Origin of the sequence: Burkholderia sp. Bp8994 (assembly GCF_003853805.1) — a bacterium.
Lineage (GTDB): Bacteria > Pseudomonadota > Gammaproteobacteria > Burkholderiales > Burkholderiaceae > Burkholderia.
The window spans coordinates 227835-283373 of the sequence record NZ_QTQH01000004.1; the positions used below are offsets into that span (position 1 = coordinate 227835).

The window sequence follows — 55539 nt, forward strand, 5'->3', positions numbered from 1 at the left end:
GATAGAACGCCGCATGATTCCCATGCGATCGGCTTGGGTAGCGATCGTTCTCGAAAGTCGCAATGACGGTACCGGCGCGGATACTCCCGTCGCCGCCTATCTTTTTTCTGGGCGCCAGATGGCGGTGGGGCCGACGGAAGTAAAAATTTTGACCAGCGCGACGCATTCTCCGTCGCCTGCCAGCTTTTGCCCGACGAGGTCAGCCGCCTTTTCATACACGTGCGCCATCCTTTCCACTCCTTCGATCGACGAAGGCTTGATGGTCGCAGCGACGAAGGTGTGCAGGAATAGGACGAGTTAGAAAGTACGCGCTGTTCGTCATGCACTACGAGAAACGGCGCACCGCATCGCGGCCACGTCAGCGAGTGTGCCGCAGCAAGCGCCGACCGCGCGCCACGGCACGCCCGTCCCGCGTCAGAACGAGTGTTCCGGGCCCGGGAACGTGCGGTCCTTCACCGCGCTCACGTACGCCTCGACGGCCGCCTGGATGTTCGGCTGCCCCTGCATGAAATCCTTCACGAAACGCGGCCGCTTGCCGGGGAAGATGCCGAGCATGTCGTGCAGCACCAGCACCTGACCCGAGCAATCGAGCCCTGCGCCGATGCCGATCGTCGGGATCTTCAGCATGTGCGTGACTTCGGACGCGACGAGCGTCGGCACCGCCTCGAGCACCACGAGCTGCGCGCCCGCATCTTCGATCGCCCGCGCATCGCGCAGCAACTGCGCGGCGCCGGCTTCCGTGCGGCCCTGCACCTTGAAGCCCCCGAACGCATGCACCGACTGCGGCGTGAGGCCGAGGTGCGCACACACCGGCACCGAGCGTTCGACGAGGAAGCGGATCGTGTCGGCGAGCCATTCGCCGCCTTCGAGCTTCACCATCTGCGCGCCGGCGCGCATCAGCGTGACCGCGTTCGCGAACGCCTCGGCCGGCGTGCCGTACGTGCCGAACGGCAGATCGGCGACGACGAGCGCGCGCGGCTGCACGCGCGCGACGCATGCGGTGTGGTACGCGATGTCGTCGAGCGACACCGGGAGCGTGGTCGTGTGGCCCTGCAGCACGTTGCCGAGCGAGTCGCCGATCAGCAGCACGTCGGTGCCGGCGCGATCGAGCAGCGCGGAAAAGCTCGCGTCGTAGCAGGTGAGCATCGCGATCTTCTCGTCGGCTTCGCGCATTGCCTGCAGCTTGGGCACCGTGACGGCAGGCCGGCTCGATTCCTGGAGATAGGTCATGGGAAATCCGGTTCGATGGGGAGGAACGACAGGCGAGGACGCGTCAGCGCGTCGTCTCGCCCTTGACGAAGAATTCCTTGCGGCCGCGCATCGTGTCGATGCGCTCGATCAGCAGCGCGAGGTCTTCGGGGGAATCCAGCGGGTTCAGGTGTTCGGCTGCGACCGTCAGCACCGGCGTGCGGTCGTAGTGATAGAAGAATTCGTTGTATGCATCGACGAGCGAGCGCAGGTACGCGTCGCTGATCTGCAGCTCCATCGGCAGCCCGCGCTTCTGGATGCGCGAGAACAGCACCTCGGGGCTCGCCTGCAGGTAGACGACGAGATCGGGCGCGGGTGCCTGCGGCACGTCGAGGTGCGTCGCGATCGACCGGTACAGCTGCCATTCGTCTTCCGGCAGGTTCAGCCGCGCGAAGATGTCGTTCTTCTGCGGCATGAAATCGGCGACGACGGGCCGGCCCGTATCGAGCGCGCCGATCAGTTCGCGCGCCTGCTGCGCGCGCTGCAGCGCGAACGACAGCTGCGCGGGCAGCGCGTAGCGCGCGGTGTCGCGATAGAAGCGTTCGAGGAACGGGTTGTCCTGCGGGCGTTCGAGCAGCGCCTGCATCGACCAGCGCTCGGCGAAGAGGCGCGCGAGCGTCGTCTTGCCGACGCCGATCGGGCCTTCGATCACGAGGTAGCGATGCGGGGCGCGCAGGTCGGGCGCGGTGACGGTCAGCGGAGTGGTGTTCATCGGCAGGGGTTCTTGTCGGCGTCGGCGCCGGCGGCAAGGGCCTTCTGCATCAGGCATTGGCAGGTCTGCACCTTCTCGACGCGCTGATCGGCGACGGCGGCGAGGAACGCATCGGCGCGGCCGCGCGCGGGGATGTCGAGCGCCGGTTCGATTTCGACGAGCGGCACGAGCGCGAATGCGCGATCGGTGAGGCGCGGATGCGGGACGATCAGGTCGGGTTCGTCGATCGAATCGGAGCCGAACAGCAGGATGTCGAGGTCGAGCGTACGCGGCGCGTTGCGATACGGGCGCTCGCGCCCGAAGTGATGTTCGATCTTCTGGCAGAGCGCGAGCAGCTCCCGGGCCGACAGCGTCGTGTCGAGCTTGACGACGCAGTTGTAGTAATCGTCGCCGCCCGCTTCGAAGGGCGCCGTGCGATACAGGCTCGATTTGCCGAGGATCGAGATGGTGCGCTGCTGCGCGAGGCACACCACCGCGTCCTTCAGGGTCTGGCGCGCATCGCCGAGATTCGCCCCCAGTCCGATATATGCAACCGTCATGGCATCACTTCCTACGTCGTTCGCCGGCGAGCGCGTCAGTCGTCGGAACCGCCCGCGGTGTCCGGCGCCTGCTCGGCGGCGCCTTCGCCCGGCTTGCGGTTTCGCGCACCGCCGCGGCGGCGCCGCTTGCGGGGCGATTTTTCCTTCGAGCCGCCCTGCGTGAGGAGTGCCTCACGGGCGGCCGCGTCGCCTTCGATGAAATCCGTCCACCACTGTCCGACTTCCGCATCGAGCTCGCCGGATTCGCAGCGTAACAGGAGGAAATCATACCCCGCTCTAAACCTTTGGTGTTCCAGCAGCCGCATCGCGCTGCGGCCCGAGCGTTTTTCGAGGCGCAGTTGCAGGCCCCAGATCTCGCGCATGTCGGCCGAGTAGCGCTTGTGGATCGCGAGCTTCTCGGTCTGCATGTCGAGCACGTCGTCCATCGCGCGATGGAGCGCCGGCACCGGGATTTCGCCCTCCGCCGTGTATTGCTCGAAGCGCTGGCGCATGTCGTGCCACAGCAGCGTCGCGAACAGGAAGCCCGGCGACACCGGCTTGCCGGCGCGCACGCGCGCATCGGTGTTGTTCAGCGCGAGCGTGATGAACTTCTCGCCCTGCGGCTGCTCGAGCACGACGTCGAGCAGCGGCAGCAGCCCGTGGTGCAGGCCTTCCTTGCGCAGCTGCTGCAGGCACGCGAGCGCATGGCCCGACAGCAGCAGCTTCAGCATTTCGTCGAACAGGCGCGCGGCCGGCACGTTGTTGATCAGGTCGGCGAGCGCGTTGATCGGCTCGCGCGTGTGCGGCTCGATCTCGAAGCCGAGCTTCGCCGCGAAGCGCACGACGCGCAGCATCCGCACCGGATCCTCGCGGAAGCGCGTGGCCGGGTCGCCGATCATCCGCAACAGGCGGGCGCGCATGTCGGCCATCCCGTCGTGGTAGTCGAGCACCGTCTGCGTCGACGGGTCGTAGTACATCGCGTTGATCGTGAAGTCGCGGCGCGCGGCATCTTCGTGCTGTTCGCCCCACACGTTGTCGCGCAGCACGCGGCCGCTCGCGTCCACCGCATGCGTGCGGCGGTCGAGCTCGTCGCGCTTCAGGCGCTTCGGCGGCTCGGCCGCGGCCGCTTCGGGCGGCGCGTCGACCAGCGCGCGGAACGTCGACACCTCGATCAGTTCCTGGCCGAACTGCACGTGGACGATCTGGAAGCGGCGGCCGATCAGGCGCGCGCGGCGGAACAGGCGCTGCACCTCGGTCGGCGTCGCGTCGGTCGCGACGTCGAAGTCCTTCGGCGCGATGCCGAGCAGCAGGTCGCGCACGGCGCCGCCGACGATGAACGCGCGAAAGCCCGCCTGCTGCAGCGTGTCGGTCACGCGCACGGCGTTCCGCGAGATCAGCGACGGATCGATCTGGTGCACGCTGGCCGGCACGACGGTCGGCTCGTGGTTGCTGCGCGCCTTCCTGGCGCCGCCGCCGCGGCTCCCCTTCGCGGGGCGCGGGGCAGGGGCCGTTTCGACGGCGGGCGCCTCGACGGGTGACGTGTGTTCGGCGCCGTCCTGGCCGAGCAGCTTGCGAATGAATTTTTTGATCACGACGTTCAGAAGAGATCGAGGATGCGCCAGCCGCGGTCGCTTGCATGCGCACGCAGCGTGTCGTCGGGGTTGGTCGCGATCGGGTCGGTGACTTTCTCGAGCAACGGGATGTCGTTGTGCGAGTCGCTGTAGAAGTAGCTGTGTTCGAAGTCGTCCCAGTGCTTGCCGAGCGACGCGAGCCACGCTTCGGTGCGCACGATCTTGCCTTCGCGATAGCTCGGCGTGCCGGTCGGCCGGCCCGTGTACGGCGAGTCGGGATGGCCGTCGGTCGTTTCGACCTCGCACGCGATCAGCGTGTCGACGCCGAACGCGGTCGCGATCGGACGCGTGATGAACTCGTTGGTCGCGGTCACGACGCAGCACAGGTCGCCGGCATCGAGGTGCTTGCGCACGAGTTCGAGCGCGGCGGGCGTCATCGCGGGGCGGATCACCTCGTGCATGTACTGCTCGTGCCATTCGGCCAGTTGCGCGCGCGAATACTTCGCGAGCGGCGTGAGCATCGCGCACAGGTAAGCATGGATGTCGAGCTTGCCGGCCTTGTAGTCGGCGAAGAACTGATCGTTCTGACGCGAGAAGCTTTCCGCGTCGACGATGCCGAGCTTCACCATGAAGCGGCCCCATTCGTGGTCGCTATCGGTCGGGATCAGCGTGTGATCGAGGTCAAAGAGTGCCAGATTAGTCATGGAAGCGCATTTTACTCGAAGCGGTTCGGGCCTGTGCCCGGTGGTGCGATGTCGTCGCCGGGGCGGGCCAGCATCCGGCGCAGCAGCGGCAGCGTGACGGCGCGTTTCTGCTCGAGCGAGAAGCGGTCGAGCGCGTCGAGCAGCGCCATCAGGCTCGGCATGTCGCGGCGGAAATGGGTGAGCAGGTAAGCGGCGATGTCGTCGGTGAGCGCGATCCCGCGCTCCTTCGCCGCGAGCTTCAGTACGGCGATCTTGCCGGCGTCGGACGGCGGCGACAGGTGGAACACGAGCCCCCAGCCGAGGCGCGTGCGCAGATCCTCGCGCACGTCGAGCGCGAGCGGCGCCGCGGGGCCCGCCGCGACGAACGCGCTCGACGGGTGCGCGCGGACCTCGTTGAACAGGTTGAACAGGGCGACCTGCTGCGTGTCGCTCATCTTGTCGCAGTCGTCGATCGCGTAGATGCCGATGCGCGGGTCGAACGTGAACGCGCCGAGCGGGCTTTGCGGCGTCAGATAGCGCGCGTAGCCGTACGACGCGTCGCTCACGAGCGCCTGCAGCAGGTGGGTGCGGCCGCTGCCGGGCTCGCCCCAGATGTAGAACGACCGGTCCGGCACGGGCCCCGCCGCGAGCGCGAGGTCGAGCTTCTGGAGCCGCGAGATGAGCTCGTCGTTCTCCTCATTCATGATGAAGTTGTCGAACGTGGCGGGCGGCGGCGTGCCGAGATCGAGCGTCAGTTGACGGGACACAACAGTCACAATGCAGGTCGGTTGATGAAACGCGCGCCGTACGCCGGGCACGCGCGCGGGGCTGCTCCGGTGCCTGAACACGCGGCCGCACGCACGGCGGCGCGCGGTTTCCGGCGCGGCTCGCGGGGCGATGAAAACGGGGACGTGTCGACCAAGATGCAATCCCTGACGATTCGGTGCTGGGAATTCCGGCCAACGGGCCGGCTTCGGGTAAAATCGCATTTTACCGACCTTCTCGCATTCCCCCATGAATCCTCCGAAATCCGCTCCCGACGCCCAAGGTCTGTCCTACCGCGACGCAGGCGTCGACATCGACGCGGGCGACGCGCTCATCGACAAGATCAAGCCTTTTGCGAAGAAAACCCTGCGCGACGGCGTGCTCGGCGGCATCGGCGGGTTCGGCGCGCTGTTCGAAGTGCCGAAGAAGTACCAGGAGCCCGTGCTCGTGTCGGGCACCGACGGCGTCGGCACCAAGCTCAAGCTGGCGTTTCATCTGAACAAACATGACACCGTCGGCCAGGATCTGGTGGCGATGAGCGTGAACGACATCCTCGTGCAGGGCGCCGAGCCGCTGTTCTTCCTCGATTACTTCGCGTGCGGCAAGCTCGACGTCGACACGGCCGCGACCGTCGTCAAGGGCATCGCGCACGGCTGCGAACTGTCGGGCTGCGCGCTGATCGGCGGTGAAACGGCCGAAATGCCGGGCATGTACCCGGACGGCGAATACGACCTGGCCGGTTTCGCGGTCGGCGCGGTCGAGAAGAGCAAGATCATCGACGGCAGCACGATCGCCGAAGGCGACGTGGTGCTCGGCCTTGCCTCGAGCGGCATCCACTCGAACGGCTTCTCGCTCGTGCGCAAGATCATCGAGCGCGCGAACCCCGACCTGTCGGCCGATTTCCACGGCCGCTCGCTGGCCGACACGCTGATGGCGCCGACGCGCATCTACGTGAAGCCGCTGCTCGCGCTGATGCAGAAGCTGTCGGTGAAGGGCATGGCCCACATCACCGGCGGCGGCCTCGTCGAGAACATTCCGCGCGTGCTGCGCGAAGGCCTCACGGCCGAGCTCGACCAGACCGCGTGGCCGCTGCCGCCGCTGTTCAAGTGGCTGCAGGAGCACGGCGGCGTCGCCGACGCGGAAATGCACCGGGTGTTCAACTGCGGGATCGGGATGGCCGTGATCGTCTCGGCGGCCGATGCCGACGCGGCGATCGCCGACCTGACGGCCGCCGGCGAACAGGTGTGGAAGATCGGCACCGTGCGTGCGAGCCGCGAAGGCGAGGCGCAGACGGTCGTGGTCTGACGCAGCGCACGCAGGATGCAGCAAGGAGAGCCGCCCGGAGTCGATCCGGGCGGCTTTTTTTCTGGCGTGGCGCTTGGCGTATTGGCGGGCGGCCCGAAAGAGGAACGACGCTGACCGAAGACGAGGGTATCGCGCGCAAGCAGGATCGATGCGCGGCGATCCTGCCCCGTTATTGATCGTCGATGCGGCCGTCGAGCACGCGTTCGAGCGTGTCGAGCGCCTGCGCCGTCGAATCCGGCGCGACGCAGTCGACGACGATCCGCTCCGGCATCGCGCGCAGCCACGTGATCTGCCGTTTGCACAGCTGGCGCGTCGCGAAGATGCCTTTGTCGCGCATGGTCCGGTAGTCGGTGTCGCCGTCGAGGAATTCCCATGCCTGCCGGTAGCCGACACAGCGCATCGACGGCAGGCCGAGATGCAGATCCTCGCGGCGGCGCAGCCGTTCGACTTCGTCGATGAAGCCCGCGTCGAGCATCGCGTCGAAGCGTTGCGCGATGCGCGCGTGCAGCACCGCGCGGTCCGACGGTTCGAGCGCGACCGGCACGAAGCGATAGGCCGCGGCCGCGTCGTCCGCGCGCCGCGGCGCGGCGAGCAGCGCCGACATCGGCTGCCCGCTCAGCAGGAACACTTCGAGCGCGCGCTGGATCCGCTGCGAATCGTTCGGTGCGAGCCGCGCGGCCGTCGCGGGGTCGACCTGCGCGAGCCGCGCGTGGAGTGCCGGCCAGCCGTCGCGCGCGGCCTCGGCGTCGAGCTCCGCGCGCACGGCCGGATCGGCGGTCGGCAGGTCGTTGAGGCCCTGCGTGAGCGCCTTGTAGTACAGCATCGTGCCGCCCGCGAGCAGCGGCGTGCGGCCGCGCGCGGCGATCTCGCCGATCAGGCGCAGCGCGTCCGCGCGGAATTCGGCCGCCGAATATGCATCGGCCGGGTCGATGATGTCGATCAGGTGATGCGGCACGCTCGCGCGCTCGTCGCGCGTCGGTTTCGCGGTGCCGATGTCCATGTCGCGGTAGACGAGCGCCGAATCGACGCTGACGATCTCGATCGGACGGCGCGCGGCGAGCGCCAGCGCGGCGGCCGTCTTGCCGGAGGCGGTGGGGCCGAGCAGGCAGGCGATCGTCGTCGGGGCGGACTGCGGTGAAGCGTTCATTGCCCGCGCATGAAGAGACGGTCGAGATCGTTCAGCGTGAGCTGATACCACGTCGGCCGGCCGTGATTGCACTGGTCCGCACGTTCGGTCGCTTCCATCTGGCGCAGCAGCGCGTTCATCTCGTCGAGCGTCAGGCGCCGGTTCGCGCGCACCGCGTGGTGACACGCAAGCGTGCCGAGCAACTCGTGCTGGCGTTCGGTGAGCACGCGCGAACCGCCGAACGCGTGCAGGTCGGCGAGCACCGCGCGCGCGAGCGACTGCAGGTCCGCGTCCTTCAGCAGCGCGGGCACCGCGCGGATCGCGAGCGACGTCGGCGACAGCACCGCGAGGTCGAAGCCGAGCGATTCGAGCGTGTCGCGTTCTTCCTCGACCGTGCCGATCTCGACCGGCGTCGCCGTCATCGAGATCGGCAGCAGCAGCGACTGCACGGCGACCGTGCGGTCGGCGAGCGCGTTCTTGAACTGTTCGTACAGGATCCGTTCGTGCGCCGCGTGCATGTCGACGATCACGAGGCCGTGCGCGTTCTGCGCGAGCACGTAGATCCCGTGGATCTGGCCGAGCGCGAAGCCGAGCGGCTGCTCGTCGTGCGCGGTGGCGGCGAGCGGCGACGCGACGAAGCCCGACAGCGGCGCGGCCGGCGCGGCCGGCGCAGCCGCTGCATCGGCCGCGTCGCGCGCGACGATCGTCGTGCCGTCCGGCGTGCCCGCGCCGGTGTCCTTGCGGCCGAACAGCGCGTCGTAGAGCGCGAGCGGCTGCGCGACCGGCAGCGTGCCCTGCGTCATGCGCGCCTGGCGCATCCACGTGTTGCCCGACGACGAGGAGGACGACGGCGACGAGAAGCCGCTGCCGCCCGTGCCGGCGGCCGCGCCCTGGCCGAGCGGCGTATTCAGGAACGACGCGGGGCCGCTCGGCGCCGGTGAGAGTTGTGCGGCATGGCCGCCCACGGTGGTTTCCGGCGACGCGCCTGCATGGCGCGCGAGCGCGCGCTGCACCGCGTGGAAGACGTACTGGTGGATCGAGCGCGAATCGCGGAACCGCACCTCGATCTTCGACGGGTGCACGTTCACGTCGACGGCTTCGGGCGGCAGATCGAGGAACAGCACGTACGACGGGTAACGGTCGCCGTGGAGGACATCCTCGTACGCCGCGCGCACCGCGTGCGTGAGCAGCTTGTCGCGCACGAAGCGGCCGTTGACGAAGAAGTATTGCTGGTCGGCGCGGCCGCGGCTCGCGGTCGGCAGGCCCGCGCAGCCGTAGACGGCGAGCGGCCCGGCCTGCTCGTCGAGCGGCAGGTGTGCGGTCGCGAAGCCGTCGCCAAGGATCTTCGCGACGCGCTGTGCGGGTTCGGTCGCGTTCCAGTGCTCGACGGCCTTGCCGTTGTGCAGCACCGAGATCGCGACGTCCGGCCGCGCGAGCGCCGCGCGGCGGATCATTTCGAGGCAGTGGCCGAACTCGGTCTGCTCGCTTTTCAGGAATTTGCGGCGCGCGGGCGTGTTGAAGTACAGCTCGCGCACCTCGATCGTCGTGCCGACCGCGCCGGCGGCCGGCGACAGCGCGCCCGTGGTCGCGTCGATCTTCGTCGCATGCGCGACCTCGGCCGTGCGGCTCGTGATCGACATCTCGGCGACCGACGCGATCGACGCGAGCGCTTCGCCGCGAAAACCCAGCGTCGCGACCGCCTCGAGCTCCTCGAGCGAGCGGATCTTGCTCGTCGCGTGGCGCATAAGCGCGAGTGGCAGTTCGTCGGGCGGAATCCCGCAGCCGTCGTCGGTGATCGAGATGCGCTTGACCCCGCCTTCCTCGAGCACGATGCGCAGCGTCGTCGCGCCGGCGTCCATCGCGTTCTCGAGCAACTCCTTGACGACCGACGCCGGGCGTTCGACCACCTCGCCGGCGGCGATCTGGCTGATCAGCTGGTCGGGCAGGGGCTGGATCGCGCGCAGCGGGCGCGCGGCGGGCGTGGGCACGGCGCCTGCGGCCGTTTCGGTGATTTCGGACATGGCCGAATTATAGCGAGGCGGCGGCGGATGCCGTGGCCGGGGCCGCTTACGTTTTTTTCACGGAGCCTTAAGGTAGTTTCGGTATGATGACTGCGTTCCGCGCACCGCCTTGTCCGGCGGGCACTTCCGCTTTTCGGCCACTCCGGCCCTTTCGCCTTCGAGGAATCGCATTTGGATACGCTGCTTCATTTCGTCAACCTGGTCCTGCATATCGACGCGTTCCTCGGCGACTTCATCCGGCAGTACGGTGCGTGGGTGTATCTGGTGCTGTTCCTGATCGTGTTCTGCGAGACGGGGCTCGTCGTGTTGCCGTTCCTGCCGGGCGATTCGCTGCTGTTCATCGGCGGCGCGTTCGCGGCGACGGGCGACATGAACGTCGGCGGGCTGATCGTGCTGCTGCTGGTCGCGGCGATTGCCGGCAATACCGTGAACTACCTGATCGGCCGCTGGGTCGGGCCCAAGGTGTTCAATACGCATATCCCGGTGCTCGAGCGCTTCCTCGATCGCGCTGCGCTGCAGAAGACCCACTCGTTCTACGACAAGCACGGCGGCAAGACGATCGTGCTCGCGCGCTTCATCCCGGTCGTGCGCACGTTCGCACCGTTCGTCGCCGGCGCGTCGTCGATGAGCGTCGCGCGCTTCCAGCTGTTCAACGTGATCGGCGCGTTGCTCTGGGTGCTGCTGCTGGTGCTGCTCGGCTACTTCTTCGGCAATATTCCGTTCATCCGCCAGTATCTGAACGTGATCGTGCTGGCGGGGATCGGCGCGGCGATCGTGCCGGTCGCGCTCGGCGCGCTGTGGAAGCTGGTGCGCGGGCGGCATTCGGGCGGTACGCAGAACACGCGCGGCCACTGAGCCTGCGCGTTTTCGCTTCGGCGCAGTAAAAAGCGTGGCAGTTGCCACGCTTTTTTTCGTCCGTGCGGTTCGTGCGGTCCGATCGATTGCCGATGTGCGGTATCGGCCGATCCGGCTGCTTGACGCCGGCTGCTTCAGTCAGAATCCTGCGAACCGCTTGGCGACACCGTTCCTCAGGTCGTGCGATGGAAGATCGGCGTTTCGGGCGTCGGGTATTGCGCGTCGCGGAACGTCTCGAGGATCACGCGGTTGGTGTCGCAGTACACCTGCCAGTAGTTCTCCGGCTGCGTCGACGGACGCACGAACAGCAGCGGGCCTTCCGGCGTGAACTGCAGCACGCCGACGTCCGGCGCAGGCACCTTCATCACGTTCGGGATCAACTGGATCTGCGTCTTCAGGCGGTTGATCGCATCGGCCGCGTCGACGCCGTTCGCGATCTTCGCGGTCAGGTCCACGCGGCGATGCGGCGTCGCGCTGTAGTTCGCGATGTTGTCCGAGAAGATCTTGTTGTTGCCGACGATCGTCACGACGTTGTCGGCGGTGATGATCGTCGTGCCGAACAGGCCGAGTTCCTTCACCGTGCCCGTGACGCCGCCCGCGCTGATCACGTCGCCGATCTTGAACGGACGCAGCACCTGCATGAACACGCCGGCGGCGAAGTGCGCGAGCAGGCCGCCCCACGCCGTGCCGATCGCGAGGCCGAGGCCGGCGAGCAGGGCGGCGAACGACGTGGTCTGAACACCGAAGATCTGCAGGATCGCAAGGATCAGCAGGATCGTCAGCAGCACGCTGACTACGGAGGTCAGGTAGTCGGTGAGCGTCGGGTCGACCTTGCCGCTGCGGCGTACCACCTTGCCCAGCAGGCGCGTGCCGAGGCGGATCGCCCAGCGGCCGATGAACCACAGGACGATCGCGGCGAGGAGGTTGAGGCCGAAGTCGAGGCCGCGGGTCATCAGGAATTGCTGAGTGGATTCCAGGTTCGGCATGGGGGCTCCATAAATGAAAAAGGGGCCGGCAGGCGGCTTTTCGACGGAAGGTTATAACCGAAGAGAAGTCGATCGAGGATGAAAGAGTGTTAAAACCCCGAGCGATGCAGCAGGGGAGATGTTTTCCCGACGCTTATGCCGAAGCGCGGAAATGCCCGAGTCGCCGGATTGCCGTGCGGACTGTTTGGGGAAAATATTCTATGAATGATGCGCGTTTTTTGTGGGGCATGTCGGATAATGCTGCCGAAAATATCACGATACAAATCCATATCTCTCGACCATGCCTACACGAAAAAACGGGGTTCCGCGTTGCGTGCTGATTACGGGTGCAACGGGCGGCATCGGTTCCGCGCTGGCGCAGGAATACGCGCGTGCCGGCTCGGCGGTACTCATTTTGCACGGCCGCAATACCGCGCTGCTGCAACAGGTGAGTGACGCCTGTACCTCGCTCGGTGCGCGTGTCATCACGGCGGCATTCGATGTTCGCGATCACGAGACGTTGCGGAATTGGGTCAGCGAAATGAGCGCGGCCGAAGCGCCAGATCTCGTGATCGCAAATGCCGGCGTCAATATCAATACCGGCCCCGGGCATCAAGGCGAAGACTGGGAGGACATGCACCGTCTGCTGGACGTGAACGTGAAGGCAAGCATCGCCACCGCGCATGCGGCGATGCCCGCGATGCGCGCGCGCCGCGCAGGGCAGATCGCACTGGTCAGCTCTCTTGCCGCATGGCGAGGATTGCCCGAGACGCCCAGCTACAGTGCGAGCAAGGCTGCGGTGAAGGCCTACGGGGAAGCGATGCGCGACGGGCTGGCTGCGGAGGGTGTCAAGGTCAACGTGATCATGCCTGGCTACGTCGAGTCGCAGATGTGCTTCGATATGCCCGGTCCGAAGCCATTCCTCTGGAAAGCGCCGAAGGCGGCGCGCGTGATACGCGTGGGCCTGAGCACCAACCGTGCGCGAATCAGCTTTCCATTCCCACTGAACCTCGGATGTTTCCTGCTGGCCGGATTACATCCGGCCGTATCCGGCTGGTTCCTGAGTCGGCTGGGTTACGAGTAAGCGCGACTTGCTCGGGCGCGGTGCGAATCATCCCGATCGGGGCTGGCTGTTCGGCAGGGGGAAGTTGAAGGAGCTTCTGTGCGGCCACGCGCAGTGCGTGTAGGCGGGCCGGATCGCCGGCCAGCGCGCATAGTGCATCCACCCAGATCTGCGGATCATTGGCGAGCAAGAGGCCGTTCTCGGCGTGCCGGATGACCTCTTGATACGGGCCCGCGGCGGCATACAGCCCCACCGCGCGGCAGCGGGCGATATCGTAGGCCTTCACGTGCGCGCGCGTAGTGTTGAACGCGGAGGGTAGCAGCGGGGCGAGGCCGATATGGCCGTCGAGAAGGCGGCAGTGGCCGCGATAGTTGGCCCAGTCCATCGGATGTACGACCCGTGTGCGTGGCAGGCTGCGAAAGAGCACATTCACCGCATGCGCGCCAATCAGCTCGAAATGGACGTTCGGACAGCGTGCGAGCACTTGCGCGATGATCGGTTGCAGCCATGTGATCTCGGCTTCATGAGCGGCGCTGCCGTGATAGAACACGAGGATCGGCGATTCCGGTGCGTCGACTACAGCGTTGCGTACCTGCAGCGGGCGGGCATCCTCCGGCAATGCACGCGGCGTCACGAGTTTAGCCGCCCGCTCCGGATAGCGATCGCGTAGTGCCTGCGTCGAAAACCAGTATTCCGTGGCAAGGTCGCGGATGTCCGCGGTATGCGCATGGCAGTATTTGCGGAGTTTTTTCACATACGGGCGAGGCAGCCCGTTCCATGACCGTGGCTGCAGCAGGTCATCGTCCATGAAATACACGATTCGCGCCAATTGCGCGCGATGAATGTGCAATGCGCGCGCCCATCGCGTGTTCAGGTAGCGGATGATCACGACGGCCGTCCCCGTCGCCAGGTCACCGGATTCCGGCAATGCACTGTCCAGGTTTTTATAGACGACAGGCAGCCCCGACTCCCGCAGGCGCGGCAGCACGTAATAATCCGTGGACGGATTTTCACCTTGATGAAGAACGAGCCAACGTAGCACCGCCGTGTTGCCACGGAGGTGAGACGGGCCGTGTGCCGATTTTCGGTATAGGAGCCTGCGCAACATCAGAACATCAAATGCGTGTGGTTGGTCGGCGCGCGTATGCGCGACTCGTGCAAAATCATCCCGGCATGAGCGGGCGTTCTGGACTTTTTGTTGATTGGGTGATTCTAAAGATGTTTGATCGTGTGTGCGCAACTGGCAATGACAAATTTATATGGCTCCACCCTCGTAATAATTTTTAATATTGTAAATTATTTACATTTGTGATGTCGGTACGGGTTGATGTTGCATCCGCAACCGATGGCAGGCCATGGGGCGGAGCGGCCGCTCCAGTGTGCATTAATCGGCTTGCCGGTCTCTTTGAAGGGGATTGCCCGTTAAAATGTCGACATCCACCGGATACGGCAGTGGTGGTGGGTCGAGAAGTACAATGCGATTGCTCCCGCGCGAGGATGAGGGCAGGTGGTGAGCGCATGAATTGCATCATGCGCGCAGCATTTCTGCCGTTGTCGTCCGGTTGCGCGGATCGATATCCGAAGGTCCGCTCGACATGACCGTCCCGGTGGGCGCATCGATATTCCATTACTCCGGCTTCGCAGGATATACCTCCGCTTTCGGCAATTACCGGATCGCGTGAGCGCGTGTGGCCGCATTTGTCGAGGCTCAAGTTTTTGACTGATTTTTCTGTTGGCCGGGGCGAAGTCGCCGGGCAGCCGCTTCGCAAAGCGTCGATAGGTTCGCTGCCGCGCGCCTATACGATGGCGCCGGGCGTGAACCGCATCCCGACACTCGCCGCGTTGCTGGATGATTTTCAACTGCACTACCGGCCGGTGGGCCAGCCGGTCGCGGGTGCGGGTGTCCTTGCATGGGGGCGCCGTCCGAGCGCAATGGCCGCCGAGCGCTACGCGAAGAAACATGGCCTCGCGGTCTATCACATCGAAGACGGCTTCGTGCGTTCAGTCGGACTCGGCAAGGACGACCCTCCGCTTTCGGTCATTTTCGACGATGTCGGGCTTTATCTCGACGGCAGCCAGCCATCGAGGCTGGAATCCCTGATTGCGCAGCCGCTGCGCGACGACCAGATCACGCGGGCTCGCGCACTGGCTGCGGCATGGCGGGACGGCCGCGTGTCCAAATACAACCACAGCCGCGACCTGGACAGGGCATTGCCCGATGGATGCATATTGGTCGTGGACCAGACGCGTGGCGATGCCTCGATTTCCTGCGGTCTTGCCGACGCGTCCAGCTTCCACCGCATGCTGGAAGCCGCGCTGCGCGATCATCCCGATCGCACGATTCTGCTCAAGGTTCATCCCGACGTCGTGTCCGGCCGCAAGCAAGGCCATTTCGATCTCGACGCGGTGCGCGCGATGCCGCGCGTGCGCGTGCTGGCCGACAGCGCGCATCCGGCCAGTGTGCTGCCGCTGGTTCACGAGGTTTATACGGTGACTTCGCAACTCGGTTTCGAGGCATTGATATGGGGGCTGCCGGTGCGTGTATTCGGCATGCCGTTCTACGCGGGGTGGGGGCTGACTCGGGACGAGTTGCCGGCACCCGGGCGACGCGGTATGGCCACGTTGGAGCAACTCGTTCATGCTGCGCTGATCGATTATTGCCGCTATGTCGATCCGGAAACCGGCAAGCGCTGCGAGGTTGAAGCCGTGATCGCGTGGCTGGCATTGCAGCGCCGGATGCGGCAACGATTTCCCGTCGAGATCGATGCGCTCGGGTTTTCAGGCTGGAAGAAGGACTATGTGCGTCAGTTTTTCGGCGGCAGCGCCGTTCGATTTCGCTGGCGGGTGCCGCGGGCGAGCGATGCCGCCGTGGCCACGTGGGGACGCAAGCTTGACGACCGGCTTGCCCCCGCATTGTCCGCGATGCACCCGGTCATCCGCGTCGAGGACGGCTTCGTGCGCTCCGTCGGCCTCGGCGCCGACCTGACTCGCCCGTTGTCGTGGGTGCAGGACGACATCGGCATCTATTACGATGCCACCCGGCCTTCCAGACTGGAAATGCTGCTTGCACACGCGACGTTTTCCCCCGAACTGGTTGAACGTGCAGCCAGCCTGCGCCGGGCCATCTGCGATGCGGGCATTACCAAGTACAACCTCGCCGGCCGCGCGAACTGGAGCCGTCCGCAGGGGCGGCGCGTGATTCTGGTGCCCGGACAGGTCGAGACGGATGCGTCGATCCGCTTCGGTGCGTCGGATATTCGCAGCAATATGGATCTGTTGCGTGCGGTTCGGGTCGCCAATCCCGATGCGTACCTGCTGTACAAGCCGCACCCGGACGTCGTGGCCGGCCTGCGCAATGTGGGGCGCGGCGAGGGCGACGCGGCGCAGTGGTGCGACGAGACGCTTGGCTCAGTTTCGTTTCACGAACTGCTCGGCAGCGTGGACGAAGTGCATGTGCTGACGTCGCTGGCCGGGTTTGAGGCGCTGATGCGTGGCGTGAAGGTCGTGACTTACGGGCAGCCTTTCTACGCGGGCTGGGGCATGACACGCGATGCCGGCTTGACGGAAGCGGTGCGTCAGCGGCGCGCTCGTGTGCTGAAGCTCGACGAGCTCGTGGCGGCGGCGCTGATTCTGTATCCCACCTATGTGAGCCGAGCGACGAAGCGCTTCACCACGCCGGAGCGGGCACTGCAGGAACTCGTCGAATGGCGTGCTACGCCGCAGGTGCCACGTTGGCGCCACTGGGTTGCACGTCTGTTTCGGGAGGCTTAGCCACGGGGCGCGTACCTGCCGGCTCGATGCCGCTGCCTTTCAACGAACCGAAGATCGGAACGTTCGACCGCAGCGCGCGATCGAGCCGCGGGGGCGGATCGACGAAGGCGCCGTGGCCATTGACCTCGTCTTTCATCACGCGGCGTACGATTTCGACGCACGCTGCGTCGCGGCCCGCACGGTTGTAGAACGAGCCATGTATCTGGACGGTGGCGGCAATTGCGGCCACGAAGTCGTTGAGCAACGGCTTATTGACGCGCTCGGGCTTGGTCCAAAACGTTTCCAGCGAACCCTGGTGCGTGAGTCCTGCGATGTCGTACATCGCCATGCCGAGCACTTTCACCGGGCAATTGGCACGCAACGCGTGCAGGCCCACGGTCGAATTCACCGTAATGACCCCCTTGCTGTGCTTGATCGTGCGCTTGAGGTCGCAGTCCGTCACGGCAATGACGCGCGATTCCACGTCATAGCGTTTTGCCGTGCGCGCGACGAATTTCTCCCAGCGCTCCATGCCATTGTCGAGCGGATGCAGCTTGATGATCAGTGAGCCGTCCTGCGGAGCATGCTGGGCGAACGACGAAATGACTTCCTCGATCACTTGCCGTTGATCGTTGTATGCCGAATTGGCTCGCAGCTGGTAATCGGCCTGCATTTGCAGCGCGAGCATCCAGTAAAGATCGTCCGAATGTCGCAATACGTCCGCGGCGGCAACCCGCGCGGGCTCATGCAGGCGCTGGCTGACCATCCGCGGCAGCCAGCGCAGATAGTCCAGTAATGGCAGGTAATATTTGTCGGTGCGATAGAGCGGGAAAAAATATGGTACTAGCGAGGTCAGGAGGTTATAAAGCACCTCGTTGAACGCTTCTTGCCCGAAGCTGTGTGAATAATGCTTGGTGTCCGGCTTGAATGGTCCGACACGGCGGGCAATTGCGCGGATCGCCTTTGGGTCCGTGGGGAAGTGTGACAGCGTGCCCATGCCGCCGCGCTCGAGGGTGAGCCAGTCGGGGCGCAGGTAACCGAATTCGATTGAGTACGTGCGAATACCGAGTGATTCGGCGACTTCGCGCGCGACCGCATGATAGGGCAGGCGGTCGGCAAAGTAGATGATGTCGGTGATCTCGTGGCGCACCAGATAATCGCGCAGAAAGCCGGCCCAGCGGCTAAAGCGGCCGCGGTAGTTGACCGCGCCCGGTTTGCGCCAGTAGGCCCAATCTCCCAGAGACAGATTGATTCGATGCGTGCGCACGAGTGCGGCATCGAAGTGGTCGCTCAACTGACGCCAGAAAAGCGAGGGCGGCCCCTGGAGAAATAGGATTGATCGGTGCATGACGGATACTTTTAGGTTTTTCTAGTCTTCCTCAGGCCGTGAATTATAATCGCGGATCCCAAGTTGCGTCATAGTCAAGACAGGTAGTGAAGAAGTGGCGGCTGATATCAATTGTGAGAGGAATAGCCGCACGTCCATGGTGTGGCTGATAGAAGGGCTGGCGGTAGGCAATGGCGAGGCATGCGTTGCGACCGCAGTGCTGACGCTGGATGGCGGCCGGACACAATATTTAAAAGTTTTAATAAGCAGCAAGGGACGCGTACAGGAGCTGGTCAAGACTGACGCGGCTGTGCGGGCTGTCCATTTGGTCGTGGACGGCGACGAAAAGCCTGTTCGTGCGGAATTCCTTCATTGTCGCCGCCAGAGTTTCGCAGTGTATCGTTTGCGGCAACTCTGGAGAGTGGCTTGCACGTTGTACAAGCAGCCTTTGCATCGATGTACCCGAGCTGGACTCACGCTGGCTACGCTTTTTTCCGATATTGATTACGCGTACGACGTGGCTTGCCGTTTTCGGGCAAATGTGTTCCGTGGTGGCTACTCAGGGTGGTATCAGGAGTTCTATGCTATTAGTCCGGCGGACCGCGCGTTGATGGTCCGTCGTGCCGAAAATTGGCATTTCTCACCAAGATTTAACATTTTTTTGTCGATAAACCGGCAAACTACCCGGGCTAATATCGATGCGACGCGAGCCAGTCTGGCGGCGCAAACCTATCAGCGATTCGACGTCGAGTTGCTGGAAGGCGATCCCGCGGCAGATTGGTCACGTTTGATTTCGACGCCGCTCGAGCAGAATGCATGGTGCCTCGTTATCAGGGCGGGAGTCACGCTATCTGAGCAGGCGTTGTTCTGTCTCGCGGATGCCGTAGTCAAAGTCCCGGACGCCGCGGTCGTCTATGCGGATCACGACATTCAGCGCGCCGACCGCGAATTGCACGATCCTGTTTTCAAGCCGGATTGGTCACCCGAACTGCTGCGCTCCACCAATTACATTGGAGAGGCGTTCGTCTGGAACAGCCGGTATGCGCACCGTTTGCCCGAATTCGGAGCGGAAGTGAATGGGGCGAATGTCATGCATGCGTTTCTGTTACGTTTGAGCGAACTGGGCTCCCCGATGGTGCATGTGCCTGCGCCACTCTGGCATCTGATGTCCCGCGAGGAGCCGATTGACGGCGCGGAGACCGCTCGCGCGGTGGCCGCGCATTTGAACCGTGTCGGGATATCGGCAAAGGTTGATGCTACGGGGCCGGGCAGATGCCGGGTACGTTACGCGGTAGCGGAGCCGGCTCCTTTGGTCAGTATCGTCATTCCGACGCGCGATCAGTTGGGGCACCTGCGTCGTTGCATCGCCAGTGTGCTGGAAAAGACGCGTTACGGACCGTACGAGATTCTCGTCGTGGACAACCAGAGCATCGAACGCGAAACACTGGACTACCTGCGGAACTTGCAGCAGGTGGCCAATGTTCGGGTGTTGCCGTTCGATGAGCCATTCAATTACTCGCGTATCAACAATGTGGCGATCGCCAAGGCGAAGGGCGAGTTGGTGTGTTTGCTCAACAACGATACCGAGGTGATCTCGCCGGACTGGTTGGGGGAAATGGTGGGGGTGTTGTCGAGCACAGCTGTCGGTGCGGTGGGTGCGAAACTGCTTTACGAGGACGACACCGTACAACACGCCGGCGACACGGTGGGTTCGGGCGGGTGCGCCAATCATTTGCACTCGGGCATTGGTGCGGATGAGCCGGGCTACGCAGGTAGGGCTTTGGTTACGCAGGATCTATCGGCCGTGACCGCAGCGTGCTTGCTTACCAGAAAGTCGCTGTATTTGGCGCTCGGAGGGTTGAACGAAAAGAATCTCAAAGTCGCCTTCAACGACGTGGATTACTGCTTGCGCGTCCGTGAGGAGGGCTTGCGTGTTGTATGGACGCCTCACGCGCTCTTGTATCACTTCGAGTCGCGTTCACGAGGTAAGGACGTTACCCGTGCACAGCAACGTCGCGCCAGAGCGGAAGTGAGATATATGAGCAAGCGCTGGGCGGATGTCATGCGCCACGATCCGTTTTACAACCCCAACCTCAATTATCTACAGGCTGATTTTGCCTTGAGCGCTACACCGAATGTTCCTCGACCGTGGGCCTTTCGAAGAAATCTGATCCAAAGGATCTGGAACTGCGTAGTTTCCCAGTAAATCGATTACGAAAAAATGACAATCAATAATATCAAAAAACATAAACTATTTATGGGCATAGTAGTTGTGCCTATGATACTCGCTCTCGCATATTACATCGTTCTTGCGCAAGATCGCTTTACGAGTACATCTGAAGTAGTGGTGAAAAAGGTAGGCTCGAACGAAGGCGGGAGTGGTGGCGGGGCGGCGGCCGCTCAGGCTTCGGGTTTGTCCGTGCTGCTGGGTGGTGGCGCTTCTAGTTCTCTTGAGGAAACGCTTTATGTTCGTGAATTCGTTCTCTCGCAAGACATGTTAAATGTTTTGCAGGAAAGGCTGCATTGGAGCGATCATTATGCCGGACGTCTGCGCGATCCATGGTATTACCTGTCGCCGAATGCATCAAAGGAAAAATTGCTTAAGTACTATCAGCGGATGGTGACGGCCAGCTTTGATGAGTCGACAGGTTTGCTGACTATTCGCGTGCAGGCTTTCGATAGAGAATTTGCGGAGAAGTCGCTTAAGACAATCATTGCTGAGAGCGACAATTTCGTCAATAGCGTTTCGCATCGCTTGGCGCTCGAGCAGGTCGAGTTTGCCGAGAGCGAAGTGGAACGCGCGCGCGATGTCTACGATCGTAAACGGGATACAGTGCTGGCATTTCAAGGCAATAACAATGTCCTGGACGCGCAGAGATCGGCTTTGGCTCGCAACGATGTGATTTCGCAGCTTCAGGCAGAGGAAATCAAGGCGGATACTGCACTTCGAGCAATGCGGGCTAGTCTGAGTGAAAATAGTCCACAAGTTCGACAGCAGCAAATTCGCGTTCAGGCCCTTCGCCAGCAAATTGCGGTTGAGCAAAATAAGTTGACGGCAAAAAGTTCCGACAACCAGATGAATGTGGTTGCGGCAAGATTCCGTAATCTTGAATTGGATGCTCGAATTGCCGAGGACATGTATAAGGCGTCGGCAATTGCCCTGAATGAGGCACACAATCAGGCCGCAAAGAAATTGCGCGCCCTTGTCGTGATTGTGAATCCTAATATGCCGGATGAATCACTTTTGCCGCGTCGTTTTTATAACCTGTTTACGATTCTGGTGATCTTGTTGCTAGTATATGGTGTCACGCGCTTTGTGATTGCGACGATCAAGGACCATCGAGATTAAGAATCGGATTTGCTACGGTATGTACAAAAAATATTCCCTTTTCGGCACCCGGCAGAACCTCGTGCGCTGCCTGCGGGCTACGGCGTTACTCTCCAGTGTGGCGTCCCTGAGCGCTTGCGGCATTTTGTCGGGAGCTGGCCCGTATATGACCAGCATTACATCGGCGTCGAACGCCGGCAACAGCGACTATCCGTACACGCTCATTGAACTTGCACCTGGCAATATCGCGCCGTACGTTCGTCCGCCTGAAAGTGCACCCCGAAAGCAGGTTGCTCCTCAAGAGGTGCCGGAGGTGCAGCTTGTGCCCGGGGATGTGATCAAGGTGTTGATCTCGGACGACAACATGGCCGGTACTACGGTATTCGCTCCGCTTGCACAAGGGGGTACCGTCTTCGACAAAGTGCGCGTGAATTCTGACGGGGGAATTTCTCTTCCCTATATGGGCACGAAGAAGGTCAGCGGAAAGAACCTTGATCAGGTCGAGGCCATTATCCGCAAGGGGGTGATGGGGCGTGCGAGCGAGCCGCAAGTGCATGTTGAACTCGTCAATGACCTGTCCAGCTCGGTTCTGGTCGCGGGAGCGGTGAAGAGTCCGGGGCGCTACTCGGCACTCCAAGGGCCCTTGACCATACTTGACGCCATCAATCAGGCCGGTGGCCCGGTGCTGGAACCATATTTGATCAACGTTGTGCTCCGTACAGGAAAAAAGGTATCTGCGTACAACTATCAGGATCTATTGTCGGGCGGAAATATTCCGGTTCCACCGAAATCCGAGATCATCTTGAATCGTGCGCGAGAGCGGTTCGTGGCGATGGGGGCAGTCGGTAAGCCGGGGTTGCACGATCTGCCGTCATCGAATCCTACGCTGCTGGAAGTTCTAGGTTCGGTTGGAGGATTGAGCGAACGCAGCGCAAACCCTCAGGGCGTATTTGTTTTTCGTCTAGCTGATACTGCGGAAAAAGGCAAGCCTGAAGCGGAGGTCTTTCATCTGGACATGCGCGAACCGGTATCCATGTTTCTTGCAAAGAAATTTCTGGTGCTACCCGAGGATACGGTTTATGTGACAAATGCGCCGACATATGAGATGCAGAAGATTATTGCTCCTATCGTCCAAGTGATGTTGTTGGGCAGGTATGCGACCGATTATTAAAATTGATGACCATGTCAGAAATTGATTCTGGTTTTAAGGCGAAGCGGACATCGCTGAGAATATTCCAGTCGGTGCTATTTGCGCTGTTTTTAAGAGAAATGCAGACGCGATTCGGGGCACGGAGAATGGGCGTTGTGTGGGTTGTCATGGAGCCGTTGAGTATTCTCGTGGTTATCCTGACCTTTTACGCCTTTTTTAAAGTAAGTCCAGTGCAGGGTCTTGATTTCATCATCTATATGGTTAGTGGAATCGTCCCATTCCACATGATGAGAAATATTTCGTGGAGAATGATCGATGCAATACAGGCTAACCAAGGGTTATTTTCCTATCGACAGGTTTTGCCGTTCGATACTTTTATCGCTCGCATGGTTGTCGAGATCTGCGTTTACTCATGTGCCTACGTAATCATTTGCTTTTTTCTTGGGTTTTGGTTCGATCACGATGTTTTGATCAGTGATCCGCTGGCATGGTGTTTGTCGATCGCAATGGGGATCGTGGTCGCATTTTCGATCGGTGTGTTGTTCGCTATTATTGGGCACGCATTTCCGCGATTGAAGCTAGCCCTCCGGTTGTCGTATCTTCCCATATACCTGACATCGGGGGTATTTTATCCAGTATGGCGGATATCCGATGAAAAATTGTCGTGGTTGGCATGGAATCCTTATCTTGAGGTAATCGATAATGTCAGATCTTCCATGTTTGCGAGTTATCCGAAGGTAGAGCAACTGGACGTCTTTTATCCGATATACTTTTCCTGTTTTGCATTGTTTTTGTCCATGCTTCTGTATCGCTGGCGTAGAGAAGATCTTCGGAAATTCACACAGACATGATCGAACTACAAAACCTGACGAAATCCTATGTGACCACACGTGGGAGAAAGTATATCTTTCGAAATTTATCGTTCAGCGTCCCTCCCGACAAGAACATCGCATTGATTGGGCGAAACGGAGCGGGCAAGAGCACCTTGATGAGGTTGCTATGCGGAACAGATATACCTGACAGTGGAAAGATCGTTACCGACAAGCGGATTTCATGGCCAGTCGGTCTTGGTGGAGGATACCAAGGATCGTTGACTGGCCGTCAAAATGCAAAATTCGTATGTCGGACACTGGGAGCAGAAGGAGCGGCGCTCGATAAGGTGCTGGCCTATGTCGAGAATTTTGCAGAATTGGGCGAATACTTCGAGCAGCCAGTCAATACTTACTCGTCAGGCATGCGGGCAAGACTGGCTTTCGGAATGAGCTTGGCATTTGACTTCGACTACTACATGGTTGACGAGGCAATGTCGGTAGGGGATGCACACTTTCGTGAGAAGGCGGAAGCTGAGTTCAAGCGACGCGTGGGAAAAGCAAACCTGATCCTCGTGACACATGGGATGGCCCAGGTTCGAAAAATGTGCGATATTGTTCTGCTGCTCAACAATGGAGAGGTCACGGTGTTTGACGACGTTGAGCAAGGGATAGCGGTATATATGAAACTGTGAGATTCGAGACCGTCATTTTGTTTGGATGGTTCAAAATGACGGAAAACTCAATGCCTCGTGATGACTGATAAGATTGGAATTGCTTCTATTTTTAGAAATGAGTATCCATTCATAGTTGAATGGCTCGCCTATCACCGTTCGCTCGGTGTTAGGCGATTTTTTATTGCGGATAATGAAAGCGATGATGGTACTCGTGAATTGTTGCAGATCCTACATGATCTGGGTTACATAAATCTCGTGCTTCAGCCGGTCATCGATGGTGAGAATTCGCAACTCGCGGCATATCAAAGGATTCTGGAGTTATATGGTGCCGAAACAGAGTGGCTGGCATTTATCGATGCCGATGAGTTTGTCAATATTGAAAGAAATGATCTATCGTTAGTTGAATATTTGCGGCGAATTTCCAAAATAAAAAATGTTGGCGCCATAGCTATAAATTGGGCGGTCTATGGATCCTCGCGTTGGATGACGGCTAGTCGTGAATTCGTTACCGATAGATTTACGATGCGGGCTGAGCAAAATAGACCTATTAATCGACATTATAAAACATTCATCAGGACGTCTGCGTGTAGAGGTGTTGGAACCAATCCACATTCGTTCAAACTTAAAAGAGACTGGGTCTATGTCGATTCCTCGGGGCGAAAACTCGGAGATGGTGAATGGGGCGGCCTGACGAAAGATGTTGCCTGGAGCGGAATACGAATAAATCACTATGTGGTCAAGTCGCGTAGTGAATTTTTCACCAAGAAGAGACCGCGCGGGCGGCCCGGCGGAAAAACCAGGGCCGCTGAATTTTTTGCACAGCACGATATCAATGATGTCGAGGACGGGCTGGGCAAACTCAGAGCAAGAGCATTGTTGCGGGAATATGATGAAATTGTTGCGGCTTTGAAGATCGCCGGCCTCGAGTATGGTGTGGAAGATGGAGAGAATGATCCTTTGCACTTCACCGGTGGCGGCGGGATGAAATTCAGAGTCGATAGTGTTTTTTGTGAAGGTGGTCGAATCGAATGCAAGGGATGGGTCGACGGACCGAAAAATGATTGCATTGATTTCAAGATACTTGTTAACTATGCTTGTGTGGTGAAGGCAATCAGTATCGAAAGAATGGTCCGTGCGGACGTTGCGAGGCACTTGAAGGGAAATCCCGACGTGCGTTACGGATTCAAGTGTGTCTTCGATGCGAAAAAGCTAGTCGAAAAGCGTGAGGCTATCGAACAGCTTGAACTTTGCATAGGAGGAGGTAAAAGCAGTGTTGATGTTCTTGCCAGGCTGAAAATCTGAATGGGGAAAGTGTGCGGAGGTATATTTTGACGATGGCTAGATATTTAATGCGAATAAATCGCAATTTCCTGTCGACATGCCTCATTTTTTTAATCTTCGTCTCGGGTGTATTTGGCTTTATAGGAAACTTAGAGGCGCGAGAGGTCGGCATCGCTTACACGACATTCCATAACTGGAAAAAAGCTTGGGGCACTCCGCTTCTCGGGCATTATTCGGCGGACGATCCACATGTCATTCAGGAGCATGCAAAGTGGTTGAGTGGCGCTGGAGTTGATTTTATTTTTATTGATTGGTCGAACGATATTGATTATGTGCCTGACTGTGGTTGCCGGAAGGATATTGAAGCTCTGGAAACGGCGACCTACACGCTGGCGGATGAATATAAAAAGCTCGAAGATCATCCCAAGATAGCCATCATGCTTGGTATTCCCGGGACTCCAGAGGCAATTGAGGATGGAAGGCTTCAGAAAAAGGCTGATCAAGTATACAGGGATTTTGTAAGAAATCCAAATCGAGCGGCATTGTACCAAAAATATGAAGGAAAGCCGCTTTTGATTGTTTACGTAGGAACGCCCTCACCATTCAAGAGGTCGCTGCCAAACTGGAATGACCCACGGTTTACTGTGAGATGGCTAACGGGTTTTGTTTCTCAGCAGCCAAATTTACTCCTGGATAATCAAGTGAGCAAATATGGCTATCTGTCATGGGAGGATCGCGGTCCTCAAACTTATACCATGCTGGGAGGCCATCCGGAGGCTATGACGATTACCGCGAGCTGGCGGCCGGATTCAAATGCGCGTATCGCCGGACGGACCCGCATGGGGGGCGATACATTTAGAGAGGAGTGGCAGCGCGCGATAGACAAGAAGGTCGACCTTGCGTTGGTTGTTTCATGGAATGAATGGGCACTGTCTGAACAGAAGAGTGCTGAGGGGAGCAAGGATATCGAGCCGTCTATCGAATTCAAGGATTTTTATTTACGTCTGCTCGCTAAGGAAATTGCTAGATTCAAACGGGCGGATTGAAAGCCTGAATGGGCAAGGGGTGGTTGTTTGGGCTTGTTAGCGAACGACACAATTCGCAATTTGGAATATGTCGTTCGCTTTTGCCGAAATTTATGCCGTGGTCAGCATTCGCAGATTGTTCTTTTCAAAGAAATCGGCGAAATTTGACCTGTATTTGTTGTAGCCGTTGGTGAATTTCGAAATGTCGCTTGAGGAATAGAGGCTGGAAAAATCGATGTCGCTTCTAAGGTCAATCTCAGTCTCGTTGACAAAAGGAATATTCAGCGCCGTGGCCACTTCCGCTGTCCGGGAGTCATGTACGATCAGTGTGGCCGGCGTTCCCGCCAATAATGATGCGATCGCCCCATGCAGGCGCGTACCAACATACATGGCTTTGCTGTTCATGAATGCAAGCCATGACGTCAGATCAAAAAATACGTGAGTTTTCTCAGTGATGTAATTTGCTACGCGACTTTCGTTTTCGCCGTACAACGCCCCCAGAATATTTGTCGCCTTGGCGAGAATCTCCTGGTTGCTGAACCGTTTCAGGGCGAAATACATATCAGCTAGTTCAGATTGCAGCACTTGATGCAGGTTAAACTTCATGGCCTGTCGATACAGATGGATCTGAAAAAGATTTGCGCTTTGAAAGCCGTGACGAGTTCCGCCTACGACAATGCCATTGCTCATTTCGCTCGAGAAATTCTTAATGGCAGGCGCCTGCTTGCCCGCAAGTAGCAACGAAGGGCAGCCAGTTACGCTGACGTTCTTGATTCCGTACGCCTCAAGCACGGAGGCTGAAAAATCGCCTCTGGTGGAGATAGTGCTGGAGCGCTCGGCAATCAATCTAACCAAATTGAGCGTTCCTTCCTTGAGTTTCGGAATTTCAGATCGCAACGAGGATTGTGCGCCAAGGCCCACGATAACGATCGGTAGCTTGGTTCTTCTCAACCGCTCGTATAGAGATCCAAGATCAATGTCGGAATTCAGCCAGTTCGCCGCAGCAAGCACGATGCAATCTTTGTCTTCCAGATCGGCATCGGTGAATCCGAGATGTCCTTTGGTTGACCCTTGAATATTCTGATACAGACTTTCACTGAAAAGAAGATTTCCGGTGTTTTTTCCGCTGTTGGAAAATGCTTGATCGAGCGTTATTTTGCTGATGTTCTCTTGGGAAAAAATTCCAAGTACTGCCGGTGATTTAAACATAATAAATTTATCGAGTTTTGGCGATAGTTGTTGGCTATCGCCAATTTTATTAGGGTCAAATTTCTGTGCGGCTATCTTCCCAGCCTTGGGTTCGCCCTCTCACCAGAAGCTTGTTCGACTTTAGCCGTTGCTTGAGGTCGGAGTTCTTGATTCCATTTTTCATTGCAAAATGGTAATCCCTGGCATCCATATGCGCAATGGCTGCGTCTTCGTCACTGTGCAGTCTTACTCCGAACTGCTGTGCCCAAAACTTGCCTTCGGCCGTAGCGGTTTTGAATTGTGCCTGATCGGGAAGATTGTGAGAATGCAGGACAATTGCATCGTTTGCATATGCCTTTTGATAGCCCGCTTTAATTGCAAGCGATGCCCATACGTAGTCTTCTCCCCATTCGATTTCCGGATACGGGAGGCTCCTCCAAATTTTCCGGGACATCGCCGAGTTGTTGTCGGAGTAGAAATATGCGAGCATGCGCCAGTTAACTCCTCCTCGATAACAATAGCTGGGAAGTCCGACTTCGGAATCGATTACAGATGGTAGTAGCGCCAAATTATCAAAGTGTTCGTTGATATCCCTCTCGATAAACAACCCGTGCTCCGGATAAGCAGCGTGCCGGCCGGTAACGCCGGCGACGCGATCACCCATGCCGAAGCCGCTAATCAAGGATGACAGCCAGTGCTTGTTGGCGGGTGTGGCGTCCTGGGTAATGATTGCCACGTAGTCGCCTTCTGTCATCGAGATTCCAAGATTCCGAGTTCGTCCATGTTGGAATTCATTTTGTGGAATCTGAGCGAAGCGGACATTGCGATTTTTGAATCTATTGACAATTTCCGCTGTATTGTCTGTGGATGAGCTGTCAATTACTAATACGTCATAAGAGAAATCGCACTCTTGATTGGTGACGGCATCGAGAACCTTGTGGAACTCGCTTCCCGCGTTATATGTTGGAATGAAAACCGAAACGCGAGGTTTCTTTATAATAAGGGGTGAGCCGATCGACGATGCGATATTTTCAAATTTCGATTCCACGAGTTTTTCAATGACGGCACTTTCGATCTTTCTGGCGCTATTTTCCCAAGAGCTCGCGGCAATAAATTCGAGTCCGTTTTTGCGCTGAACTTCTCTCTTGCGAGGCGAGTTCAGCAAATCGTTGATCGTGTCGACGATGCCGTGAGGTGAGGGCGGTGCGAATGCGACCTCATCGTTATGAAAAATTGCCCGCGTGCTGGGCACGTCAAGCTCGACAACCGGAAGTCCGCAAGCCATCATTTCCAAGGGAATCAGGGAATAATTGGTGGCGGAGTAGACGAGGCCAATGTCCATTGACCTATAGAGTTCCGCGAGCCTTTCGTGGCTCAAAATGCCATGCTGTTCATACGGAAAATCGTAATTGACTTCAATGTTTTCCTCTCCAAACAAGTGGGCCTTGAACCGCCTGCCTGATCGATGGAGTTGCTCGAGTGCGGCGAACCCCAGCTCAACAGCTCGTCTTGGTGTATACGGGCGTGCATAGAAGGCGATTTGCACTTCGTGTTCGGGTGAGTAGGTGGCCGCGGCAGAGGTCGAGAGCGGGAAGTAAATATCGTGATCGGCAGCCAGGTCCCAACGACGCGACCATACGCCACGCTCCTTCATGATCTTGTCAAGCCAGGCACCCGCACACAAAGCAGAGAATCCAAAGTCATAGGTGCTCTCGGCCACAAGGCGATTGGCGCCTGCGGGATGGAAATCGGGTTCGAAATCCTGAACGAAATAGAATCGCTCCTTGAATTTCGTTGCTCGGCTAACGGGGAATGCGGTCCAGCAGTCCGTTGCAATAATGACATCCCCGGAAAGTTGGCGCAGATCTTCGGGCAAGAAGAGAACGGAAACGTTCTTTCCGATGGGCATATACCAATCAATGATGCGCTGCCGGGCAACTTCCTCGCTTGGCATGTTCGTGGCGTTCTGCAGCCAGATGGTCTGCTGGTGTCCGAATTGCTCGAGGAATCTGACCATCCGGAAAATGGTCGTATGCCCTCCCGCGCCCTTGCCAAAACTGGGCAGAACCCAATGGATGTCGAGTGCTTTCCCGTTGAATGCACGCGACAACGGCTTGAGTGGAAGAGGCGGGCGGGCCGCCGCTCGAGCGCTGTCGCGCGGCCACGCGTCGGTGATTTCCGAATTGGTCGCATCTCGTCCAGGAGCCGGCAGCGGCTCTCCAAGCAAGGCGCGCATAGGAGACGTATAGGAATGGACCGTGAATCCTCCTGCGCGGATGGTCATCGGCATGACTCGTTCTAGCGCGTGCGCCAACGTGTTGTCGACCTGGCCTTCCTCGGTTTCGAACAGATCCAGGTTATTGATCTTTTCAATCAACGGCAGCAGCGATCGGGTCCGGAACCAGCACATCGAGCCAGCGGCAAATTCGTTGGAGATGTATTCCTCGCTGATACCGAGAAAGCGCAGCAGATTCTTTACATTCTCCGTATTTGGATTGCTGACCGTGTATTTTTTGACTTCGTAGAAATTCTCTGGATACAGTGCACCGATTTTTTGATCGATAGTAAATTGATCAATGATTGCATTGACCAATTCCTTGCTACCCATGGTTTGATCAAAAATGTAATGGCGCCAGATATTTCCCCAGTTGATGTGCCTGCTTTGCTTCGTGTGGAGGTGGAGTACCAAGTCGTAGTCTTTCCACACGTGCACCGAGCCGACCAGGAACGGACCGATATCACGCCCCTGGTTTGGCACAAGGATGACGTCTTTCGTAAATTCAGGAAGATGCCTGTTCAGATAGTTGACGCAAAATATCCGATCTGCTTCGCTGCAAACGGTCAATGCGATATGCGTTCCGCTCGGAAAGTTCTGTAACCCCTTCGCGATTTCGCCGAGCAATTCGGGGTAGTAGCAATGAGCATGAACGCAGACACTCGTTTCCGGACTGAGTTTGAAGGTCGGATAGATTGTAGTAGTGCTGTTGGGTCGCGTTAGTACATTTTTCTGACGACCGTGCTTAATGTAATGGAGCAGCGGATTCTGGTCCGGATTATCTTTAAGATTGAATGTTTTATAGAAAAAGCTATCAAAATTCGGGTTTGGATTCCTGCTTTCCTTGAATCCGAAATTCATGTAGTGAAGGAATGGGGCAATTCCGGACGCTTTGACATCCGGATACATCGACAGATAGAAATTCTCGTCGAATTCAAGGCGACACAATTCTTCGGATGAGGCCGGTTTGGTGGCGAGATCCTTCCTTTTGCCTTGGCGTACATAGTGAATCAGAGGATTCTGCTTTGAGGCTCGGCCAAGGTGAGTGTTTCTGTAATAAATTCCATCGAATTCAGGGTTGGGATTTCGTCCTTCCTTGTAGCCATGATCCATGTAATGCGCGAATGGATCGATTCCGGATTCTTTGACATCCGGATAGTGGGACAAATAGAAGTCTGCGTCGAACTCGCGACGGTACAGTTCAGTGAGCGGATCTGAGGGGGGCGTGTCGGTCACCGCGCTGGCGATCTCCAGTCCTTGAATTTCCAGAGGTGAGGTCAACTGCGCCGTCTGAACATCTGCAATCAAGGCAGGCGAGAATAGCTGCGCAGCCTGTCGTGCATCGTGGATTGCTTTTCCATTCCAGTTGTATTCTCCATAAAGCATGATGCAGCATGCGGCTGGGTCAGATACGTCCGGATTAATGTGAGGATGTGCTGCTAGGAACGCATCGCGGTCAAATGAAGCGGACGGAATGCGTCCTTCTTTCCAACCATGCATGATGTAATGCAGGAGAGGGTTGATCCCTTTCAGTCTGACATCCTCATACGTCTTCAAATAAAAATTGGAGTCAAAGAAAAATGAGGGATTAATCTGCTTGCTTTTCCAGTTATTCAGGTAGTGATCGGCTGGATCTTGCTTGGCTGTCAGCTTGGCAGATTCTCGATAGATATCGCCGTCAAAGAATATCGAATTTTTGACTAGGTCGGATTTCCAGTTATTGGTCTTTTTTGAGAAAAACATATGTGCACGGCCCTTTATTTTGAACGGAATGGTTTGATGGTCAGATCAGATGTCCCGCTGGTCTGTATGGTAGCTGGAAATATCGATGGCTCTTGTGAGATCTTGAACGGCTCGTCATATGAGAGGGAGTGCGTGTCGGTGACATTCACCGCACTCCGGACGCGGAGATTTGGGTATTCGTCGTATCGAACACAGTCAGCCCGTCATTTGTTGATCAATGTTTTCATCGCCTCAACCGTCCTGTCGATCTGCGCTTCACTATGCGTACAAGCGATGAAGAACCGCAGCCGCGCCGACTGCTCCGGAACGGCTGGATAAAGAATGGGCTGCACATTGATCCCTTGCTCGAAGAGCGCGTCCGACCATTTGGTCGCCCGCAGCGAACTCCCGAGAATCGCGGGAATCACGGCAATCCCCGCGCTGCTTCCCGTATCGATCCCCGCAGCCTTGGCCTGCGCAAGAAAATACTGCCCGCGTGCCTGCAACGTCGCCACGCGTTCCGGCAACTCCAGCATGCGCCGCAGCGCCGCGAGCGAAGCCGCGGCCACCGGCGGCGGCATCCCCACGCTGTACAGGAACCCGGGCGCCAGAAACTTCAGGTGCTCGACGAGCGCGGTTTCACCGGCGATATAGCCGCCACAGCCGGCCAGCGATTTGCTGAGCGTGCCCATCCAGATATCGACGGCATCGCCGGCGAGGCCGAAGTGCTCGCGAATCCCGCGCCCCGTCTTGCCCATCACGCCCATCGAATGTGCTTCGTCCACCATCAGGAAAGCCCGATGGCGGCGTTTGATGTCGACAAAGCGCGGCAGGTCGGGGTAGTCGCCGTCCATGCTGTAGATGCCTTCGAGCACGATCAGCACGCGCTCGAAATGGTGCCGCTGTTCTGTCAACAACCGTTCGAGCGCATCGGCGTCGTTGTGCGCGAACGAAAAGCGCTTCGCGCCGGAAAGCTGGATCCCCTGCAGCACGCTGTTGTGGATCAGCTCGTCGTGGATCACCAGATCGCGCGGTCCGAACAGATAGCCGATCGTGGTCACGTTGGCCGCATGGCCGCTCACGAACGTGATGGCGTCGTCGACGCCGTACAGATCGGCGAGCGCGCGTTCGAGCTCGCGGTGGATCGGGCGTTCGCCCGATACCAGGCGGCTTGCCGACACGGACGTGCCGTACCGGTCGATCGCGTCCTTGGCGGCCTGCGAGACAACCGGATCTCCCGACATGTCGAGGTAGTTGTAGCTGGCGTAATTGATGTACGTGTTGCCGGCGATGTCGGTCTGCGCGCCGGCAGTGCCTTCGTGCAGCTTGAAGAACGGGCTGCGCACGCCGAGCCGGGCGGCGCCGTCGTTCATGATGCGCAACTGGCGGTAGCCCGGATACTGGTCGAAGCGCGTGTACGCTTCCGGCACGGACGAAGCCTTTTTCCGGCCCGCGACGGGCGAGGCCGCGGGCTGGTCGCGCCCGGCTTCGCGCAGCTTGCGTTCGAGTGCCTGCTGGATGAGCTTGTTCTTCAGGGCCGAGGTCAGGCCCGGCAGGCCAGTGGTCTTGGTCTTGCTCATGTCGTCGCGCCTATCGGATCATGCGTTGCGGCTTGTGGCCCGCTTCTTGTGCGGCCTTGATTTCGTCGGTGAATTCGGCAATCGCTTCGCTGGAAACATCCTCGGTGTGCTGGGCCACCACGTGGGCCACCTGCTGGGCGACGGTGTCGGGCTCGGCCGGCTCGTCGCCGCGCAGCACCTCGATCAGTCGCGTCGCCAGCTTGGTCAGGGTAGGGCTCTCGGATAGCGCCATGACCGGCAGCCGGACGCCGAAACGGCTTTCGAGCGCCACCACCAGTTCCACACCCATCAGCGAGTCAAGCCCCATGTCGTAGACGGAGCGGTCGGGGTCGATCTTGTCGGCCGGCACGCGCAGGATCTCGCTCACCTCGTGCTTGATCATGTCGACCACCGCCGGGTGAAGTTCCTCGTCGTTCAGCGTGGCCAGCAATTCGGCGACGTCGTCGCTGCCGTCTTCGTCCTGGTGCGAGGTGGCCGCATCGCGCGCCACCCACGCGAACTTGGGCGTCTGCGCGCTGGGCAGGAAGCGGGCGAGCGAGCGCCAGTCGAGTTCGAGCACGCCGAGGTCGCCGGTGTTGGCGAGCAGCATGTCCTCCAGTGCGTCGAGTGCCGTCGCGGCGGGAAGCGCGCTGCCGCCCATGCGGTTTTGCAGCGCGTCCTTGACCTTCTGGTTGCGCGCGAGGAAGCCCGCATCGGCAATCGCGCCCCAGCGCGGGCTCGTGGCGGGCAGGCCGCGCGCGCGCCGGTGGCGGGCGAGCGCTTCGAGCCAGCCGTTTGCGGCCACATAGTTCGATTGGCCGGGGTTGCCGAACAGCGTGGTGCCCGACGAATGGAACACGAAAAAGTCCAGCGGCAGCGCGCGGGTCAGCTCGTCGAGGTGCAGCGCGCCGATGATTTTGGGCGCCATCACGCGTTCGATCTGTGCGGCGGTTGCGCCACGCACGAGACCGTCGTCGATGACCATCGCGGCATGCACGATCCCGCGCAGCGGCGGCATCTGCGCATCCACGTGCGCGAGCAGTGCGGCGAGCGCCGCGCGGTCGGTCACGTCGCACGGCGCGGCATGCACGGCGACGCCGCGTTCGCGCAGCGCGGCGATCGCTTCCTGAGCCTCTTCCGACGCCGGGCCGCTGCGGCTCACGAGCACCAGATGGCGTGCGCCCTTGTCGGCGAGCCATTGCGCGGTGCGCAGGCCGAACCCGGAGAGGCCGCCGGTGACGAGGTAGCTGGCGTCGCCGCGCAACTGCAGTTCGCCGTCGGCCACGGCCGCTTGCGCCGGGGCGCTGGCGTGCAAGCCGCGACGATAGGTGATGACGATCTTGCCGATCTGGCGCGCCTGCTGCATGTGGCGGAACGCATCGACGATGTCGTTCGCGTCGAACGCGTGATACGGCAGCGGGCGCAGCACGCCTTCCTCGAACAGCGCCATCATCTCGCCGTACAGGCGCCGGGTCAGGTCGGGTCGCTTCGACATCAACTGGTCGGCGTCGATGCCGAAGTAGCTGATGTTGTTCCGGAACGGGCGCAACCCGATGCGCGTGTTCTCGTAGAAGTCGCGTTTGCCGAGTTCCAGGAACCGGCCGAACGGCTTCAGCGCGCGCAGGTTGCGGTTGATGGCTTCGCCCGCGAGCGAATTGAGCACGACGTCGACGCCTTCGCCATCGGTGGCCGCGAGGATTTCGTCGGCGAAGTCGAGCGAGCGCGAATCGTAGATGTGCTTCACGCCCATCAGGCGCAGGAAATCGCGTTTTTCGTCCGAGCCGGCGCTCGCGTGAATCTCCGCGCCGATCCATTGTGCGAACTGGATGGCCGCGATGCCGACACCGCCGGCGGCGCCATGGATCAGCACGCGTTCGCCGGGCTCGAGCCGGGCCAGGTGATGGAACGCGTAGTAGACGGTGAAGAACGTGCTCGGGATGGTGGCCGCGGCCTCGAACGACAGGCTGCGCGGAATGTGCGACAGCGCGCTCGACTGCGTCACGACGACGTTGCCGAAGCTGGCCGGCCCGAAGCCGACCACGGCGTCGCCCGGCTTGTATCCGGTGACCTTGCGGCCCACGCGCTCGACGACGCCGGAGAACTCGAGGCCCAGCGTCGGGCCGGCAAAGCCGTTTTCGATCGCTTCGTCGGACAACAGGCCGAGCGTGTACATCACGTCACGGAAATTCAGGCCGGTGGCCTCGACGCGGATTTGCAGCTCGTCCTCGCGCATGTCGGGCAGCGTATGGGCTTCCCAGCGCAGGTTGCGCAGCTGGCCCGGTACCTCGAAGCCGAGGCGCAGCGCGGTGTCCGTGGCGGATGCGGGCATCGCCGGCGCTTCGGGATGCGGGCGTGGGTTCTTGCGCAGGCGTGGCGCGTAACGCTCGCCTGACGCACCCAGCGCCACTTCCTGTTCGCCGTCCGGCCACAGCAGTTCGCGTGCGAGCGCTTCCAGTGGCAACGGGGCGGCCTGCGGCAGGTCGACGAGACGCACGTCGAAGCCGGCGGCCTCGTTGATCATCGTGCGGCCGTAGAGCCACAGCGAAGCGTCGTTCAGCGTTGCATATCCGTCGGTATGCGCGGCAGGCAGGAACGGCGCGGCGCCGGCGGTCAGCAGCCACAGCGTGGTCTTCAGGCCGGCGCGCTCGCAGGCCGACGCGAGCCCGGCGGCCAGCGAGCAGCGCTGCACCTGAGCCAGCAGCAGGCGTTGCGGATCGCCGGTGTCCAGGTTGGCGCCGCAGGCGAGGCCAGCAAGATGCACAATGCCGCGGATGTCGCCGAGCTCGGCTTGTGCGCGCTGGAGCAGCGCATCCAGCTGTTCGGGCGCGACGTCCGTCTCCACGCGCACCGGCAAGCGGCGGCGGTTCGACAGATAGTCGGCCAGCTTGCGTGCGGCGCCGGATTCGCCTGCCGTGTGCGCGTCGGCGAGAATCAGCCAGCCGCCTTGCGGCAGCTGCGGCTGCGCGACGGCGGGCGCTTCTACCGGCAGGCCGGCAGCGAGCAGATAGGGGCCGGACGCGCTTTCCGGCGCGAGTTCCAACGGTTCGTCGCAGTCGAGGCCGAACTGGGCCAGTTCGGTTTGCCAGTAGGCCGCGGTGCGTTGCGGGGTGCCGGACGTGCCGTCGGCGCGCTTGGTCCACCAAGCGGCGTTGCCGCCGAAGATGAAGTCCATCCACGCGGCGGGTTGCGTGCCCCACAGCAGCAGCGTGCCACCGGGCTTCAGGCGGTTCGCGCCATATTGCAGCGCCTGCTGCGCGGCTTCCAGGCTGCCGAAGTCGCAATGGAAGATGATCAGGTCGGCGTCGCGGCTCGTGCTCGCCGCGCTTGCGTCGATCCGCTGGACCGACAGCTCGGGGCAGTGCTCGCGCAGGCGTTCCGCCTGTTCGAGCGCGGCGTCCTCGGTGCTTGCGTAGCCGAAGTCGGCGACGGCGAAATCCAGGCGGCGGCACAGGTCGGCTGCGACGCGCGATGCGCCGGCGCCGATTTCCAGAATGCCGATGCGCTGGTCGGGCGCGCGGGCAAGCAGTGCTTTCTCGAGATGGGCGCCCAGCGTGTCGGACAGCCGCCGGGTTGCCGTGTCGCCGAGCACGTAGTGCGCCAGTTCGACGGGCGAGATGTCGCGCGGGCAGATGTTCGCCCACTCGGTTTCGCCGCTCAGCAACGCCGGCAGGTGCAGGCCGATGCGGCCGGTCGCGTGCACCAGCGTGAAGTAGTCGGGGTATTCGCGCAGCAGGCTGTTCCAGATGTCGGCCGTGCTTGCGCCGTCATCCTGCGACGCGTCGATCTGCCAGTCCTGCGAATCGGGAAGTCGGCGCGCGTTGCGGCCGAGCAGCCAGTCGAGCAGCGGTGCCGCATGCGGTGCGGCATCGCGACAGGCGGTGAGCGCGCTCGCGTCGAGGTTGCCATTCGTCGACAACGTCAGCAGTGCCTCGGTGGCGTAGCGGTCGCACAGCGTTTCCAGCAGCGGATCGACTTCCTGCGCATAGCGTTCGAGCAGGCCGTCCGTCACGATGGCGCGGACCATCGCGCGCAGCGCAGGCTGCAGCGCATTGCGTCGCAGCGCGGGGCTCGCCTGTTGCGGGCTTTGCGGATGCGGGCTCGGAATCGCGGCGTAGTCGAGGAACGCGAGCGGCTCGGCTTGCGCCTTCGACAGCCGCACGCTACGGAAGCGCGCTTCGCTGATGGCCGCGATCTGCTGTCCTTGTTCGTCGAACAGCGCGAACTCGGCGGTGAGCGAATGCGGCGCGCGCTTCAACAGGCGCGCACGCACCCGATGCGGCGTGCCGAGACCCGCGCGCCAGCGCAGCCGGCCGATGCGGGTCGGCACGAACGCGACACCCTGGCCGAGCGACGGATCGTCCTTCAGCATCTGGATGATGAGCTGGAACGTGCAGTCGAGCAGCGCCGGGTGCAGCAGGCTGTGCGGCAGGCTCTCGGCGAGCGCTTGCGGCGCGTGCAGCACGGCGACTACGTCGCGCGGCGATTCGAGCCAGCCGTGCGACACCGCCTGGAAGGCCGGGCCGTAGTCCAGTTCGGCCGCGCGCGTCAGCGCGAGGTGCGTCGCGCCCGTGAAGTCGGGCTCGCGCGCGGGCAGCGCGGGCGCGGTTTCGGCCAGCTGCTGCGGATTCGCGCCCGACAGCAGGCGGCCGCTCGCGTGTACGGTCCACGGGTCGGTGCCGCCGACCTGCTTGCTGCGCAGCCGGAAGCGGCCGTCGCTGTCGTCGAGCGACAGTCGCGTGATCTTGCTCGGGGCGGCGGACAGCAGCAGCGGCGCATGAATTTCGAGCTCCTCGATGTCCGCGTTGTCGCCGGGGTGCCATTGCAGCGCGGCGGCGAGCGCGATTTCCGCGAAGCCGGAGCCCGGGAACACGGTCGCGTGGCCGACGACGTGATCGGCCAGCCATGGCTCGAGCTGCGTATCGAGCTGGTTTTCCCACGCCGGCTGCGTCTGCTGGCTCATCTTGTAGCCGAGCAGCCGATGCACGCGGCGGCGTCCGAGCTGGTTCAGCGATTCGGTCGTGACGGGGTGCCAGTAGCGCTCGCGCTGCCATGCGTACGACGGCAGTTCGGTGCGTGCCGCACCGGTCGGGAAGAAGTAGGCCCAGTCGACCGGCGCGCCGCTGATGAGAGTCTGGGCAACGGCGGCTTGCACGCGCTCTGGCGCGTCGTCGTTGCGACGGCCGGTCGGGATGCAGTGCCCGGTCTTGCCGTGATGCTTGAGCATCTCGTTGACGTAGCTGCGCAGCACCGGCGCGGGGCCGACTTCGATCAGCACGTTGCTGCCTTGCGCGACGAGGCTGTCGAGTGCCTGCGCGAAGCGTACCGGCGCGCGGATGTTGCGCCACCAGTAATCGGCGTCGAGCGCCGCGCCGTCGAGCAGCGCGCCGGCCACGGTCGAGAAGAACGGCACGTTGCCGCGTTGCGGACGGATATGCGCGAGCGCCTGTTTGAGGGGGGCTTCGATCGGATCCATTGCGCTGCTGTGGAACGCGTAATCGAGATCGAGCTGCTTGTAGAAGACACGCCGCTCGGCCAGCACGTGGCCGACCTGTTCCAGCGCGTCCACGGCGCCCGCGAGCGTCGCGCCCTTGATGCTGTTGTAGCCGGCGACGCACAGCGTGTGCCGAAGGCCGAGTTCGTCCAGCAGTGCGGCGGCGGCGAGGCCGTCCATGCCGACTGCCGCCATGCGTCCCTGGCCCTTCGTGCGCCCTTGCTGCTGGCTGCGGTGGTAGATCACCGTGATCGCATCGGCCAGCGTGAGCGCGCCGCACGCCCAGGCGGCAGCGACTTCGCCGACGCTGTGGCCGGTGACGGCGGCAGGCTGCACGCCTTGCGCCGCGAGCATGCGCGTGATGCCGACCTGGATGGCGAAGAGGGCGGGTTGCGCGACTTCGGTGCGCTCATAGACGCCGCCCTGTGCTTCGCGCTCGAACAGCTCCTTGAGTGACCAGCCGGCGAGCCCGGTGAACAGGCGGTCGATCTCGGCCACAGACTCGGCGAACACGGGATGCGTGAGCAGCTTGCCGCCCATGCCGGCCCATTGCGAACCGTTGCCGGAATAGACGAATACCGGGCCCTGCGCGTCCCGCACGGCCACACCGTTGTGTACGGCCGGGTTTGATGCTTCGTCCGCGCCGATCTGGTCGAGCAGTTCCGCTACGCTGTCGTTGTCGGCCCCGAATACGACAGCACGCTTGTCGTGCCAGTCGCGGCGCAGCGCGGCTTCATAGGCGACGTCGTACAGCGCCGGCGCCCACGGGCCGCGCAGCGTGTCGGCGAGCTTGCGGGCATTGGCCTGCAGTGCTTCCGCGCTGCGGCCGCTCACGATCATCGGCACGGCGGCCGGCGGGTTCGGCAGCGCATGGGCAGCACGGCCGGTTTGCGTCGGCGTCTGCAGGATCACGTGCGCGTTCGCGCCGCCGAAACCGAATGAGTTCACGCCGATGGTCAGCGTGCCGGTCTCGCGCAGCGGATGCGGCTTGGTCACGACCGCGATGTTCCAGTCGTCGAAGCGGATGTTCGGGTTGAATTCCTGGATGCCGATCGTGGCCGGCACCACGCGATGCCGCAGGCTGTAGATGGCCTTGACCAGCCCAGCGACGCCCGATGCTGCTTCGAGGTGGCCAAGGTTGCTCTTGACCGAACCGATCGGCAACGGCGCGTCGGTGGGGCGTTGCTGGCCGAGCGCCTGCCCGATCGCACGGGTTTCGATCGGATCGCCCACCGGCGTTCCGGTGCCGTGCGCTTCCAGGTAATCGATGGCTTCAGGCGGAATGCCCGCCTCTTCGTAGGCCCGGCGCATCAGCGCGGTCTGCGCGTCGACGCTCGGCACGGTGAGGCCTGACTTGCGGCCGTCGGTGTTGACCGCGGTACCCGCCACGACGGCGAGGATCCGATCGCCATCGGCCACCGCCTGGTCGTAGTCCTTCAGCAGGAACAGGCCGCCGCCTTCCGAGCGCACGTAACCGTCGCCCGACGCGTCGAAGACCTTGCAGCGCCCGTTCGGCGACAGCATCGATGCCTTCGAGAAGGTGATGAAACCATAAGGATGCAGGTGCAAGCTGACGCCGCCCGCGATCGCGTGACTGATTTCGCCGTTGACGATCGCGCGGCACGCGAGGTGAAACGCCACCATCGCCGACGAGCACGCGGTATCGATGGCGAGGCTCGGGCCGCGCAGGTCGAAGACGTAAGACAGGCGGTTGGCGGCGATGCTGGCGGTGTTGCCGGTCGCCATCGACGCGTCGACCGTGGCGAGATCGTCGGCCATCCGGTACGAGTAGTCGGCGCTGGCGATGCCGACGAAGACGCCGCAATCGCTGCCGCGCAGCGACGACGGTTTGACGCCGGCGTTTTCGATGCTTTCCCAGCAGAGTTCCAGCAACAGCCGTTGCTGAGGATCCATCAGCGCGGCTTCGCGCGGCGAGATCCCGAAGAAGTCGGCGTCGAAGCCCGAGACATCGCCGATCGAACCGGCAGCGAATGTGTACGCGGTGCCCGGATGTTCCTTGGCCGGATGCAGGTACGCATCCTTTGACCATCTGGCAGCCTCGACTTCGGTCACGCAGTCCTTGCCGTTGAGCAGATCGCTCCAGTAGTGACGACTATCTGTTCCCGGAAATCGAAATGCCAATCCGACTAAAGCGACGCGTTTGCTCATGAGCTTCTTTTCTTTGTGACTGGCTGACTGTGTGTTTCCCTGTTAATGCGTGGAGTTGCGAGATGGCCCGGATGTACGCGTATGGGAGTAGGAATTGCCGTGTCCGCCAGCCTTGGGACATGGGCGCGACCCGCGATTTTATCCCGAAAGCTGGCTGAAACGTAAATTCGCTCTTATTGTCCGCGAATCCTGGTCCGGTGCGCGACCTTGACAGACCGGGGTTTCCGTTTGTCGACACTGATTCGCAGGACGTTATGTTTTGCTCACAACCTTACTGATTGTCTGCAAGTGGGGCGCAGACGTGCTCGACGGGATGAAGGCAATGTTACGCCAGTAATATTTGCTTTTCCGAGATGGCGGTGATACTGCAAACGGGCGTTTTCATCTCTTGCTCCGAAGTATTTTTCGGTGTACCGGAATCATGTATGAGGATTTAAAGTACCGCACGGGGTCCGCGTATTTCGAGGCGGTGTTCAGTAGGAAAGAACGGGTAATGGCTTGACAAGAACTAGTATGTTTTAGCCGCCTTCAGGCCGCCGGTTGCATGACGGCGGGAATAAGATTGCCGCCGCGCTTCTGGAAGCACGGCGGCGGCTGGCGTTACATCCCCTTCATGCACAGCTCGAGCGCAGCTTCCCAATGCGGCGCGCGCACGTCGAAGTGCTCGGCCAGTTTCTCGTTCGACATCCGCGAATTGGCCGGGCGGCTGGCGGGTGTCGGATAGGCGCTGGCGGGAATCGGCATGACCGCAGGCTTCCTTGGTAGATTCGAGAGACGGAAAATCGCCTCGGCGAAGCCGTGCCACGAAGTCGAACCCGCCGCGCACAGGTGATAGATGCCTGAATGCGCGTTCCACCATGCTTCCCGACCGGCCGCGCCGGCGGCGGCGGCCTGTGCGACGACATGGGCGGTCAGCGTTGCGATCGTGTTCGACCAAGTCGGCGCACCGATCTGGTCCGCGACGATCTTCAGTTCGTCGCGCTCGGCGCCCAGGCGCAGCATCGTCAGCAGAAAGTTCTTGCCGCGCGCGCCGTACACCCAGCTCGTGCGGAAGATCAGATGCGCGCAGCCGGCGGCCGCGATCGCCTGTTCGCCCGCGAGCTTGGTCTTGCCATAGACGTTTTGCGGATCGACGGGATCGTCCTCGACGTACGGGCCGTCCTTTGTCCCGGCAAAGACGTAATCGGTCGAGTAGTGAATCAGCGCCGCGCCGATGCGCTTCGCCTCTTCGGCCAGCACCGCGGGCGCCTCGGCGTTCAGGCGCGTGGCAAGCGCGACGTCGGTCTGCGCCTGATCCACCGCCGTGTACGCGGCCGGATTCACGATCAGGTCGGGCTTCACTTCACGCACGACCTCGCGCACCTGGTCGAGGCGCGACAGGTCGAGCCGGTTGCGGTCGAGCGCGACCACGTTACCGAGCCCTTGCAGCGTGCGCGCCAGCTCGAATCCCACCTGGCCGTTGATTCCGGTGAGCAGGATGGTTCGCGGTTCGGGCGTTTGCACGGCGGCCCTCACTGGAAGCACTCGGCTTCGGCGAGCCGCTTGCCCGCCGCGTCTTTCGCGGCCAGCAGCGGTTCGCCGTCGAGCGGCCATTCGATGCCGATCTCCGGATCGTTCCACAGCAGGCTGCGCTCGTGCTCCGGGAACCAGTAGTCGGTGGTTTTGTAGAGGAATTGTGCGGACTCCGACAGCACCACGAAGCCGTGCGCGAAGCCGGGCGGCACCCACAGCTGGCGATGGTTGTCGGCCGACAGCGTCACACCGACCCATTTGCCGAAATTCGGCGAACTGCGCCGGATGTCGACTGCGACGTCGAACACCTCGCCTTCGACCACGCGCACGAGCTTGCCCTGCGCGTGCTCGATCTGGTAGTGGAGCCCGCGCAGCACACCCTTCGCGGAACGCGAGTGGTTGTCCTGGACGAACTCGACGTCGGCCTCGACGAGCGCCGCGAATTCGCGCCCGTTGAAGCTCTCGTAGAAATAGCCACGCGCGTCGCCGAATACTTTCGGCTCGACGATCTTGACTTCGGGGAGCGCCGTAGCAGTTACCGTGATGGCCATGCAACCTGATCCGTAAGAATGTTCAGCAAATATTTGCCGTAGCCGTTTTTCGACAGCGGCTGCGCGAGCTTCTGTACCTGTTCGGCATCGATCCAGTGCCTGCGGTACGCGATCTCCTCGGGGCAGGCGACGACCAGACCTTGCCGCTTCTGCAGCGTCGCGATGAAGCTGGCGGCCTCGATCAGCGAATCGTGGGTGCCGGTGTCGAGCCATGCATAGCCGCGGCCCATGATCTCGACGTTCAACGCGCCGTCGGCGAGATAGCGGGAATTGACGTCGGTGATTTCGAGTTCGCCGCGCGGCGACGGCTCGATGTCGGCGGCGATGTCGCACACGCGGTTGTCGTAGAAGTAGAGGCCGGTCACGGCGTAGTGCGAACGCGGCTTGGCCGGCTTCTCTTCGATCGATACGGCACGGAAGTGCTGGTCGAACTCGACGACGCCGTAACGGTCCGGATCGTGTACGTGATAGGCGAACACCGTTGCGCCAGCGTCCTGCGCGTCTGCGTGCTCGAGCTGCTTGGCCAGGTCGTGACCATAGAAGATGTTGTCGCCGAGGATAAGCGCCGACGGGTCGTTGCCCACGAATTCGCGGCCGATGACGAACGCCTGCGCAAGACCGTCCGGTGACGGCTGCACCGCATACCGGATGTTCATCCCCCACTGGCTACCGTCGCCGAGCATGGCTTCGAAGCGCGGGGTGTCCTGCGGCGTCGAGATGATCAGCACGTCGCGAATGCCCGCTACCATCAGCGTCGACAGCGGGTAATAGATCATCGGCTTGTCGTAGACAGGAAGCAACTGCTTCGAGACCGAATGCGTGATCGGATAGAGCCGTGTGCCGGAACCGCCGGCGAGAATGATGCCCTTGCGCGCCATGTCCGTTCCCCTTACGCGCGGTGCGCGTAGTTCGTTGCGACCCACTTGCGGTACTCGCCCGAAGCGACTTCGTCGACCCATTCCTGATGGTCGAGATACCAGCGCACCGTTTTCGCGAGACCGGTTTCGAACGTTTCGGCGGGCTTCCAGCCGAGTTCGCGCTCGAGCTTGCGCGCATCGATCGCGTAGCGTCGGTCATGGCCCGGCCGGTCGGTCACGTAAGTGATCTGGTCGCGGTACGAGCCCGCCGATTTCGGTCGCAGTTCGTCCAGCAGGTCGCACAGCGTGTGCACGACCTCGAGATTCGTTTTCTCGTTCCACCCGCCGATGTTGTACGTTTCGCCGGTCTGGCCGCGCGCGAGTACCTCGCGGATCGCACTGCAGTGGTCGCCGACATACAGCCAGTCTCGTACATTCTGGCCATCGCCATACACGGGCAGCGGCTTGCCGGCGAGCGCGTTGGCGATCATCAGCGGAATGAGCTTCTCGGGGAACTGGTACTGGCCATAGTTGTTCGAGCAGTTCGTGGTCAGCGTCGGCAGGCCGTACGTATGCTGATACGCGCGCACGAGATGATCGGAACCGGCCTTGGTCGCCGAATAGGGGCTGTTCGGTGCGTACGGAGTCGTTTCGGAGAATTGCGGATCGGCAGGCGACAGCGAACCGAATACCTCGTCCGTGGAAACGTGCAGAAAACGGAATGCGGCCTTGTCCGCCTCCGGCAGCGTATTCCAGTACTGGCGCGCGGCTTCGAGCAGCGTAAATGTCCCGACGACATTGGTCTGAACAAAATCCGCCGGCCCGTGAATCGAGCGATCGACGTGGCTTTCCGCAGCGAAATGCAGGACCGCCCGAGGCTTGTATTCCGCGAACAGCGCGTCGAGTGCTGCACGGTCGCAGATATCGGCGTGCGCGAACACGTGCTTCGGGTTTCCGTGCAGCGATTTTAGCGTTCCGAGATTGCCCGCATAGGTCAATTTGTCGACGTTCAGAACCGATTCGTCCGATTGACGCAGCCAGTCAAGCACAAAGTTGGCACCGATAAAGCCGGCGCCACCTGTAACCAATATCATGTAGCCTCTCTCATTACGTTAATGGCAGTGAATCCTGCCTTGTTCTCGTTCGCGCGCTGCCCTCGGTTGACGCGCGTTGAAGAATATCAAGAAATCGTGCGAGCCTGGCGGACGTGGCGGACGTGGCGGGCTGGATTGCACGCATATTCTAGGATATTCCTCGGGGGCAACGCATGTGCCAACCGGACAGTCTGCGTTGAAAGACTATTAATTCTCTATACCGCGGGACCCGGCCGGTGCCGGTTGCGTACGGGGTATCACGATTTCCCGTGCTCTTGCGGGGAATTCATCAGACATGCAATCTCGCGCAAACATTTGCGCGAACCGCAGCAAAGAAACGGCAAGCGGGAGTTGATGTCGAATGCGGTGATGGTTTTTGCGATACTTGAAATCGGCGATAACTATACCATGCTCGATTCAGTCGGTGCGAATCACTCGTTTTATGTCGTGATTTAGTATTGCCGTGTCTTTGCTTTGCCGTCACGGCTGGTGGCGCCGTGGTCGTTGGCACGCCTGTCAGTTTATTCGCTAAATCCGGTTTGATTCGGACACATTTCGCCGTGGCGGCAGGAGTTGAAACGCAGCTTCAACCTACTTATGCCGCGGATTGAACGGCCGCTGCTGCACATCCGCCCCCTGCGCGACGATCGCCATGCTTTCCGGCACTTCCTCCCATGCGCCGCGCAAGTCGACGAGCGGCTCCGACACGACCATGAACGCGTCGTCGCCCGCTTCCGCGATGCGCGGGTTGTGCGGATAGAGTTCGTGCAGATGCTTGAACGACGTGCTGTGGAACAGCGAGCGCGATTGCCGTTCGCTCGAGTAGCGCACCGCGATGATCCGCTCACCGTCCGTCGCGCAGATCGTCATGTTGAGCGGCTCGGCAACGCGGTATCGCGCGGCGGTTTCCTCGACCATGCCGACCATCCGTTCGAGCGCCGGCAGCGGCGTCTGCTCCAGGCCGAAGGTCAGCGCGAGACGGAACATCAGCTCGGAGTCGGTCGTCCCTTCGATCGTCGGGAACAGTGCCGGGTCGACCTTCATCGTCAGGTCGCGGCGCAGCTTGTGGAAATCGCGAATCAGCCCGTTGTGCGCGAACAGCCAGCGGCCGTGGCGGAACGGATGGCAGTTGGTTTCCTGGACGGGCGTGTCGGTTGCCGCGCGGATATGTGCGATGAACATCCGCGAGCGGATCGCGCGCGCGGCTTCGCGCAGGTTGCGGTCGTTCCATGCGGGATGCACCGACCGATAGCGGAACGGCAGTTCCTCGGGGCGGCCGTACCAGCCGATGCCGAACCCGTCGCCGTTGGTGGTCGTGGCGCCCAGCTCCGAATGCAGGCTCTGGTCGATCAGCGAATGCTTCGCGCGAAACAGGACGGTCTCGAGATGGATCGGATTACCCGTATAGGCGAGCCAGCGGCACATGGAGCGCTCCTTCGCGATGAATCTTCTCGCGCATGGTAGCCGACTTCGCGGCGCCGGCGTACGCGACCGCGGCGCGTCCGCCGGCTGGCCGGCCGCGCCGGCGATCGTCCGCGAAGGATGCGGCGGGCGCCGCACCCTTCAGGTGCGCGTCACTCGCCGAGCGCGTCCATCACGCGGGCCGAATAGACGAGCGCCGCGCCCGCATTCAGCGCGATCGCGACGCCGAGCGCCTCGGCCACTTCCTCCTTGGTTGCGCCATGCTTCGCGGCTTCAGCCGTGTGCACCGCGATACAGCCATCGCAGCGTGTCGTGACGGCCACCGCGAGCGCGATCAGTTCGCGCGTCTTCGCGTCGAGATGGCCTGTCTTGGCGCCGGCGCCGGACAGCGCCTTGTAGCCGGCCAGCGTGTCGGGCGAGAGCTTCGCGATGTCGCCGATGCGCGTCGAGAGTTCCTTCCGGTATTCGTTCCAGTTCAGCATGATGCGTCCTTTCGAGAAGAGGTGGATCAGGCGGCGGATGCCGCGATCTCGGGCGATGCAGGACTTATTCTGAGCGTTCGCGCTGAGGGTTTCGATACGCTAGAGTGTCAATTTTTAGCGCAAACGTCTCATGGACGCATTGAGTCAACTGTTGTCGCTGGGCCGCAGCCATGTCGAGCTCGACGTGCGCTGCCTGCTCGACGGCCCGTTCGCGATGCCGCACGATCCGTTGCCGCCCGGCGAGGCGGCGTTTCACCTGCTGCTGTCCGGAACGTGCCGGCTGCGCACGGCCGACGGGCGCACGCTGCGGCTGGCCGACGGCGACTTCGTGCTGCTGCCGGCGGGCGACGCGCACGATTTGTCCGATGTCGGCGGTAGTGGCGCGCGGCCGCCGGTCGCGTCGCTGCGCGAGCCGGGCGTGGCCGGCGGTGCGGTGCTGCCGGTCAAGTCGAATCGCGATCCCGCGGATCCGGCCGATGCGAGCGTCGACCTGCTTTGCGGGCGCTTCATTTATGCGCGCGGCGCAGGTGAATTGCTGATGCGTACGTTACCGCGGGTGCTGCATGTCGGGCTGCGCGCGGCGTCGGGGCCCGCGTCGCTGCAACTGCTGACGAGCGTGCTGCGTGCCGAGGCATCGAGCGCGCAGCCGGGTGCGCGCGCGATCGTGAACGCGCTGGGGCAGGCATTGCTCGCCTACGCGTTGCGTGCGTACGGCCGCGATGCGCGCGTGCCGGCCGGCTGGCTCGCGCTGGCTGCCGATGCGCGGCTCGGCCCGTCGGTCCAGGCCGTGCTGCAGGCGCCGGCGCAAGCGTGGACGGTCGAATCGCTCGGCGCGGCATCCGCGATGTCGCGCGCGACCTATGCGCGGCATTTCCGCGAGAAGGCCGGGATGAGCGTCGGCGCGTTCGTCGCGCAGATCCGGATGATGCATGCATGCGCGCTGCTGCAGGACACGCAGCGCGGCCAGGCGGAGATCGGGCAGGCGGTCGGCTATCAGTCCGAGGCGGCGTTCGGCAAGGCGTTTCGCGCGGTGCTCGGCACGACGCCTGGGCGCTGGCGGCGCGCGCAGCGGGACACGTAAGACCGGCAGCGCGATCGTCGTGTGGTGCGGCAACGCGGCTACCATGCGCGAAATGTATTCCGATGAAAACGATTTCGAACAAGACCCAATGGCTGGGTCGCGCTGTTGATCGCGATCGCGCTGCTGGTCGTCGGCATTCTTCAATGCGACGCTGCAACCGAGCGAGAAGGGCTTCTACGCGATTTGTCGTTCGTGCTCGTGCTGTTCGTTCGGTGCGGTGACCGTGCAGAAGAATACGCGCGACATGCAGCGCGCCAAGCCGCGCTTCACCGACGCGGATTCCGCGCCGACCGTTCAGGAGTGACGGTGACGCCACGCGAAGCGTGGCGCCCGAGCGGGCCGCCTGTGTCGCATGGCACGCGCCGGCTCCCCGTTCGATCGACTTCGTCGAAAGCGGCGCGAGCATCATCGAGATGCCGAGCGCAATACTGCGGGAAGCAGACGCAAAAAAGCCTCCACTCGGGAGGCTTTTATTGCACTATCAAAGATAGTTGGTAGGGTGGGAGGGACTCGAACCCTCGACTCTCTGATTAAAAGTCAGATACTCTAACCAACTGAGTTACCACCCCACGTTCTTGAAACCGGTTGGTCCGTTGCGCTGACAACTTGCTCAACGACCCAAAGAGCAAAAGATTATATCGGCGAATTGAAGGGCTGTCAACAATTCGACACGGTAATTTATTTGATGCTCTCGATCTTGCCCTGCGCGGTCTGCGCAGCGTTCGATCCGGCGTACTGCGACACGACCTGCTCGAACGTCTTCTTCGCGGCCGCCTTCTGGCCTTGCTCGAGCTGGTTCGTCCCGATCGCGACGAGCGCGTCGGCCGCACGCGGATGCTGCGGATACTTGCTCACGATCGCTTGCCACGTCGCGGTCGAGCCGCGGTAGTCGCGCAGCGCGTATTGCGCATTGCCGAGCCAGTACTGCGCAGTCGGCTGGTACGGGCTCTGCGGGTACTTCGCGATGAAGCTGCGGAACGAGGCCGCGGCCGCCTTGAAGTTGCCGTTGCGGAATTGCTGCTGCGCCGCGCTGAGCGCATCCGTTTCACCCGGCTGCACGGTGCCTTCGACACCATCGATCGTCGCCTGTTGCGGCTCGAACTTCTTGAGCCGCGTGTCGAGATCCTGGTAATACTCCTTCTGCTGCCGCTCGAGCGTCGTCAGCCGATTCGTCAGATCCTCGTTCTCGCCGCGCAGCGTCGCGACCTGCTGGTTCAGCTGGTCGATACGGCCGGATTGATCGAGGATCGTACGCTGGGCGGCCGACAGCTGGCTGGACAGGTTGTCGCTCTTGCTGCGCAGATCGAGCACGGCGCGGCGCGCCTCGTTGTCGTCGAACATGCCGGCGTGCGCCGGCGCGGCCGACCACGCCGCGCCGACGACGCAGAACGCTGCGGCGATGCGCAGCCAGGATACACGGTGCGTCATACGGCAACTCTTCCGTTACTTACTGTTGGTAGACGAGGTCGGCGCGACGGTTCTGCGCCCACGATGCTTCGTCGTGACCCGCTGCTTGCGGCTTTTCCTTACCGAGGCTCACGGCTTCCATCTGCGAGTCGTTCACGCCGAGCAGTGCCATCGCGCGGCGGACAGCTTCCGCACGCTTCTGGCCCAGCGCGAGGTTGTACTCGCTCGTGCCGCGCTCGTCGGTGTTGCCCTGGATCAGCACGTGACGCTGCGGATGGCTCTTCAGGTACTGAGCGTGTTGCTGCATCAGCGGCTGGTACTCGTCCTTCACCGAATAGCTGTCGAAGTCGAAGTAGATGCTGCGCTTTGCGAGCGGGCTGTTCGGATCGTTCAGCGGATCGACGTTCACTTGCGCGACGTTGTCGGCGCTCGGCTGCGTGCTCATCGCACCCGCGTTGGCCTTGTCGTCGAGCTTCACACCCGACTTGCACGCTGCGAGCGCGCTGATCATCATCACGGCCAGGGCCAGACGAGCTTTATTCGACATCATGGTTACTCTCCTTGTGGTCATTGCATGAAGGGCCCCCACGACGGCTCACGAACGGAGCCGCCCTGGACGGACAGGATTTGCGGCGGCGCGCTGCCGTCGGAGGGCACTGCTGCCAGCACGTTACGACCACCCGACTGGGTCGCGTAGAGAAGGTACTGGCCGTTTGCCGCGAAGCTCGGCGATTCGTCGCGATTGGTATTCGTGACGGCGTTCGCCGCCCCGGATTGCAGATCCTGAACGTACAGCTTGAACCCCCCACCCGTGCGGGAGATGTAGGCGAGCAGCTTGCCGTCCGGGCTGATGCGCGGGCTGGTGTTGTAGCTGCCGGTGAAGGTCACGCGTTGTGCCGCGCCGGCGCTTTCGCCTTGTGCCGGCATCCGGTAGATCTGCGGCGCGCCGCCGCGATCGCTCGTGAAATAGATCCAGCGGCCGTCCGGCGAGTAGAACGGCTCGGTATCGATCGAGCTGCTCTGCGTGAGCCGGCGCAGACCGCCACCGGTTGCATTGACCGTATAGATTTGCGTATTGCCCGTCAGCGACAGGGCAACGGCCAGCGTGTTGCTGTCCGGCGACCACGCCGGCGCGCTGTTGTTGCCCTTCTGGTCGGAGACGATGTAGCGGCGGCCGGTCGGCAGGTCATGGATGTAGACGATCGGCTTCTTGCGCTCGAACGACACGTACGCGACCTTCGTGCCGCTCGGCGACCACGACGGCGAGATGATCGGCTCGGTGCTCGACAGCGCGATGCGCGGGTTCTGGCCGTCCGAATCCGAGATCTGCAGCTGGTAGCGGTTACCCGTCTTGATCACGTACGACAGGCGCGTGGCGAACACGCCGCGCACGCCGAGCAGCTTCTGGTAGATGTAGTCGGCGATCTTGTGGCCGGCCGTGCGCAGCGTGGTGTCGGTGGCCGTCAGCGACAGGCCGCCGAGGCTTTGCTGTTTCACGGTGTCGTACAGGATGAAGTTCACCTTGTACTGGCCGTTCGCTTCGCGGTTCACGCTGCCGGCGACGAACGCATTCGCGCCCTTGGCCTTCCATGCGCCGAGATCGACCGATGCGGTCTCGGGCACGGGCGTGCTGCCCGCGTCGATGTTGGTGAATTTGCCGCTACGGGCGAGGTCGGAGCGGACGATCGACGTGACCTGCTGCGGCAGGCCTGCCTCGTTCGCGAAGTTCGCGGTGGCGATGGGGAACTGGGTCGAACCGACGCCGGTGATCAGCACGTTGACCTGCGCGTTAGCGGCGCCGCCGGCCGCAATCAGACACGAGGCCACGAGTGCCCTGAAACCTAGTTTCGTCATCAAACTCATGCTTCTTGCTTCCCATGTGACTTGGATCGCTGCGCAACCGCAGAGACAGTAAAAATACCCGATTCGTTCCCGTCCGGCAGCGACGCACGGAGTGTAAGCGCATTTGCGATCACTCCGCCGCCTTGAAGGTAATCGTAATGTCGGACGGGGTACGACCGTTAGAATCGGGCGGCAATGGGACCGACGACTGGATCGCATTGACCACGGCTTGATCCCACCCCGAATTTCCGCTCGAACGGCGGATCGAAACACTGAGCACGTCGCCCGACGGCGTGCAGCGGATCGCGACCACAGTCGTCAGGCCCGCGCGCTCGCCGCCCCAGACGATGTTCGGCTTCACGCGGCGACGCACCTTGTCGGGATAGCCGGGCGATGCGGCATTGCCGCCGGAGCCCGTGCCGGTGCCGCTTTTCGCGAGGCCCTCGCCGCCGCCTTCGCCGGCGCCGGACATGCCCTGCATCTGCGCGAGGCGCGCGTTGCGCTCACGGTCGAGCTTCGCCTTCGCTGCCGCGTCGGCCTTCGCGCGCGCCGTCGCTTCAGCCTTCGCCTTGGCCTGGGCTTCCGCCTTCGCCTTCGCGGCCGCGTCGGCCCTGGCCTTCGCTGCCTGCTGCGCTTCCAGCTGCGCCTGCTTCTGTTGCTGCTGTTTCTGCTGCTGGAGTTTCTGTTGTTCGAGCTTCTGCTGCTCCACGAGCTGTTGTTGCTTGAGCTTGTCCGCCTGCTTCTGCCGTTCGCGCTCGGCGGCCTTCTGCGCGGCGAGCGCGGCAGCCTGCTGGGCCGCGAGCTGCTCGCGCCGGGTTTCCTCTTGCTGGGCCTTCAGTTGCTGCGCGCGGCGCTGCTGCTCGAGCAGCGCTTCGCGCGCGGCCGCTTCCTGCTGCCGTTTCTTCTGCTGCAGCGCGATGTCCGCCTGCTCGTCCCGGACCGGGGGAGGGGGCGGTGCGAGCTTCGCGGGCGGCGCGGGCGTGACGACGGGCCGCGGCGCGGGCACGTCGGGTACCTCGGTCCACAGCTCGGCCTCGGAGCCGGCCGGCGTGCTGTTCTGCCATTGCACGCCGTGATAGAGGAACAGCGCGAGCAGCACGTGCATCAGCGCGGCGAGCGCGAACGCGCGCCAGGTGCCGCGCTCGCGCGGGGGCTGAGACGGGTAGGCGTTGCCGCGCGTGGATTGCTGCCGGTTCATTGCGATTTGACGAGGAGGCCGACGCGCTTGACGCCGCGCGCCTTCAGATCCGACATCACGGTCATGACCGCATCGTACTGCACGGTCTTGTCGGCCGCGATCACGACGGGCTGGTCGGGATGATCGGCCTGCCGGGCCGAGATGAAGCTGTCGAGCTCGGCCTTGGTCATCGTGTCTTCCTGCGTCGCGCCGGCGTCGCTCTTGTACTTGACGCTCATCGTGCGGTCGGCCTTGATGTTGACGACGACGGGGGGCGTCTGTTCCTGCGGTGCTGCGTTGCCGACGGTCGGCAGATTGATGATCGACGGGGCGACGAGCGGTGCCGTGACCATGAAGATCACGAGCAGCACCAGCATCACGTCGATGTACGGCACGACGTTGATGTCGGCCATCGCGCGGCGCGAGCGGCCGCCGCGCATGCTGGATCGAATGGGGCTTCCTGCCATGGCGTGCTCCTTACTGGGCCTGGCGCTGCAGGATGTTCGAGAACTCTTCGATGAAGGTCTCGAAGCGGATCGCGAGGCGGTCGATGTCGTGCGCGTAGCGGTTGTACGCGACCACCGCCGGAATCGCGGCGAACAGGCCGATCGCGGTGGCGACGAGTGCCTCGGCGATGCCCGGTGCGACGTTCGCGAGCGTCGCCTGCTGCACGTTCGCGAGGCCGCGGAACGAGTTCATGATCCCCCAGACGGTGCCGAACAGGCCGATGTACGGGCTGACCGAGCCGACCGACGCGAGGAACGCGAGGTTCGCTTCGAGTACGTCCATTTCGCGCTGGAACGACGCGCGCATCGCGCGGCGTGCCCCGTCGAGCACGAGGCCCGGGTCGCTGATGCGCTTTTCCTTCGCCTTCAGGAATTCACGCATCCCCGATTCGAAGATCCGCTCGAGCGCGCCGATCGTGTGACGGTTGTTGGCCGCGCTCTGATACAGCGCCTGCAGGTCGCCGCCCGACCAGAAATCCCTTTCGAAGCGTTCGGTCTGCGCGCGTGCGCGGCGGATCGCGAACCACTTGCGGAAGATGAAGGTCCACGACATCAGCGACAGCAGCAACAGCAGCCCCATCACGGCCTGGGCCAGCACGCTCGCGTTGAGGACGAGGGAAATGATCGACAGGTCTTGAGAAGTGTTCATAGAGGTTTGAGTAACGTCCCTTCGGGGGTGTCCGGCGAGGGCGCACGGTATGCGTGTGGCGCGGCGCGCCGGCCTGGCCTGGCGCCGAACCTTGCTTAGTATCGATTCAGGAAGGCAAGTTCATGGGCCTTGTCTAAACGGTGCTCATCCGAGCTTCGTTGACAGTACGGCAGTCTGCCCGGCGTCGATGACGGGCCCGCGTTGCAGCGCGTCGAGCACGACCGGCGGGATCGCCGCGGGCCGGATGCCGATCTGTTCGACGCAGCCGAGGCGGATGTGTCCGGCGACGAGCAGCGTGTCGCCACGCCATGCTTCCTGCGTGAATTCCACCGAGGCGCGGCCGATGCGTCCGGGCCGGCTCGTGATCGTCAGCGTGTCGTCGAGTCGCGCCGGAGCGCGGTAGTCGAGCGTCGTGCTGCGGACGATGAAGATCGCGCCCGTGTCGTCGGCGAGCCGACGCTGGTCGATGCCGCACGCGCGCAGCCATTCGGTGCGAGCGCGCTCGAAGAATTTCAGGTAGTTGGCATAGAAGACGATGCCGCCTGCGTCGGTGTCCTCGTAGTACACGCGTACCGGCCAGGTGAAGCCGGAGTGCGAGTCCGGGGAGCGGGTAGGCTGAGTCATGGCGCGCATTTTACCGGAAGGCCGAGGCCGGATTCGTAACCGATTCGTAACGGAATGTAGTACGGCGCAGCATGCCGCGGGCCGGCCGGAGGCGGGCCCGCGGCTGCGCCCGTCGTGTCAGCCGCGATGGATCGTGAGGCCGGCCGGAGCCTGGGCGACCGGCATCATCTCGATCGTGTTGATGTTGACGTGCGCGGGGCGCGTCGCGATCCAGTAGATCGTGTCGGCGATGTCCTCGGCCGTGAGCGGCTGGACGTTCTGGTAGACGTTCGCCGCCTTCGCATCGTCGCCGCGGAAGCGGACGTTCGAGAATTCCGTGCCGCCGCAGAGGCCCGGCTCGATGTCGGTTACGCGCAACGGCGTGCCGATCAGGTCGGCGCGCAGGTTCAGGCTGAATTGTCTGACGAAAGCCTTGGTTGCGCCGTATACGTTCCCGCCCGGATACGGATAGGTGCCGGCCACCGAACCGAGGTTGAAGATATGGCCGCGGCCGCGCTCGATCATGCCGGGCAGCAACGCGTGCGTGACGGTCACGAGGCCCGAGCAGTTCGTATCGATCATGGTTTGCCACTCGTCGAGGCTGGCCTTGTGGGCCGGCTCGACACCGAGCGCGAGACCGGCGTTGTTGACGAGCACGTCGAGCGCCGCGAATTCGGCGGGAAGGGCGGCCGGCACGGCTTCTACTGCGGCGCGGTCGCGCACGTCGAGCTCGAGCGGCAGCAGTGCCTCGCCGAGTTCGGCCGCGAGCGCATCGAGACGATCCTTGCGGCGCGCGGTTGCGACGACGCGATGGCCGCCGTTGACGAAGGCTCGGGCGATTGCGGCGCCGAAGCCGGCGGACGCGCCTGTGACGAACACGATCATTGCTGCTCCTGGTCGGTAACAAAGTAGCGGATAGTATCCCGCAAGCCTACTGAGATTGCCGCACCGCGGCAAGGCGCCAAAGCGCGTCGGCACGGGTGCGTAAAATCTGGCCCTTATTGTTTCGGGGCCGCTGCCGCGCGGTTGCCTATTCATGACGCATCCAATAAACTAACGCGCTCATCACCCCTGCGTGACTGGCGATAGAACCCTTCGGGTTCAAGGTGGAGCATCCCACCGTGAAGCGCGGGGCGCCGTTTTTGCCGTTCGCCTGGGCAGCCGTTGTGCGCCGTTGCGTGCATCGCCGGTGGCTGTCCCGTCTCGCGTCATACGGATTCTTCCGCCACGTCGAGCTGGTTCCGCCAGCAGCGCAATGTACTCGGCCGCCCCGGTCAACCTGTACACACTTAACGGAAACCGTATGTTTGACAGAGCCCAAAGCACCATCGCGAACGTCGATCCCGAACTCTTTGCAGCGATCGAGCAGGAAAACCGCCGCCAGGAAGATCACATCGAGCTGATCGCGTCGGAAAACTACACGAGCCCGGCCGTGATGGCCGCACAGGGCTCGCAGCTCACGAACAAGTACGCGGAAGGTTATCCGGGCAAGCGCTACTACGGCGGCTGTGAGTACGTCGACGTGGTCGAGCAACTGGCGATCGACCGTGTGAAGCAGCTGTTCGGCGCGGAAGCCGCGAACGTGCAGCCGAACTCGGGTTCGCAGGCGAACCAGGGCGTGTTCTTCGCGATGCTCAAGCCGGGCGACACGATCATGGGCATGAGCCTCGCGCATGGCGGCCACCTGACGCACGGTTCGCCGGTGAACATGTCGGGCAAGTGGTTCAACGTCGTCAGCTACGGCCTGAACGAACAGGAAGACATCGACTACGA

At 61.9% G+C, this 55539-nt stretch carries 43 protein-coding genes, 1 tRNA gene, 1 pseudogene and 1 riboswitch (1 of these 46 cut by a window edge); of the genes and pseudogenes, 14 read left to right on the forward strand and 31 right to left on the reverse strand.

The genetic code is table 11. From position 1 onward, the window contains the following. From DIE04_RS05960 to hda, 7 genes are all read right to left on the reverse strand, one after another. Positions 1–166, reverse strand: partial view of a BPSL0067 family protein gene (locus tag DIE04_RS05960; protein ID WP_260426185.1) — the 5' portion only. Its footprint begins 152 nt before the window's first position; the window shows 166 of its 318 coding nt (coding positions 1–166); it begins with the start codon at positions 164–166; its stop codon lies off the left edge, out of view. Positions 167–414: 248 nt separating this feature from the next. Next, entirely contained in the window at positions 415–1230 is an 816-nt protein-coding gene (gene panB, locus DIE04_RS05965) for a 3-methyl-2-oxobutanoate hydroxymethyltransferase (RefSeq protein WP_044844052.1), read from the reverse strand. 43 nt (positions 1231–1273) lie between these two features. After that, on the reverse strand, positions 1274–1960 hold the full coding sequence (locus DIE04_RS05970; RefSeq protein ID WP_124487955.1) for a deoxynucleoside kinase: 687 nt from the start codon (positions 1958–1960) through the stop codon (positions 1274–1276). Beyond that, the gene (folK, locus tag DIE04_RS05975) at positions 1957–2499 is read right to left on the reverse strand and encodes a 2-amino-4-hydroxy-6-hydroxymethyldihydropteridine diphosphokinase (protein ID WP_044844054.1); all 543 of its coding nucleotides are present in this window, start codon (positions 2497–2499) and stop codon (positions 1957–1959) included. Before folK ends, DIE04_RS05970 begins: the two co-directional genes overlap by 4 nt. Positions 2500–2534: 35 nt before the next feature. Beyond that, the gene (gene pcnB, locus DIE04_RS05980) at positions 2535–4070 is read right to left on the reverse strand and encodes a polynucleotide adenylyltransferase PcnB (RefSeq protein ID WP_124487954.1); all 1536 of its coding nucleotides are present in this window, start codon (positions 4068–4070) and stop codon (positions 2535–2537) included. A gap of 5 nt (positions 4071–4075) precedes the next feature. Further along, a complete protein-coding gene (locus DIE04_RS05985) occupies positions 4076–4753 on the reverse strand; it encodes an HAD family phosphatase (protein ID WP_044844056.1) in 678 nt (225 codons plus the stop codon). Positions 4754–4764: 11 nt separating this feature from the next. Next, a complete protein-coding gene (gene hda / locus DIE04_RS05990; RefSeq protein WP_044844057.1) occupies positions 4765–5499 on the reverse strand; it encodes a DnaA regulatory inactivator Hda in 735 nt (244 codons plus the stop codon). A gap of 247 nt (positions 5500–5746) precedes the next feature. On the opposite strand from hda, the gene purM reads away from it, so the two are divergent. Continuing rightward, on the forward strand, positions 5747–6802 hold the full coding sequence (gene purM, locus DIE04_RS05995) for a phosphoribosylformylglycinamidine cyclo-ligase (RefSeq protein WP_124487953.1): 1056 nt from the start codon (positions 5747–5749) through the stop codon (positions 6800–6802). Between the two features lie 169 nt (positions 6803–6971). On the opposite strand, the gene miaA is transcribed toward purM, so the two are convergent. Continuing rightward, positions 6972–7949, reverse strand: a complete 978-nt coding sequence (gene miaA / locus DIE04_RS06000; protein ID WP_124487952.1) for a tRNA (adenosine(37)-N6)-dimethylallyltransferase MiaA — start codon at positions 7947–7949, stop codon at positions 6972–6974. Further along, positions 7946–9949 (reverse strand): DNA mismatch repair endonuclease MutL, encoded by a 2004-nt coding sequence (gene mutL, locus DIE04_RS06005; protein WP_124487951.1) that lies wholly within the window; start codon positions 9947–9949, stop codon positions 7946–7948. The genes miaA and mutL overlap by 4 nt, the downstream gene beginning before the upstream one ends. A 171-nt stretch (positions 9950–10120) precedes the next feature. On the opposite strand from mutL, the gene DIE04_RS06010 reads away from it, so the two are divergent. Next, positions 10121–10804 (forward strand): DedA family protein, encoded by a 684-nt coding sequence (locus DIE04_RS06010; protein WP_124487950.1) that lies wholly within the window; start codon positions 10121–10123, stop codon positions 10802–10804. Positions 10805–10977: 173 nt separating this feature from the next. Here the strand turns inward: DIE04_RS06010 and DIE04_RS06015 are convergent, their stop codons facing one another. Continuing rightward, entirely contained in the window at positions 10978–11790 is an 813-nt protein-coding gene (locus DIE04_RS06015; RefSeq protein WP_124487949.1) for a mechanosensitive ion channel family protein, read from the reverse strand. A gap of 280 nt (positions 11791–12070) precedes the next feature. Between DIE04_RS06015 and DIE04_RS06020 the strand changes: the two genes are divergently transcribed. Then, complete coding sequence (locus DIE04_RS06020; protein WP_124487948.1) at positions 12071–12853, forward strand: SDR family oxidoreductase; 783 nt, start codon at positions 12071–12073, stop codon at positions 12851–12853. Here DIE04_RS06020 and DIE04_RS06025 read toward each other — a convergent pair. Then, a complete protein-coding gene (locus DIE04_RS06025) occupies positions 12756–13820 on the reverse strand; it encodes a hypothetical protein (protein ID WP_260426186.1) in 1065 nt (354 codons plus the stop codon). The two genes, DIE04_RS06020 and DIE04_RS06025, sit on opposite strands and share 98 nt — an antisense overlap. Before the next feature lie 728 nt (positions 13821–14548). Between DIE04_RS06025 and DIE04_RS06030 the strand changes: the two genes are divergently transcribed. Further along, positions 14549–16603: a capsular polysaccharide biosynthesis protein gene (locus tag DIE04_RS06030; RefSeq protein ID WP_124487946.1), complete on the forward strand. Its 2055-nt coding sequence runs from the start codon at positions 14549–14551 to the stop codon at positions 16601–16603. On the opposite strand, the gene DIE04_RS06035 is transcribed toward DIE04_RS06030, so the two are convergent. Next, positions 16545–17876, reverse strand: coding sequence for a capsule biosynthesis protein (locus DIE04_RS06035; protein WP_260426187.1), 1332 nt, complete (start codon positions 17874–17876; stop codon positions 16545–16547). The genes DIE04_RS06030 and DIE04_RS06035 overlap by 59 nt on opposite strands. 190 nt (positions 17877–18066) lie before the next feature. Between DIE04_RS06035 and DIE04_RS06040 the strand changes: the two genes are divergently transcribed. Genes DIE04_RS06040 through DIE04_RS06070 form a run of 7 tightly spaced genes read left to right on the forward strand, consistent with a single transcriptional unit; the run spans position 18067 to position 26200 of the window. Next, positions 18067–20115, forward strand: coding sequence for a glycosyltransferase family 2 protein (locus DIE04_RS06040; RefSeq protein ID WP_260426188.1), 2049 nt, complete (start codon positions 18067–18069; stop codon positions 20113–20115). Positions 20116–20130: 15 nt separating this feature from the next. Next, complete coding sequence (locus DIE04_RS06045) at positions 20131–21258, forward strand: ABC transporter permease (protein WP_124572914.1); 1128 nt, start codon at positions 20131–20133, stop codon at positions 21256–21258. 19 nt (positions 21259–21277) lie between these two features. Continuing rightward, the gene (locus tag DIE04_RS06050; RefSeq protein WP_124572916.1) at positions 21278–22408 is read left to right on the forward strand and encodes a polysaccharide biosynthesis/export family protein; all 1131 of its coding nucleotides are present in this window, start codon (positions 21278–21280) and stop codon (positions 22406–22408) included. A gap of 5 nt (positions 22409–22413) precedes the next feature. Next, positions 22414–23238 carry an ABC transporter permease gene (locus DIE04_RS06055; RefSeq protein ID WP_260426189.1) on the forward strand — a complete coding sequence of 275 codons (825 nt, stop codon included), beginning with the start codon at positions 22414–22416 and terminating at the stop codon, positions 23236–23238. Then, entirely contained in the window at positions 23235–23891 is a 657-nt protein-coding gene (locus DIE04_RS06060; protein ID WP_124572918.1) for an ABC transporter ATP-binding protein, read from the forward strand. Before DIE04_RS06055 ends, DIE04_RS06060 begins: the two co-directional genes overlap by 4 nt. Before the next feature lie 60 nt (positions 23892–23951). Continuing rightward, entirely contained in the window at positions 23952–25175 is a 1224-nt protein-coding gene (locus tag DIE04_RS06065) for a glycosyltransferase family 2 protein (RefSeq protein WP_124572920.1), read from the forward strand. A gap of 32 nt (positions 25176–25207) precedes the next feature. Next, the gene (locus DIE04_RS06070; RefSeq protein WP_124572922.1) at positions 25208–26200 is read left to right on the forward strand and encodes a hypothetical protein; all 993 of its coding nucleotides are present in this window, start codon (positions 25208–25210) and stop codon (positions 26198–26200) included. A 90-nt stretch (positions 26201–26290) separates the two neighbouring features. Here DIE04_RS06070 and DIE04_RS06075 read toward each other — a convergent pair whose 3' ends face one another. From DIE04_RS06075 to DIE04_RS06120, 10 genes are all read right to left on the reverse strand, one after another. Further along, positions 26291–27388 (reverse strand): polysaccharide pyruvyl transferase family protein, encoded by a 1098-nt coding sequence (locus tag DIE04_RS06075; protein ID WP_124572924.1) that lies wholly within the window; start codon positions 27386–27388, stop codon positions 26291–26293. A gap of 55 nt (positions 27389–27443) precedes the next feature. Continuing rightward, complete coding sequence (locus tag DIE04_RS06080; RefSeq protein ID WP_124572926.1) at positions 27444–31385, reverse strand: rhamnan synthesis F family protein; 3942 nt, start codon at positions 31383–31385, stop codon at positions 27444–27446. Positions 31386–31588: 203 nt separating this feature from the next. Then, the gene (locus tag DIE04_RS06085) at positions 31589–32944 is read right to left on the reverse strand and encodes an aminotransferase class I/II-fold pyridoxal phosphate-dependent enzyme (RefSeq protein WP_124572928.1); all 1356 of its coding nucleotides are present in this window, start codon (positions 32942–32944) and stop codon (positions 31589–31591) included. Positions 32945–32954: 10 nt separating this feature from the next. After that, a complete protein-coding gene (locus DIE04_RS06090) occupies positions 32955–40583 on the reverse strand; it encodes a type I polyketide synthase (protein ID WP_124572930.1) in 7629 nt (2542 codons plus the stop codon). A gap of 600 nt (positions 40584–41183) precedes the next feature. Next, the gene (gene rfbD, locus DIE04_RS06095; protein ID WP_124572932.1) at positions 41184–42086 is read right to left on the reverse strand and encodes a dTDP-4-dehydrorhamnose reductase; all 903 of its coding nucleotides are present in this window, start codon (positions 42084–42086) and stop codon (positions 41184–41186) included. An 8-nt stretch (positions 42087–42094) separates the two neighbouring features. Beyond that, a complete protein-coding gene (rfbC, locus tag DIE04_RS06100) occupies positions 42095–42646 on the reverse strand; it encodes a dTDP-4-dehydrorhamnose 3,5-epimerase (protein ID WP_044844082.1) in 552 nt (183 codons plus the stop codon). Further along, positions 42631–43524, reverse strand: coding sequence for a glucose-1-phosphate thymidylyltransferase RfbA (gene rfbA, locus DIE04_RS06105; protein ID WP_124572934.1), 894 nt, complete (start codon positions 43522–43524; stop codon positions 42631–42633). The genes rfbC and rfbA overlap by 16 nt, the downstream gene beginning before the upstream one ends. Before the next feature lie 11 nt (positions 43525–43535). Next, positions 43536–44597 carry a dTDP-glucose 4,6-dehydratase gene (gene rfbB, locus DIE04_RS06110; RefSeq protein ID WP_124487933.1) on the reverse strand — a complete coding sequence of 354 codons (1062 nt, stop codon included), beginning with the start codon at positions 44595–44597 and terminating at the stop codon, positions 43536–43538. Between the two features lie 591 nt (positions 44598–45188). After that, positions 45189–46022 carry a class II glutamine amidotransferase gene (locus tag DIE04_RS06115; RefSeq protein ID WP_044844085.1) on the reverse strand — a complete coding sequence of 278 codons (834 nt, stop codon included), beginning with the start codon at positions 46020–46022 and terminating at the stop codon, positions 45189–45191. 149 nt (positions 46023–46171) lie between these two features. Then, positions 46172–46501 (reverse strand): carboxymuconolactone decarboxylase family protein, encoded by a 330-nt coding sequence (locus DIE04_RS06120; protein ID WP_057926191.1) that lies wholly within the window; start codon positions 46499–46501, stop codon positions 46172–46174. 130 nt (positions 46502–46631) lie between these two features. Here DIE04_RS06120 and DIE04_RS06125 point away from each other — a divergent pair, with 130 nt between their 5' ends. Then, positions 46632–47582 (forward strand): AraC family transcriptional regulator, encoded by a 951-nt coding sequence (locus tag DIE04_RS06125; RefSeq protein WP_124529692.1) that lies wholly within the window; start codon positions 46632–46634, stop codon positions 47580–47582. Positions 47583–47763: 181 nt separating this feature from the next. Further along, positions 47764–47886, forward strand: coding sequence for a hypothetical protein (locus DIE04_RS30350; RefSeq protein WP_260426190.1), 123 nt, complete (start codon positions 47764–47766; stop codon positions 47884–47886). Between the two features lie 188 nt (positions 47887–48074). On the opposite strand, the gene DIE04_RS06135 is transcribed toward DIE04_RS30350, so the two are convergent. The 9 genes from DIE04_RS06135 to DIE04_RS06175 form a co-directional block, all read right to left on the reverse strand. Continuing rightward, positions 48075–48151, reverse strand: a tRNA-Lys gene (locus DIE04_RS06135). Between the two features lie 109 nt (positions 48152–48260). Continuing rightward, positions 48261–49010: a tol-pal system protein YbgF gene (gene ybgF, locus DIE04_RS06140; RefSeq protein ID WP_124487923.1), complete on the reverse strand. Its 750-nt coding sequence runs from the start codon at positions 49008–49010 to the stop codon at positions 48261–48263. 19 nt (positions 49011–49029) lie between these two features. Next, entirely contained in the window at positions 49030–49539 is a 510-nt protein-coding gene (gene pal, locus DIE04_RS06145; protein WP_044844089.1) for a peptidoglycan-associated lipoprotein Pal, read from the reverse strand. 17 nt (positions 49540–49556) lie between these two features. Further along, positions 49557–50852 (reverse strand): Tol-Pal system beta propeller repeat protein TolB, encoded by a 1296-nt coding sequence (gene tolB, locus DIE04_RS06150; protein ID WP_124487922.1) that lies wholly within the window; start codon positions 50850–50852, stop codon positions 49557–49559. Positions 50853–50961: 109 nt separating this feature from the next. Then, positions 50962–52029, reverse strand: a complete 1068-nt coding sequence (gene tolA, locus DIE04_RS06155) for a cell envelope integrity protein TolA (RefSeq protein ID WP_044844091.1) — start codon at positions 52027–52029, stop codon at positions 50962–50964. Further along, positions 52026–52475, reverse strand: coding sequence for a protein TolR (tolR, locus tag DIE04_RS06160; RefSeq protein ID WP_124487921.1), 450 nt, complete (start codon positions 52473–52475; stop codon positions 52026–52028). Before tolR ends, tolA begins: the two co-directional genes overlap by 4 nt. 10 nt (positions 52476–52485) lie before the next feature. Next, positions 52486–53163, reverse strand: coding sequence for a protein TolQ (tolQ, locus tag DIE04_RS06165; RefSeq protein WP_010091489.1), 678 nt, complete (start codon positions 53161–53163; stop codon positions 52486–52488). Positions 53164–53307: 144 nt separating this feature from the next. Next, entirely contained in the window at positions 53308–53796 is a 489-nt protein-coding gene (gene ybgC, locus DIE04_RS06170) for a tol-pal system-associated acyl-CoA thioesterase (RefSeq protein ID WP_124487920.1), read from the reverse strand. 108 nt (positions 53797–53904) lie between these two features. After that, complete coding sequence (locus DIE04_RS06175; protein WP_044844094.1) at positions 53905–54651, reverse strand: SDR family NAD(P)-dependent oxidoreductase; 747 nt, start codon at positions 54649–54651, stop codon at positions 53905–53907. Positions 54652–54831: 180 nt separating this feature from the next. Continuing rightward, positions 54832–54932, forward strand: a riboswitch (ZMP/ZTP riboswitch). A 137-nt stretch (positions 54933–55069) separates the two neighbouring features. Here DIE04_RS06175 and glyA point away from each other — a divergent pair. Continuing rightward, positions 55070–55539 (forward strand): annotated as a pseudogene (gene glyA / locus DIE04_RS06185) (serine hydroxymethyltransferase); the annotation flags it as partial.

Excerpts from the sequence above, each read along its gene's own strand:
- rfbA (WP_124572934.1), bottom strand. The coding sequence starts at position 43,524 with ATGGCGCGCAAGGGCATCATTCTCGCCGGCGGTTCCGGCACACGGCTC.
- mutL (WP_124487951.1), bottom strand. The coding sequence starts at position 9,949 with ATGTCCGAAATCACCGAAACGGCCGCAGGCGCCGTGCCCACGCCCGCC.
- DIE04_RS06050 (WP_124572916.1), top strand. The coding sequence starts at position 21,278 with ATGTACAAAAAATATTCCCTTTTCGGCACCCGGCAGAACCTCGTGCGC.
- tolA (WP_044844091.1), bottom strand. The coding sequence starts at position 52,029 with ATGAACCGGCAGCAATCCACGCGCGGCAACGCCTACCCGTCTCAGCCC.
- DIE04_RS06120 (WP_057926191.1), bottom strand. The coding sequence starts at position 46,501 with ATGCTGAACTGGAACGAATACCGGAAGGAACTCTCGACGCGCATCGGC.
- DIE04_RS06090 (WP_124572930.1), bottom strand. The coding sequence starts at position 40,583 with ATGAGCAAACGCGTCGCTTTAGTCGGATTGGCATTTCGATTTCCGGGA.
- tolQ (WP_010091489.1), bottom strand. The coding sequence starts at position 53,163 with ATGAACACTTCTCAAGACCTGTCGATCATTTCCCTCGTCCTCAACGCG.
- DIE04_RS06060 (WP_124572918.1), top strand. The coding sequence starts at position 23,235 with ATGATCGAACTACAAAACCTGACGAAATCCTATGTGACCACACGTGGG.
- DIE04_RS06055 (WP_260426189.1), top strand. The coding sequence starts at position 22,414 with ATGACCATGTCAGAAATTGATTCTGGTTTTAAGGCGAAGCGGACATCG.
- DIE04_RS06080 (WP_124572926.1), bottom strand. The coding sequence starts at position 31,385 with ATGTTTTTCTCAAAAAAGACCAATAACTGGAAATCCGACCTAGTCAAA.
- pal (WP_044844089.1), bottom strand. The coding sequence starts at position 49,539 with ATGATGTCGAATAAAGCTCGTCTGGCCCTGGCCGTGATGATGATCAGC.
- DIE04_RS06045 (WP_124572914.1), top strand. The coding sequence starts at position 20,131 with ATGACAATCAATAATATCAAAAAACATAAACTATTTATGGGCATAGTA.
- DIE04_RS06085 (WP_124572928.1), bottom strand. The coding sequence starts at position 32,944 with ATGAGCAAGACCAAGACCACTGGCCTGCCGGGCCTGACCTCGGCCCTG.
- DIE04_RS05970 (WP_124487955.1), bottom strand. The coding sequence starts at position 1,960 with ATGAACACCACTCCGCTGACCGTCACCGCGCCCGACCTGCGCGCCCCG.
- miaA (WP_124487952.1), bottom strand. The coding sequence starts at position 7,949 with ATGAACGCTTCACCGCAGTCCGCCCCGACGACGATCGCCTGCCTGCTC.
- DIE04_RS06115 (WP_044844085.1), bottom strand. The coding sequence starts at position 46,022 with ATGTGCCGCTGGCTCGCCTATACGGGTAATCCGATCCATCTCGAGACC.
- tolB (WP_124487922.1), bottom strand. The coding sequence starts at position 50,852 with ATGAGTTTGATGACGAAACTAGGTTTCAGGGCACTCGTGGCCTCGTGT.
- folK (WP_044844054.1), bottom strand. The coding sequence starts at position 2,499 with ATGACGGTTGCATATATCGGACTGGGGGCGAATCTCGGCGATGCGCGC.
- DIE04_RS06125 (WP_124529692.1), top strand. The coding sequence starts at position 46,632 with ATGGACGCATTGAGTCAACTGTTGTCGCTGGGCCGCAGCCATGTCGAG.
- DIE04_RS06065 (WP_124572920.1), top strand. The coding sequence starts at position 23,952 with ATGACTGATAAGATTGGAATTGCTTCTATTTTTAGAAATGAGTATCCA.
- ybgC (WP_124487920.1), bottom strand. The coding sequence starts at position 53,796 with ATGCGCGCCATGACTCAGCCTACCCGCTCCCCGGACTCGCACTCCGGC.
- rfbB (WP_124487933.1), bottom strand. The coding sequence starts at position 44,597 with ATGATATTGGTTACAGGTGGCGCCGGCTTTATCGGTGCCAACTTTGTG.
- DIE04_RS06040 (WP_260426188.1), top strand. The coding sequence starts at position 18,067 with ATGGTGTGGCTGATAGAAGGGCTGGCGGTAGGCAATGGCGAGGCATGC.
- rfbC (WP_044844082.1), bottom strand. The coding sequence starts at position 42,646 with ATGGCCATCACGGTAACTGCTACGGCGCTCCCCGAAGTCAAGATCGTC.
- panB (WP_044844052.1), bottom strand. The coding sequence starts at position 1,230 with ATGACCTATCTCCAGGAATCGAGCCGGCCTGCCGTCACGGTGCCCAAG.
- DIE04_RS05985 (WP_044844056.1), bottom strand. The coding sequence starts at position 4,753 with ATGACTAATCTGGCACTCTTTGACCTCGATCACACGCTGATCCCGACC.
- DIE04_RS06070 (WP_124572922.1), top strand. The coding sequence starts at position 25,208 with ATGGCTAGATATTTAATGCGAATAAATCGCAATTTCCTGTCGACATGC.
- purM (WP_124487953.1), top strand. The coding sequence starts at position 5,747 with ATGAATCCTCCGAAATCCGCTCCCGACGCCCAAGGTCTGTCCTACCGC.
- DIE04_RS06020 (WP_124487948.1), top strand. The coding sequence starts at position 12,071 with ATGCCTACACGAAAAAACGGGGTTCCGCGTTGCGTGCTGATTACGGGT.
- DIE04_RS06015 (WP_124487949.1), bottom strand. The coding sequence starts at position 11,790 with ATGCCGAACCTGGAATCCACTCAGCAATTCCTGATGACCCGCGGCCTC.
- tolR (WP_124487921.1), bottom strand. The coding sequence starts at position 52,475 with ATGGCAGGAAGCCCCATTCGATCCAGCATGCGCGGCGGCCGCTCGCGC.
- ybgF (WP_124487923.1), bottom strand. The coding sequence starts at position 49,010 with ATGACGCACCGTGTATCCTGGCTGCGCATCGCCGCAGCGTTCTGCGTC.
- DIE04_RS06175 (WP_044844094.1), bottom strand. The coding sequence starts at position 54,651 with ATGATCGTGTTCGTCACAGGCGCGTCCGCCGGCTTCGGCGCCGCAATC.
- DIE04_RS06075 (WP_124572924.1), bottom strand. The coding sequence starts at position 27,388 with ATGTTTAAATCACCGGCAGTACTTGGAATTTTTTCCCAAGAGAACATC.